General features: G+C 58.8%; 51 protein-coding genes, 4 tRNA genes and 1 riboswitch (1 of these 56 only partly in view). Of the genes, 25 read left to right on the top strand and 30 right to left on the bottom strand.

Annotation, left to right across the window (positions count from 1 at the left end; translation table 11 throughout):
• From MED193_RS07475 to MED193_RS07445, 7 genes are all read left to right on the top strand, one after another.
• Positions 1–1,027 carry the 3' portion of an MFS transporter gene (locus tag MED193_RS07475; RefSeq protein ID WP_009809079.1) on the top strand. Its footprint begins 581 nt before the window's first position, so only the last 1,027 of its 1,608 coding nucleotides appear in the window; its start codon lies beyond the left edge, outside the window; the stop codon is at positions 1,025–1,027.
• A 78-nt stretch (positions 1,028–1,105) separates the two neighbouring features.
• Positions 1,106–4,834 carry a nitrate reductase subunit alpha gene (locus MED193_RS07470; protein WP_009809078.1) on the top strand — a complete coding sequence of 1,243 codons (3,729 nt, stop codon included), beginning with the start codon at positions 1,106–1,108 and terminating at the stop codon, positions 4,832–4,834.
• Positions 4,831–6,354: a nitrate reductase subunit beta gene (gene narH, locus MED193_RS07465; RefSeq protein WP_009809077.1), complete on the top strand. Its 1,524-nt coding sequence runs from the start codon at positions 4,831–4,833 to the stop codon at positions 6,352–6,354. The genes MED193_RS07470 and narH overlap by 4 nt, the downstream gene beginning before the upstream one ends.
• On the top strand, positions 6,354–7,067 hold the full coding sequence (narJ, locus tag MED193_RS07460; protein WP_009809076.1) for a nitrate reductase molybdenum cofactor assembly chaperone: 714 nt from the start codon (positions 6,354–6,356) through the stop codon (positions 7,065–7,067). Before narH ends, narJ begins: the two co-directional genes overlap by 1 nt.
• An 11-nt stretch (positions 7,068–7,078) precedes the next feature.
• Positions 7,079–7,810 carry a respiratory nitrate reductase subunit gamma gene (gene narI, locus MED193_RS07455; protein WP_009809075.1) on the top strand — a complete coding sequence of 244 codons (732 nt, stop codon included), beginning with the start codon at positions 7,079–7,081 and terminating at the stop codon, positions 7,808–7,810.
• Positions 7,811–7,825: 15 nt separating this feature from the next.
• Complete coding sequence (locus tag MED193_RS07450) at positions 7,826–8,626, top strand: peptidylprolyl isomerase (RefSeq protein WP_009809074.1); 801 nt, start codon at positions 7,826–7,828, stop codon at positions 8,624–8,626.
• 354 nt (positions 8,627–8,980) lie between these two features.
• Positions 8,981–11,476, top strand: coding sequence for a response regulator (locus tag MED193_RS07445; RefSeq protein WP_039966746.1), 2,496 nt, complete (start codon positions 8,981–8,983; stop codon positions 11,474–11,476).
• 13 nt (positions 11,477–11,489) lie between these two features.
• On the opposite strand, the gene MED193_RS07440 is transcribed toward MED193_RS07445, so the two are convergent.
• The 7 genes from MED193_RS07440 to thiC are packed head-to-tail and all read right to left on the bottom strand — an operon-like array spanning position 11,490 to position 17,571.
• Positions 11,490–12,248, bottom strand: a complete 759-nt coding sequence (locus MED193_RS07440) for a hydroxymethylpyrimidine/phosphomethylpyrimidine kinase (protein ID WP_009809072.1) — start codon at positions 12,246–12,248, stop codon at positions 11,490–11,492.
• Entirely contained in the window at positions 12,245–13,213 is a 969-nt protein-coding gene (locus tag MED193_RS07435; protein ID WP_039966745.1) for a HesA/MoeB/ThiF family protein, read from the bottom strand. The genes MED193_RS07440 and MED193_RS07435 overlap by 4 nt, the downstream gene beginning before the upstream one ends.
• A complete protein-coding gene (locus tag MED193_RS07430) occupies positions 13,213–13,803 on the bottom strand; it encodes a thiamine phosphate synthase (protein ID WP_009809070.1) in 591 nt (196 codons plus the stop codon). The genes MED193_RS07435 and MED193_RS07430 overlap by 1 nt, the downstream gene beginning before the upstream one ends.
• 14 nt (positions 13,804–13,817) lie before the next feature.
• Positions 13,818–14,585: a thiazole synthase gene (locus tag MED193_RS07425; protein ID WP_009809069.1), complete on the bottom strand. Its 768-nt coding sequence runs from the start codon at positions 14,583–14,585 to the stop codon at positions 13,818–13,820.
• Between the two features lie 3 nt (positions 14,586–14,588).
• Entirely contained in the window at positions 14,589–14,786 is a 198-nt protein-coding gene (gene thiS / locus MED193_RS07420; RefSeq protein ID WP_009809068.1) for a sulfur carrier protein ThiS, read from the bottom strand.
• On the bottom strand, positions 14,783–15,748 hold the full coding sequence (locus MED193_RS07415) for an FAD-dependent oxidoreductase (protein ID WP_009809067.1): 966 nt from the start codon (positions 15,746–15,748) through the stop codon (positions 14,783–14,785). Before MED193_RS07415 ends, thiS begins: the two co-directional genes overlap by 4 nt.
• The gene (thiC, locus tag MED193_RS07410; RefSeq protein ID WP_009809066.1) at positions 15,745–17,571 is read right to left on the bottom strand and encodes a phosphomethylpyrimidine synthase ThiC; all 1,827 of its coding nucleotides are present in this window, start codon (positions 17,569–17,571) and stop codon (positions 15,745–15,747) included. The genes MED193_RS07415 and thiC overlap by 4 nt, the downstream gene beginning before the upstream one ends.
• A 119-nt stretch (positions 17,572–17,690) precedes the next feature.
• Positions 17,691–17,817, bottom strand: a riboswitch (TPP riboswitch).
• Between the two features lie 204 nt (positions 17,818–18,021).
• Here thiC and bioB point away from each other — a divergent pair.
• The 8 genes from bioB to MED193_RS07370 all read left to right on the top strand — a co-directional run bounded on the left by bioB (position 18,022) and on the right by MED193_RS07370 (position 27,294).
• A complete protein-coding gene (gene bioB / locus MED193_RS07405; RefSeq protein WP_009809065.1) occupies positions 18,022–19,062 on the top strand; it encodes a biotin synthase BioB in 1,041 nt (346 codons plus the stop codon).
• Positions 19,059–20,228 carry an 8-amino-7-oxononanoate synthase gene (locus MED193_RS07400; RefSeq protein ID WP_009809064.1) on the top strand — a complete coding sequence of 390 codons (1,170 nt, stop codon included), beginning with the start codon at positions 19,059–19,061 and terminating at the stop codon, positions 20,226–20,228. Before bioB ends, MED193_RS07400 begins: the two co-directional genes overlap by 4 nt.
• Entirely contained in the window at positions 20,225–20,848 is a 624-nt protein-coding gene (gene bioD, locus MED193_RS07395; protein ID WP_009809063.1) for a dethiobiotin synthase, read from the top strand. Before MED193_RS07400 ends, bioD begins: the two co-directional genes overlap by 4 nt.
• Positions 20,848–22,146, top strand: a complete 1,299-nt coding sequence (bioA, locus tag MED193_RS07390; protein WP_009809062.1) for an adenosylmethionine--8-amino-7-oxononanoate transaminase — start codon at positions 20,848–20,850, stop codon at positions 22,144–22,146. The genes bioD and bioA overlap by 1 nt, the downstream gene beginning before the upstream one ends.
• 414 nt (positions 22,147–22,560) lie before the next feature.
• Positions 22,561–23,520, top strand: a complete 960-nt coding sequence (locus tag MED193_RS07385; RefSeq protein WP_009809061.1) for an ABC transporter substrate-binding protein — start codon at positions 22,561–22,563, stop codon at positions 23,518–23,520.
• A gap of 35 nt (positions 23,521–23,555) precedes the next feature.
• Positions 23,556–24,611: a glycine betaine/L-proline ABC transporter ATP-binding protein gene (locus tag MED193_RS07380; protein ID WP_039966743.1), complete on the top strand. Its 1,056-nt coding sequence runs from the start codon at positions 23,556–23,558 to the stop codon at positions 24,609–24,611.
• The gene (locus MED193_RS07375; protein WP_009809059.1) at positions 24,608–26,659 is read left to right on the top strand and encodes a proline/glycine betaine ABC transporter permease; all 2,052 of its coding nucleotides are present in this window, start codon (positions 24,608–24,610) and stop codon (positions 26,657–26,659) included. Before MED193_RS07380 ends, MED193_RS07375 begins: the two co-directional genes overlap by 4 nt.
• A gap of 113 nt (positions 26,660–26,772) precedes the next feature.
• The gene (locus tag MED193_RS07370) at positions 26,773–27,294 is read left to right on the top strand and encodes a DUF2478 domain-containing protein (protein WP_009809058.1); all 522 of its coding nucleotides are present in this window, start codon (positions 26,773–26,775) and stop codon (positions 27,292–27,294) included.
• On the opposite strand, the gene MED193_RS07365 is transcribed toward MED193_RS07370, so the two are convergent.
• The 4 genes from MED193_RS07365 to MED193_RS22900 form a co-directional block, all read right to left on the bottom strand.
• Positions 27,291–28,322, bottom strand: coding sequence for a sterol desaturase family protein (locus MED193_RS07365; RefSeq protein WP_009809057.1), 1,032 nt, complete (start codon positions 28,320–28,322; stop codon positions 27,291–27,293). The two genes, MED193_RS07370 and MED193_RS07365, sit on opposite strands and share 4 nt — an antisense overlap.
• A gap of 84 nt (positions 28,323–28,406) precedes the next feature.
• Positions 28,407–29,810: a DUF4856 domain-containing protein gene (locus MED193_RS07360; protein ID WP_009809056.1), complete on the bottom strand. Its 1,404-nt coding sequence runs from the start codon at positions 29,808–29,810 to the stop codon at positions 28,407–28,409.
• A gap of 1,057 nt (positions 29,811–30,867) precedes the next feature.
• Positions 30,868–31,218, bottom strand: a complete 351-nt coding sequence (locus MED193_RS07350; protein WP_009809054.1) for a DUF6331 family protein — start codon at positions 31,216–31,218, stop codon at positions 30,868–30,870.
• A gap of 497 nt (positions 31,219–31,715) precedes the next feature.
• A tRNA-Tyr gene (locus MED193_RS22900) sits at positions 31,716–31,799 on the bottom strand.
• Positions 31,800–31,918: 119 nt separating this feature from the next.
• Between MED193_RS22900 and rlmB the strand changes: the two genes are divergently transcribed.
• The 4 genes from rlmB (at position 31,919) to MED193_RS07330 (ending at position 34,393) form a co-directional block, all read left to right on the top strand.
• On the top strand, positions 31,919–32,710 hold the full coding sequence (gene rlmB / locus MED193_RS07345) for a 23S rRNA (guanosine(2251)-2'-O)-methyltransferase RlmB (RefSeq protein ID WP_009809053.1): 792 nt from the start codon (positions 31,919–31,921) through the stop codon (positions 32,708–32,710).
• 27 nt (positions 32,711–32,737) lie between these two features.
• Positions 32,738–33,121, top strand: coding sequence for a hypothetical protein (locus tag MED193_RS07340; protein WP_039966001.1), 384 nt, complete (start codon positions 32,738–32,740; stop codon positions 33,119–33,121).
• A gap of 104 nt (positions 33,122–33,225) precedes the next feature.
• The gene (locus MED193_RS07335) at positions 33,226–33,672 is read left to right on the top strand and encodes a YHS domain-containing (seleno)protein (protein WP_009809051.1); all 447 of its coding nucleotides are present in this window, start codon (positions 33,226–33,228) and stop codon (positions 33,670–33,672) included.
• Between the two features lie 250 nt (positions 33,673–33,922).
• On the top strand, positions 33,923–34,393 hold the full coding sequence (locus MED193_RS07330; protein ID WP_009809050.1) for a CoA-binding protein: 471 nt from the start codon (positions 33,923–33,925) through the stop codon (positions 34,391–34,393).
• Between the two features lie 242 nt (positions 34,394–34,635).
• Here MED193_RS07330 and MED193_RS07325 read toward each other — a convergent pair whose 3' ends face one another.
• The 5 genes from MED193_RS07325 to hisA form a co-directional block, all read right to left on the bottom strand.
• Positions 34,636–34,953, bottom strand: a complete 318-nt coding sequence (locus MED193_RS07325) for a phosphoribosyl-ATP diphosphatase (RefSeq protein WP_009809049.1) — start codon at positions 34,951–34,953, stop codon at positions 34,636–34,638.
• A complete protein-coding gene (locus tag MED193_RS07320; protein WP_009809048.1) occupies positions 34,950–35,372 on the bottom strand; it encodes a hypothetical protein in 423 nt (140 codons plus the stop codon). Before MED193_RS07320 ends, MED193_RS07325 begins: the two co-directional genes overlap by 4 nt.
• Positions 35,372–36,133, bottom strand: coding sequence for an imidazole glycerol phosphate synthase subunit HisF (gene hisF / locus MED193_RS07315; RefSeq protein WP_009809047.1), 762 nt, complete (start codon positions 36,131–36,133; stop codon positions 35,372–35,374). The genes MED193_RS07320 and hisF overlap by 1 nt, the downstream gene beginning before the upstream one ends.
• Before the next feature lie 107 nt (positions 36,134–36,240).
• A complete protein-coding gene (locus tag MED193_RS07310) occupies positions 36,241–36,690 on the bottom strand; it encodes a DUF2867 domain-containing protein (RefSeq protein WP_009809046.1) in 450 nt (149 codons plus the stop codon).
• Positions 36,691–36,696: 6 nt separating this feature from the next.
• A complete protein-coding gene (gene hisA / locus MED193_RS07305) occupies positions 36,697–37,419 on the bottom strand; it encodes a 1-(5-phosphoribosyl)-5-[(5-phosphoribosylamino)methylideneamino]imidazole-4-carboxamide isomerase (protein ID WP_009809045.1) in 723 nt (240 codons plus the stop codon).
• 208 nt (positions 37,420–37,627) lie between these two features.
• Here hisA and MED193_RS07300 point away from each other — a divergent pair, with 208 nt between their 5' ends.
• Positions 37,628–38,026 carry a DUF2147 domain-containing protein gene (locus MED193_RS07300; protein WP_009809044.1) on the top strand — a complete coding sequence of 133 codons (399 nt, stop codon included), beginning with the start codon at positions 37,628–37,630 and terminating at the stop codon, positions 38,024–38,026.
• 41 nt (positions 38,027–38,067) lie between these two features.
• Here the strand turns inward: MED193_RS07300 and MED193_RS07295 are convergent, their stop codons facing one another.
• Together MED193_RS07295 and MED193_RS07290 are read right to left on the bottom strand one after the other, a co-directional pair.
• Positions 38,068–38,319, bottom strand: coding sequence for a WGR domain-containing protein (locus MED193_RS07295; RefSeq protein WP_039966742.1), 252 nt, complete (start codon positions 38,317–38,319; stop codon positions 38,068–38,070).
• Between the two features lie 187 nt (positions 38,320–38,506).
• On the bottom strand, positions 38,507–39,043 hold the full coding sequence (locus MED193_RS07290; RefSeq protein WP_009809042.1) for a peroxiredoxin-like family protein: 537 nt from the start codon (positions 39,041–39,043) through the stop codon (positions 38,507–38,509).
• 205 nt (positions 39,044–39,248) lie between these two features.
• On the opposite strand from MED193_RS07290, the gene MED193_RS07285 reads away from it, so the two are divergent.
• Complete coding sequence (locus tag MED193_RS07285) at positions 39,249–39,974, top strand: AraC family transcriptional regulator (RefSeq protein ID WP_009809041.1); 726 nt, start codon at positions 39,249–39,251, stop codon at positions 39,972–39,974.
• A 2-nt stretch (positions 39,975–39,976) separates the two neighbouring features.
• On the opposite strand, the gene hisH is transcribed toward MED193_RS07285, so the two are convergent.
• The gene (gene hisH / locus MED193_RS07280; protein ID WP_009809040.1) at positions 39,977–40,615 is read right to left on the bottom strand and encodes an imidazole glycerol phosphate synthase subunit HisH; all 639 of its coding nucleotides are present in this window, start codon (positions 40,613–40,615) and stop codon (positions 39,977–39,979) included.
• Positions 40,616–40,697: 82 nt separating this feature from the next.
• On the bottom strand, positions 40,698–41,312 hold the full coding sequence (locus MED193_RS07275; RefSeq protein WP_009809039.1) for a TetR/AcrR family transcriptional regulator: 615 nt from the start codon (positions 41,310–41,312) through the stop codon (positions 40,698–40,700).
• Between the two features lie 95 nt (positions 41,313–41,407).
• On the opposite strand from MED193_RS07275, the gene MED193_RS07270 reads away from it, so the two are divergent.
• The gene (locus tag MED193_RS07270; RefSeq protein ID WP_009809038.1) at positions 41,408–42,028 is read left to right on the top strand and encodes a DUF2306 domain-containing protein; all 621 of its coding nucleotides are present in this window, start codon (positions 41,408–41,410) and stop codon (positions 42,026–42,028) included.
• A 32-nt stretch (positions 42,029–42,060) separates the two neighbouring features.
• Here MED193_RS07270 and hisB read toward each other — a convergent pair whose 3' ends face one another.
• Positions 42,061–42,648, bottom strand: coding sequence for an imidazoleglycerol-phosphate dehydratase HisB (gene hisB, locus MED193_RS07265; RefSeq protein ID WP_009809037.1), 588 nt, complete (start codon positions 42,646–42,648; stop codon positions 42,061–42,063).
• A gap of 181 nt (positions 42,649–42,829) precedes the next feature.
• On the opposite strand from hisB, the gene MED193_RS07260 reads away from it, so the two are divergent.
• Positions 42,830–43,069 (top strand): Lrp/AsnC ligand binding domain-containing protein, encoded by a 240-nt coding sequence (locus tag MED193_RS07260; RefSeq protein WP_009809036.1) that lies wholly within the window; start codon positions 42,830–42,832, stop codon positions 43,067–43,069.
• A gap of 81 nt (positions 43,070–43,150) precedes the next feature.
• On the opposite strand, the gene MED193_RS07255 is transcribed toward MED193_RS07260, so the two are convergent.
• From MED193_RS07255 to MED193_RS07225, 7 genes are all read right to left on the bottom strand, one after another.
• Complete coding sequence (locus MED193_RS07255) at positions 43,151–44,503, bottom strand: aminotransferase (RefSeq protein ID WP_009809035.1); 1,353 nt, start codon at positions 44,501–44,503, stop codon at positions 43,151–43,153.
• A gap of 243 nt (positions 44,504–44,746) precedes the next feature.
• Positions 44,747–44,821 (bottom strand) — tRNA-Gly (locus MED193_RS07250).
• A gap of 164 nt (positions 44,822–44,985) precedes the next feature.
• Positions 44,986–45,060 (bottom strand) — tRNA-Gly (locus MED193_RS07245).
• 124 nt (positions 45,061–45,184) lie between these two features.
• The gene (locus tag MED193_RS07240) at positions 45,185–46,084 is read right to left on the bottom strand and encodes a NaeI family type II restriction endonuclease (protein WP_009809034.1); all 900 of its coding nucleotides are present in this window, start codon (positions 46,082–46,084) and stop codon (positions 45,185–45,187) included.
• A 105-nt stretch (positions 46,085–46,189) separates the two neighbouring features.
• Complete coding sequence (locus MED193_RS07235) at positions 46,190–47,149, bottom strand: DNA cytosine methyltransferase (RefSeq protein ID WP_009809033.1); 960 nt, start codon at positions 47,147–47,149, stop codon at positions 46,190–46,192.
• 143 nt (positions 47,150–47,292) lie between these two features.
• Positions 47,293–47,367 (bottom strand) — tRNA-Gly (locus tag MED193_RS07230).
• Between the two features lie 152 nt (positions 47,368–47,519).
• Positions 47,520–49,109 (bottom strand): peptidoglycan-binding protein, encoded by a 1,590-nt coding sequence (locus MED193_RS07225; protein WP_009809032.1) that lies wholly within the window; start codon positions 49,107–49,109, stop codon positions 47,520–47,522.
• 218 nt (positions 49,110–49,327) lie between these two features.
• On the opposite strand from MED193_RS07225, the gene MED193_RS22895 reads away from it, so the two are divergent.
• Positions 49,328–49,681, top strand: coding sequence for a hypothetical protein (locus MED193_RS22895; protein ID WP_157041307.1), 354 nt, complete (start codon positions 49,328–49,330; stop codon positions 49,679–49,681).
• 186 nt (positions 49,682–49,867) lie between these two features.
• Here the strand turns inward: MED193_RS22895 and MED193_RS07215 are convergent, their stop codons facing one another.
• Positions 49,868–53,317, bottom strand: a complete 3,450-nt coding sequence (locus tag MED193_RS07215; protein WP_009809030.1) for a pyruvate carboxylase — start codon at positions 53,315–53,317, stop codon at positions 49,868–49,870.
• A gap of 325 nt (positions 53,318–53,642) precedes the next feature.
• A complete protein-coding gene (locus MED193_RS07210) occupies positions 53,643–54,818 on the bottom strand; it encodes an alpha-hydroxy acid oxidase (RefSeq protein WP_157041305.1) in 1,176 nt (391 codons plus the stop codon).
• Positions 54,819–54,987: 169 nt separating this feature from the next.
• On the opposite strand from MED193_RS07210, the gene MED193_RS07205 reads away from it, so the two are divergent.
• Positions 54,988–57,486, top strand: a complete 2,499-nt coding sequence (locus MED193_RS07205) for an ATP-dependent helicase (protein ID WP_009809028.1) — start codon at positions 54,988–54,990, stop codon at positions 57,484–57,486.
• Positions 57,487–57,544: the final 58 nt, after the last annotated feature.

Here is a 57,544-nt window from a genome sequence, read left to right as displayed (position 1 = left end):
CTCCGGCACGCTGATCGGTAAGATCCCCGCAGGGACCGAGACCTATATCCATAACGCTGGCTACGTCTGGTTGTTGGCCCTGATCCCGCTTGCCTTTGCCGGTTGGTTCGGCATGAACAACATCCGCGACGCGCACGTCAGCCCGGATATTCCCAGCCCTGTTGGTGCCTTTTCGACCATCACTTTCATGCTGCTTATTGGGTTTGTGACAGCGGCCTTTGGTCTGTGGCTGATGCTGCCCGCCAAGGTGGGCGGGTCCGGCTTCATGATCTCGAAGTGGATCGTGCTGCCCATCGTCATCGCGCTGACCGTGTTTTTGCTAAAGCTGATCCCCGGTCAGATCGGTCAGAACCTCAGCCGTCAGTACAAGATCTTTGGCAACAAGCACACCTGGGCAATGACCGTCATCTACACCATGACCTTTGGCTCCTTCATCGGTTATGCGGCGACCTTTGCCCTGGCGATCAAAGTGGTCTTTGGCTTTAGCCACGTCGAAGTCGATGGCGTCATGACCCATGACCTTGCCAACCCCAATGGCCCATCTGCCTTGATGTATGCCTGGATGGGCCCCTTCATCGGCGCCTTGATCCGTCCCATTGGCGGCATGATGGCTGACAAACTGGGGGGTGCCCGGGTCACGCAGTGGATCTCAATTGTCATGGTGGCTTCGGCCCTGGGTGTGGCCTACTTCCTCAAGCAGGCCTATGTCTCGGCAACTCCTGAGCAGTATTTCTTCCCCTTCATGGTGCTGTTCCTGATCCTGTTTGCCGCCACAGGTATCGGCAATGGTTCGACCTTCCGCACCATCGCTGTGGCTTTCAACAAAGAACAGGCTGGCCCGGTTCTGGGGTGGACCGCCGCTGTGGCCGCCTATGGCGCCTTCATCATCCCCAAAGTGTTTGGGGAACAGATCAAAGCCGCAACCCCAGAGTATGCGCTCTACGGTTTTGCCATCTTCTACGGCGTCTGCATCGCGATCAACTGGTGGTTCTACCTGCGCCCGGGCGCCTACATCAAGAACCCCTGATGAGCCAAAAGCCCGCCCTGGCCACAGGCTGGCCGGGGCAAGCTCGCCAATCCATCCGCTATCCCAAGGAGAGACCCCATGAGCCATCTGCTCGACAGGCTAAACTTCCTTCAGTCCAAAGAACTCGAAACATTCTCCAACGGTCACGGTCAGGTCACCCGTGAAAGCCGCGACTGGGAAGACACATATCGCAACCGCTGGCGCCACGATAAGGTCGTGCGTTCCACCCATGGAGTGAACTGCACGGGGTCTTGTTCTTGGAAGATCTATGTGAAATCCGGGATCGTCACCTGGGAAACGCAGCAGACCGATTATCCGCGCACTCGCCCGGATCTGCCCAACCATGAGCCACGCGGCTGTGCCCGGGGCGCCAGCTACAGCTGGTATCTCTATTCCGCCAACCGGGTGAAAAATCCACTGGTGCGTGGCCGCCTGATGAAGATCTGGCGCAAGATGCGCGCCAGCATGAGCCCGATTGAGGCCTGGACCAAGCTGCAGAGTGATCCGATCCTGCGTGCCTCTTATGTTGAGACCCGCGGCAAGGGCGGCTTTGTGCGCGCCACCTGGGATGAGGCCACCGAAATCACCGCCGCTGCCAACGCCTATACCGCCAAGACCTATGGCCCTGACCGTATCTTTGGCTTCTCGCCAATTCCTGCGATGTCGATGATCTCTTACGCGGCAGGGTCGCGCTATCTGTCGCTGATGGGCGGCGTCTGCATGTCCTTTTATGATTGGTACTGCGATCTGCCGCCAGCCTCGCCAATGATCTGGGGCGAGCAGACCGATGTGCCTGAATCGGCTGATTGGTACAACTCTGGCTATCTGCTGCTCTGGGGCTCCAACGTGCCACAGACCCGGACGCCGGATGCGCATTTCTATACCGAAGCCCGCTATCGTGGCACCAAATCCGCCGTCATCTGCCCCGACTATTCCGAGGCTGCCAAGTTTGGCGACGTCTGGCTGAACGTCAAACAGGGTACCGATGCGGCGCTGGGCATGGCCTTTGGCCACGTGATCCTGCGGGAATTCCACCTGGACCGTCAGGCCGAGTACTTTGAAGAGTATTGCCGCAAGTATTCTGACTTCCCGATGCTGGTGAAGCTGGAAGAAAAAGACGGCCGCATCCTACCGGGCCGCTTCCTGCGCGCCGACGATCTGGATGGCAAGCTGGGTGAAGAGAATAACCCGGAATGGAAAACCATCGCCTGGGACGAGGCAACAGCTGGTCTGGTCGCCCCCAATGGGTCTATCGGCTACCGCTGGGGCGAAGACGGCGAATGGAACCTGCAACAAAAGGCCAAGAATGCCGAAATCCACCTGAAAATGACCTTGGTTGAGGGTGCCGACCACGATGCGGTTCTGGGCGTGGATTTCCCCTACTTTGGCGGCGAAGCCACCGAGGCCTTTGCCACAGATGCAGACCATCCTGATGTTCTGACCCGCAATGTCCCGGTCAAAACCATCAAAACCGCTGAGGGCGAAATCCAGGTCGCCACGGTCTTTGATCTCTACTGCGCCAACTACGGTCTCGACCGGGGACTGGGCGGCGACTGGGTCGCCAAAGGCTACGACGACGAGATGCCCGGCACCCCGGCCTGGGCAGAAAAGATTACCGGTGTGTCACGCGACAAGATCATCCATGTTGCCCGTGAATTCGCCCAGAACGCTGAAAAGACCGAAGGCAAGTCGATGATCATCATCGGCGCGGCGATGAACCACTGGTACCACATGGATATGAACTATCGTGGTGTCATCAACATGCTGGTCATGTGTGGCTGTGTGGGTCAATCCGGCGGTGGCTGGGCGCATTACGTGGGCCAGGAAAAACTGCGGCCACAGACCGGCTGGCAGCCGCTGGCCTTTGCCCTTGATTGGGGCCGTCCGCCACGTCATATGAACTCCACCTCGGCCTGGTATGCCCATTCCGACCAGTGGCGTTATGAGACCCTGGAGGCGGATGAAATCCTGTCGCCCACCGCGCCTGAAGGCGATTGGGACATCAATCTCATCGACTATAACGTCCGCGCCGAGCGCATGGGCTGGTTGCCCTCTGCACCACAGCTGAAAACCAACCCGCTGGAAGTGGCGAAACAGGCCAAGGCTGCTGGTAAGGAAATCCCAGCCTATGTGGCCGAGCAGCTGAAGTCGGGCGCGCTGGAAATGTCCTGCGAGGATCCAGATGCGCCGGAGAACTGGCCGCGTAACCTCTTTGTATGGCGTTCCAACCTGCTTGGCTCCTCGGGTAAGGGCCATGAATACTTCCTCAAGCACCTCTTGGGGACTGATCATGGCTTCATGGGTAAGGATCTTGGCGAAGAAGGGCGGCAACTGCCGAAAGAGGCCAAATGGCACGAGGAAGGCCCGCGTGGTAAACTCGATCTGCTGGTCACCATCGACTTCCGGATGAGCACCACTGCGGTTTATTCCGATATCGTGCTGCCTACCGCCTCCTGGTACGAGAAGAACGACCTCAATACCTCGGATATGCACCCGTTCATCCACCCGCTGCAGGCGGCGGTGGATCCGGCCTACGAGAGCAAATCCGACTGGGAGATCTTCAAATCCATCGCCAAGAAGGTGCAGGAAGTCGCGCCTGAGATCCTGGGGCAGGAAACCGATATTGTTGCGCTGCCTCTGCTGCATGACACCCCGGCGGAACTGGCACAGGATCAGGTCAAGGACTGGAAGAAAGGCGAATGCGACCTGATCCCAGGCAAGACCGCGCCAAACTATGTGCCGGTCGAGCGTGACTATACCGCGATCTACGACCGCTTTGTGGCGCTTGGTCCGCTTTTGGACAAACTGGGCAATGGCGGCAAGGGCATCACCTGGAACACCGAGCACGAAGTGCAGCACCTGCGCGAACTCAACGGCGAATGGGAGGATGGCCCGGCCAAGGGCTGTGCCAAGATCGTCAGTGACATTGACGCGACCGAGGTCGTGCTGATGCTGGCGCCGGAAACCAATGGTGAGGTTGCGGTCAAGGCCTGGGATGCGCTGTCGCAGAACACTGGCCTTGATCACACGCATCTAGCGCTGCCCAAGGAAGACGAGAAGATCCGCTTCCGCGATATCGCGGCGCAACCGCGCAAGATCATCTCCTCTCCGACTTGGTCCGGTCTGGAAAGCGAGAAGGTCTGCTACAACGCCGGCTACACCAACGTGCATGAGCTGATCCCATGGCGCACGCTCACGGGCCGTCAGCAGCTTTATCAGGATCACCTCTGGATGCGCGCCTTTGGCGAAGGCTTCATGTCCTACCGGCCTCCGGTGGATCTGAAAACCATCACGAGGGACGTGCAGGACGATGGCGATAACCTGGTGTTGAACTTCATCACACCCCACCAGAAATGGGGCATCCACTCGACCTATTCCGACAACTTGCTGATGCTGACGCTGAACCGCGGCGGCCCGGTGGTCTGGCTGTCTGAAAACGACGCAAAAAAAGCCGACATCAAGGATAACGACTGGATCGAGCTCTACAACACCAATGGTGCCCTGACGGCGCGGGCGGTGGTGTCGCAGCGGATGAAGGATGGGACCACCTTCATGTACCACGCCCAGGAGAAAATCGTGAACACGCCCGGTTCTGAAAAGACTGGTCACCGTGGCGGGATCCACAACTCTGTGACCCGCACGGTGCTGAAACCCACCCATATGATCGGTGGCTATGCGCAGCAGTCCTACGGTTTCAACTACTACGGCACAGTTGGCGCCAACCGCGATGAATTCGTCGTGGTGCGCAAGATGAAAAAGGTCGACTGGCTCGACCGCGAAGCGACCCAGAAGGAGGCCGCAGAATGAGAGTACGCGCTCAAATCGGCATGGTGCTGAACCTCGATAAATGTATCGGGTGCCACACATGCTCTGTCACTTGTAAAAACGTCTGGACCAGCCGCGACGGTGTCGAATACGCCTGGTTCAACAATGTCGAAACCAAGCCAGGCACTGGCTATCCCACCGATTGGGAGAACCAGGACCGCTGGAATGGTGGCTGGGAGCGCACCCGCAGCGGGAAGCTGCAGCCCAAACAGGGCAGCAAATGGCGGATCCTGGCCAATATCTTTGGCAACCCGGATCTGCCCGAGATCGACGACTATTATGAGCCGTTTGACTTTGACTATGACCACCTGAAATCGGCCCCCACCATGGAGGCCTTTCCCACCGCGCGTCCCCGCTCCAAGGTGACCGGCGAGCGCATGGAGAAGATCAACAAGGGGCCAAACTGGGAAGAAATCCTGGGCGGTGAATTCTCAAAGCGGTCGGAAGACTACAATTTTGAGGGCATCCAAAAGGATATCTACGGGGAGTATGAGAATACATTCATGATGTATCTCCCCCGTCTGTGTGAGCACTGTCTGAACCCGGCCTGCGCGGCGTCCTGCCCGTCGGGTGCGATCTACAAACGCGAAGAAGACGGTATCGTCTTGATCGACCAGGAAAAATGCCGTGGCTGGCGGATGTGTGTCTCGGGCTGTCCCTACAAGAAGATCTACTACAACTGGCAGAGCGGCAAATCCGAGAAATGCACCCTGTGCTATCCCCGGATCGAAAGCGGCAATCCAACTGTCTGTTCCGAGACCTGCGTGGGCAGGATCCGCTACTTGGGTGTAATGCTCTATGATGCGGATAAGATCGAAGAGGCGGCAAATGCGCCCGCCACAACCGATCTTTATGACGCCCAGCTGGATGTCTTTCTGGATCCCAACGATCCGCAGGTGATTGCAACCGCCCGCGCTGACGGAATTCCTGAGGACTGGATCAAATCGGCACAGGAAAGCCCGATCTGGAAGATGGCGATGGAGTGGAAAGTGGCCTTCCCGCTGCACCCCGAATATCGCACCCTGCCGATGGTCTGGTATATCCCGCCACTGTCGCCCATCCAGAACGCGGCCGAAGCCGGCGCAATTGGCATGGACGGGGCCATGCCGGACGTGCGCAACCTGCGGATCCCGCTGCGCTACCTCGCCAATATGCTGACCGCAGGCGACGAGGAACCCGTGGCCCTGGCGCTGGAACGGATGCTGGCGATGCGGTCCTACATGCGGGCCAAAACCATTGACGGTGTGCGCGATGAGGCCGTGGCCGCCAAGGTTGGCCTGGACGGGGCTATGATCGAAGACATGTATAAAATCATGGCCCTGGCGGATTATGAGGACCGTTTTGTGATCCCAACCACCCACCGCGAACAGGTCGAGGAAGCCTATGACCTGCGCGGCGGCTGCGGCTTTACCGACACCAATGGTTGCTCGCCCGGTATCAGCAAGGGCTCGCTGTTTGGCGGCTCCAAGAAACCACTCAAAATGCCGCAGGAGGTGCAGTAATGGACCGGACGTTGAAAGCGATTTCCCTGCTCTTGAGCTACCCCACTCGGGAGCTTCAGGGCGCTATGCCGGAAATCGGGGGCGTGCTTGCCTCTGATAGCCGCCTCACCGCAGCAGCGCGGCGCGGGTTGCGCCCCTTGGTGGACTCTTTGCGGGATGACGACATCTACGATCTCGAAGAGAAATACGTGATGCTCTTTGACCGCTCCCGCACGCTCAGCCTCAACCTGTTTGAGCACGTGCACGGCGAAAGCCGGGATCGGGGTGGTGCCATGGTCTCCTTGATTGAGACCTACCGGGATGGTGGGTTTGAGCCAAACACCACCGAGCTACCGGATCACCTGCCTGTTTTGTTGGAATTCCTGTCGACGCGTCCCTTTGCCGAAGTACAGGACACTTTGGCGGACGCAGCCCATATCTTTAGCGCTTTGTGCGAACGGCTTGCCCGTCGTGAAAGCCAATATGCTGCTGTGTTCGCCGCTCTTTTACAGCTGGCAGGCGTCGAGGCGGACAGGGATACCGTGGCCAAGCTGCTGGAGCAGCCTGAGGTGGACCCCAACGACCTGGAAGCGCTGGATGCGGTCTGGGAAGAGAGCGAAGTGCTCTTTGGTCCCGATCCCAATGCGGGCTGTCCGCAAGTGCGCGATATGCTGTCGCGCATGGATGAACCCCAAAATCCTGCACCCGGTTCCACCGGTGTGGCGGCTGAATAACGGAGGCTCTCATGCATAATTTCCTATTCGGTATCTATCCCTATATCGCCCTCACTGTGGCGATCCTGGGATCAATCGCGCGCTACGAGCGGGATCCCTTCACTTGGAAGACCTCATCAAGCCAGATGCTGCGCCGCAAGCAGCTGATCATGGGTTCGGTGCTGTTTCATATCGGTGTGCTGGTGATCTTTGTTGGTCACCTTGTGGGGCTGCTGACGCCTATCGCCGTCTTTGACGCCTTTGGCATCAGCCATGGTTTCAAACAGGCTGGCGCGGTTGTTGTTGGCGGTATCGCTGGCGTAATGGCGCTGGTGGGCGGCGGCATGCTGTTCCACCGCCGCTGGACCGATCCACGCATCCGCAAGACCTCGAGCTTTGCCGATATCGCCATCCTGGCAATGCTGCTGGCGCAGCTGGTGCTGGGTCTGCTGACCATCTTTGCCTCCCTGGGGCATCTGGACGGCCATGAAATGGTCAAGTTCATGTCCTGGGCGCAGGGCATCATCTTCTTTGATGGTGCTGCCGCCAGCTACATCGAGGACGTGGCCTTTGTCTTTAAGTTACACCTGTTCCTGGGCCTGACCATCTTCCTGGTCTTCCCCTTTACCCGGTTGGTGCACATGCTCTCGGTGCCGCTGCGCTACGTCTTCCGCCCCGGCTATCAGGTGGTGCGTTCGCGCCGCTCTGAGCCTCTGCCAACCCGTGCTGAACCGGTTGCCCCCGGCCGGTCCGCCAACAAGTAAGCCGGAGTAGATAAGATGAAAGCAGGCCTTTTCCCCGACCTCGTCGTTAATGGTGAATGTGTGCCCCATGCCGTGGTTGCGGCAGAGACGCAGAACCATGAAGCCCCAACCGGCAAGCCCGGCATCGCCTGGCGCAAGGCCGCCAATGCGGTTGCCCTGCGCACCCTGCTGTTGCAGGAGGCGCGCCGCCAGGGGTTGACCCCGGAGCCCGCCGAGGTCGAGCCAGGCCGCTTTGAAACAGATGAGGAGGCCCTAATCCGGGGCCTTCTCGAGGCCCGCGTCGAAGTTGACGCCCCAACCGAAGAAGAGGTGCGCGCAGAATGGGCACGGGATCCCTCGCGGTTCCGCTCACCGCCGCTTTGGGAGGTCTCGCATATCCTCTGTGCCTGCGATCCCCGTGATAAGGCGGCAAAGGAAAAGGCGCTGAAAAAGGCCAATGTGCTGAACGACCGCCTCAAGACCAACCCCAAGGATTTTGTCGCCCTGGCCAAGACCGAAAGCGACTGTGGTTCAAAATCATCGGGCGGAGCCCTGGGCCAATTGGGGCCGGGTGACACAGTGCCTGAGTTTGAGAGGTATCTACACCATCTGAAGGAAGGCGAGATCACGCCTGTGCCGGTTTTGTCCCGCCATGGCTATCATATCGTCCGCATGGATGCGGTGGCTGAGGGGCAGGAACTGCCCTTTGAAGCCGCCAAACGCGCCATCTCCATGGCCATGGAAAAGGCGAGCTGGGCCCGCTCGGCCCAGGCCTTTGTGCAGGAGCTAGCCGCAGGAGCCGAAATCTCCGGGGCTGACCTGCAGCCAGTGGGATGAGCCGCAGACCGGAAGAGGAAAAACCATGGGGCAGGCAGCGGATTTGCCCAGTGTTATCAGTGCAAGAAAGAAGACAATGCAGATTACAGGTCTGTGCCTATTGGAAATTCGGGCAAGGAGCAGTTACAGAAGCGGAGATTTATCGCCGCAGGCGATGGCACCCTGTGGTATTAGGGACCAAAAGTGGTAAGAAAACTGAACCGAGTCTCTTTAGGGGGGAGTTCTGTTAAGCAGAAATGAACACCTTTGCGGCAGGTTTCAGTCAGGATGAATACTTTTGGTGAGTAAACTCAACCTCATCTAGATGGGGAAGAGAGGGTGAGTGGGCGTGGTGTTAGTTCCGTGAAAGGTTCTTTGAAAATACCTGTCGGGGGGCTGTTAAAGCGCGCCTACATTCCTGTATTGGTCGCCTTATGCATGGTTCTGGCGGCCGGCTATTATTCCGAACGGCAAAATCAAACAATCCATAATCAGGCCCTGCGGGCCGATGTTCTCCGCGAGGCGAGCCAGCTGCAATCCAGCCTGAAAGGGGCATTGCAGGCAGATATCCAACTGGTGCGCGGGCTGGTTGCTGTGCTTTCGACTGAACCAGATATGGCCCAGGCGCGATTTACCGAGTTGGGTGAAATGGTCATGGGTACGGAATCCGGGATCAGTCATGTTGCGGCAGTGCCGGATCTGGTGATTTCGATGATTTATCCCCTGTCTGGCAATGAGGCGGCCCTAGGGCTGGACTACAATCAAAACGACGCCCAGCGAGAGGCGGCTTATAAGGTCCGTGACAGTGGCGAGATGGTGCTGGCGGGGCCAGTTCAGCTGGTGCAGGGCGGAGAGGCCTTTATTGGCCGCTTTCCGGTCTTCACCGGCGCAGGGGAGAACCGGCGTTTTTGGGGTATCTTGTCCTCGGTGATGAAGGCGGGGCAGCTTTATGAACAGCACGGGTTCAATGACCTGAACCTGGGGATCGAGGTGGCGCTGATGGGACAGGATGGAATGGGCCTCGACGGGGCGCAGTTCTTTGGCGATCCCTCCATATTTGCAGATAACCCGGTCACGCTGGATATCCCGCTGCCGGTTGGATCCTGGATGATGGCCGCGCGCCCCAAGGGGGGCTGGTCAGCCCGCAAGGCCAATCCCTGGCCCTGGCGCTTGGTGGTGTTCATCGCCGGGGGCTTGATTGTCATCCCGATCTTTATGGCGGGCCGCCTGTCCGCAGCACGGCGCGATGTTATTCGGACTCTGAAGCGGCGCGAACGCCAATTGGAGATCCTGTCTCGTCGGCTCGAGATCGCGGTGGATATCTCAAAGATCGGCATTTGGGAGCTGAACACCCGATCCAACGAAACACTCTGGGATCAGAACCTGCGCAGTATTTATGATTATAAAGACGAGGGACCGATCGAGTTCGGGACCTGGGAGAGCTATCTCCATCCTGAGGATCGTCAGCAGGCCATCTATGAAATGCGCAGAGCCTCCCATGCTGGGGGCAGTTTCACCTCGCAATTTCGCATCGTTCTCCCCAGCGGAGAGGTGCGCCACATTCGCAGTATGGGGACTGCCTATGCGGATAGCGCGGGCTGGTTGCGGATGCTGGGGGTCAATCTTGATGTGACCCGTGATGTGCACCTGCACGAAAAACTGATTGAGGCAAACGCGACACTGCTGCAACGCAACAACGACCTGACCGATGCCAAAGTGGCTGCTGAAAGCGCTGATCGTGCCAAGTCAGAGTTCCTCGCCAATATGTCCCACGAAATCCGCACCCCGATGAATGGTATTCTTGGGATGGCGGAGCTGATGTCGGAAGCTGATCTTGGCGCTGAAGAGCGGGAATATCTGACGACCATTCAGGATTCCTCAAACGCCTTGCTGAAAATCATAAATGATATCTTGGACCTGTCTCGTCTAGAGGCAGGGCGTTTGGCAATCAGCCCGGTTGATTTTGATCTGCGAAACTGTGTCGCTGGCGCGGTTAATCTGCTGCGCCCGAAAGCGCGGGAAAAAGGCCTGTGGATGTCGGTTGATTTTGCGGAGAACCTGCCAGAACAGGTTTATGGAGATGATGGCCGACTGCGCCAAATCCTGGTGAACCTGATTGGCAATGCAGTCAAGTTCACCTCTGAGGGGGGCGTAGATGTCAAGGTGACCTGCGATGAGCAGGACCCCTATAGTCTAGAGATTGCTGTTGAGGATACCGGGATTGGGATTTCGGACAGCCAGGCGGAGTATATCTTTGACCGGTTTGCCCAGGCGGATGCCGCGATCACGCGGGCCTTTGGCGGGACGGGGTTGGGATTGACGATTTCCAGCATTTTGGCCAAGCGCATGGGGGGCGGTATTGAACTGTGCCGGGCGCGGGAGGAAGGATCTTGTTTCCGTTTGAAGGTTCAACTGGCACAGCCGGTCAAATCCAGCACTGGCTTCCGGGTCGAAACCCTGATGGATACGGCGGCCCTGGCAGGATGTCGGATGCTATTGGCAGAAGACAACAAAACCAACCGTTTGCTGGTGCAAAAATACCTGTCTGATTTGGGAATTATCCTTAGCGAGGCGCACAATGGTCGACAGGCGGTGGCTATGTGTCAGCAAGAGCAGCCTGATATCATCTTGATGGATATGGCCATGCCGGAGCTGGACGGGCTGGAAGCAACGCGGGAAATTCGCGCCTTGAATATTAAGCAGCCGGTGATTGTTGCCCTGACTGCAAATGCATTTGAATCCGACCGGGAGGCCTGCTTGGCTGCGGGGATGGATTATTTCTTGCAAAAACCGATCAGAAAATCGGTTTTGCTGCAAACTCTCACCATGTTGCAAGTCGGTAAGGATGTAAAACAAGGCCTGTCAGGCTGAGTGCTCTCCAAGTCTACGGGGAAGGAGAGCCATCCGAATTGGTCTGGGAAAGCCAGAGACCGATCTGGGTTTTGGCCTGTGCGCAGGCCTCCTCTACCGATCTCCCCTGGGCGAGAGCGCAGGTGAGGGCGGTTGCAAGGCTGCACCCTGTGCCGCGTTTGCTGCCGGCAAGGCGTGGCGCAGAGAATGCCTGATGGGATGTGGTGGTAAACAGATGGTCGACACTGCTTGCGCCGTGGCCATGTCCGCCTTTGATCAACACCGCTGCAACACCCCTGGCTAATATTTTCTGGGCTTGGGATTTGATCTGCGGCAGATCCGGGGGCTCCTCAGGGTAAAAAACGCAGCCACTCAGCCGCGCGCTTTCCTCCAGATTGGGGGTGAGTAGCGTCACTTTTGGCAGCAAGGGCGCGAGGCTTTGCAATGACATCAACCGCCCACCAGAGGAGCTCTTGAGCACGGGATCCAGTACAATTGGAAGGCCGCCAGGGAGGGACTGTGCCAGTCTCACAGCGGCCTCAGGGGTGCCGATCATGCCAATCTTGATGGCTTTGGGGGGCTGGCCGCCGGGATCAAAGGCGGCTTTGACCTGGGCAGCGATGAGTTCCGGGGAGATGGGCTGGATGTCGATCAGAGCCCGATTGGTTTGCACGGTGACGGCCGTAACTACCGGCGCGACCGAGCAATTTAAGCTCTCGGCCATGGCGATATCGCGGCTCATACCGGCCCCACCGCTGCTGTCGGTGCCGGCCACCACCAGAATACGGCTCATGCGCTGTCTCCGACGGCAAGGATCTCCACTTGGCGAAAACCCTGTTCCTGCAGCGCACGGGCGGCGCGCCAGGCCCGCACGCCCGAACGACAACAGAGCACGGTCGCTCGGTCCGGGTCCAGATCAGCCCTGGCCAGCGCTTCGGGCAAGATGCGTCGCGCCGCTGATGTGGCGGGCTGAGGGGCTTCTTCCGGTGGGCGCAGGTCAATCACCTGTGCCTGTGGCGTGATCAGCTCGGCACTGGTGAACCGCAGAGGTCTCTTGGGCTCGGGTGCGCCGCGAAAGTCAAAGCTGCTCATGGTGAGGTCTGCCATCTCAACCTGCATCAACCGCCCCAGCGGCGAGGGGGTGTGTTCCAATAGGGTTTTCAGTGCCATCTGTGCCTGCAACGCGCCAATAAGGCCGACAACTGGACCCATCACGCCGGAACTGGCGCAGCTCGTAGCGCTTTCTGGCAGGTCAGGGAACAGCGCGCGCAGCGAGGGGGCCGCGCCGCAGAACCCGCCCACATAGCCCCGTTGTGCCAGCACCGAAGCTGAAATCAGGGGGCACCTAGCGGTCAGGCAGGCATCTGACAGGATGTAGGAGGTGGCAAAACTATCCGCCGCATCCACCACCAGATTCACCTTGCTCACATGATGCGATACATTGGCCGCGCTAAGCGCCTCAGCACGGGGATGCAGTGTGAGCGCTGGGTTGGCAGCCAATAGATGCGCCTGTGCAGCAGCGACCTTGAGCTGGCCGATATCGGCCATGGTGAATAACACCTGCCGGTGCAGATTGCTCTCCTCCACATGGTCGGGGTCCATCAGAGTGATGGCGCCGACGCCCGCCCCAGCCAGGTATTGCAGTACGGGCGCGCCAAGCCCGCCGGCGCCGACGACCAAGACATGGGCGCGCGCCAGGCGATCCTGACCTGCGCTCCCAACCTCTGGCAGGATCATTTGCCGGGCAAAACGCGACATCAGGCGCAGGCCTCGGCCCATTGGCGGCAGCGTGCCTCAGGGTCATCCGCCAGCTGAATATCCGTCACCACCGCGGCGCTGTCTGCTCCGGCGGCAAAAACGCCAGGCAGGCGCTCCGGTGTCAGCCCGCCGATCGCAACCAGCGGTGTATTCCCCGCTAGGCCTTTCCAGCGGCTGACCCGATCCAGCCCCTGCGGATCCCATTTCATTTTCTTCAGAAGGGTTGGATAGACTGGCCCCAGCGCCACATAGGCCGGATCATGGCTTAGCGCGCGCTCGAGTTCCGCCTCGTCATGGGTGGACAGACCAAAGCGGATACCAGCGCGACGCAGAGCCGCAAAATCTGCGGTCTCCATATCTTCCTGTCCGAGGTGGACAAAGTTGCAGTTCAGATCCAGTGCCAGTTGCCAATGGTCATTGACCACCAACTGTGCGCCATGCACAGCGCAAAAATCGCGGGCGCGGGCGATCTGACGGCGCAGCTCGGCCTCGGGTTCGTCCTTGATCCGCAATTGCACCAGTTTGGCCCCCTGTGGCACCAAGAGCTCTAACCGGCCGACATGGCCCACGATCAGGTAAAACCGTTCCATTCTCTGTGGATCTTTCATATCAGTTCCGCCAGTCCCAATACCGGGGTCGAGGGCACGGCCATATCGCGGCGTGGCATGGGGTCAGCCGCATATCCGGTCTGGCCAGCCGTCACCGCCTGCGCCATCGCGCGTGCCATCCCGACCGGGTCTCCGGCCTTGGCCACTGCCGTATTCAGCAGAACCGCATCCAGCCCCAACTCCATGGCGGCTGCCGCATCCGAGGGGCGACCAATACCGGCATCCACCACCAGCGGGGTGTTGGGGAAATGCGCTCGCATGGCCCGCAGCCCATCGGGATTGCGCAGGCCCTGACCCGACCCGATTGGCGCCCCCCAGGGCATCAGGACTTCGCAACCTGCCTGCAGCAGGTGTTCGCCCACCACCAGATCTTCGGTGGTATAGGGAAAGACTTTGAAGCCGTCCTCGCTGAGGATCCGTGCCGCTTCGACCAGGGCAAAAACATCGGGTTGCAGGCTATCTGCATGGCCGATGACTTCCAGTTTGATCCAATCGGTTTCAAAGACCTCACGCGCCATCTGGGCTGTGGTGACAGCCTCCTGCACTGTGTGGCATCCAGCGGTATTAGGCAGAATGCGCGCACCGGTTTGGCGCAGCATATGCCAAAACCCAGTGCCGACCCCCTCCGAGGTCTCGCGGCGCAGGGAAACCGTGATCACCTCGGTGCCGCTGACCTCGATTGCCTCACATAACACCTTGGGGGAGGGGTATTGCGCGGTGCCCAGGAACAGGCGCGAGGCGAGGGCTGTGCCGTAGAACTCCATGGGTTACCCTCCCTGCATCGGCGCCAGGACTTCAATCCGGTCGCCGTCTGTTAACACTGTCTCAACACGTTTCGCGCGCGAAACAAAGGCGCCGTTCAGCGCGGTGGCGAGTGCTGGGCTGATCAGCCCCAGCTCGTTCAAGGCGCCGTCCAGGGTGCTGGCGGAAACCTCATGGGGTTTGGCGTTCACGGTAATTTTCATCCGTTTCGTTCCTTGGCAAAGATGTTTGCAGGCTGGGGCATCAGTTTCGCAGCGGCGCGGCGCGCCATCTCCGGGGCCAGCAAAAAGCCGTGGCGGTACAGACCGTTCAGGTGAAGCACGCCGTCCTGTTCAATCAGGCGGGGCAGATTGTCGGCAAAGGCCGGGCGTAGACCTGCCCCCAATTCAACTAGGCTGGCCTCGCCAAAGGCGGGATGTAGGGCAAAGGCGGCGCTGAGCAATTCATGGACCGATCGTAGCGTCGGCGCGCGGGTGGAGCTGCTCTCGATCATGGTGGCGCCAATCATGACGTGATGATCATCGCGGGGCACCAGATAAAGCGGGATACGGGGATGCAGGAGCCGCAGGGTGCGGCGGAGGTCAATTTCAGGACAACGCAGTATCACCATCTCTCCGCGCACCGGGCGCAGGCCAGGCAGACCTGCGGCCATGCCGGTGCAGTTGAGATCCACCCGCTTGGGAGCAGGGTGGCCATAGACGATCTGGCCGCCCATGTCGGTGATCACCTGGGCGAGGTCCCGCAGGGCGCGACGCGGGTCCAGATGCGCTTCCTCCTTGAAGAACAATCCCGTGGCAAAGCGGCCCGACAGCGCGGGCTCCAGCTCGGCGATCTCGGCGTGTGTCAGCAACTGATGGCCCCTGGTGCGACGGGCGAACCGGGTGAGTTCAGCCCGGTCGCGGGGGGGCGCAACCACCAGCGTGCCGCGCCGGTGCACCGCTGTGATCTTGGCCCACCACTCTGAGGCGCGGCTGCCGAGGGTGATGACCTCCTCTTCCGCGCTTTCCCCCTCGCAAAAGGGTGCCAGCATGCCCCCGGCATAGCGGGCGACACTCGTCGAGCCGGGGCCAGAGCCAGAGTCGAACAGGGTGACCTCTGCGCCGCGTTGCAAGAGCTCGTAAGCGGTGGTGAGGCCCGCAAGCCCCGCCCCCGCGATTTTGATCATGCGCCTGGTTCCAGCGTTTTGTCTGCGGGGGCTGGCACGTAGAGCTCTCCCCCTTCACGGAACTTGGCGGCCATGGCCTCCATGCCCTCTTTCTGAGCTTCGGCGCGAATGTCATGGCTGATCCGCATGGAGCAGAACTTGGGCCCGCACATAGAGCAGAAATGCGCCACCTTATGGGCCTCTTTGGGCAGGGTCTGGTCGTGGTAGTCCCGCGCGGTATCCGGATCCAGCGAGAGGTTGAACTGATCCTCCCAGCGGAACTCAAACCGGGCACGTGACAGCGCATCGTCGCGCCGCTGCGCCCCCGGCAGCCCCTTGGCCAGATCCGCCGCATGGGCTGCGATCTTATAGGTGATCACGCCAACCTTGACGTCGTCGCGGTCCGGCAGGCCGAGGTGTTCTTTGGGCGTCACATAGCAAAGCATGGCACAGCCGAACCAGCCGATCATCGCCGCGCCAATACCAGAGGTAATATGATCATAGCCCGGTGCAATATCAGTGGTGAGGGGGCCAAGTGTATAGAAAGGTGCCTCGTGGCAGCACTCCAGCTGCTTGTCCATGTTCTCCTTGATCTTGTGCATGGCTACATGGCCGGGGCCCTCGATCATCACCTGGCAGTCCTTGGCCCAGGCGATCTTTGTCAGCTCGCCCAGGGTCTCCAGCTCGGCGAACTGCGCCGCGTCATTGGCATCGGCAATGGAGCCGGGGCGCAACCCATCGCCAAGGGAGAAGGAGACGTCATACCTGCGGCAGATGTCGCAGATTTCCTCAAAATGCTCGTAGAGAAAGCTCTCTTTGTGGTGATGCAGGCACCATTTCGCCATGATCGATCCGCCACGCGACACGATCCCGGTGACGCGTTCCACCGTCATCGGCACCATGTGCAGGCGAACGCCGGCATGGATGGTGAAATAGTCCACGCCCTGTTCGGCCTGTTCGATGAGCGTGTCACGGAATACTTCCCAGGTCAGATCCTCGGCGATGCCATTGACCTTTTCCAGCGCCTGATACATCGGCACGGTGCCGATCGGCACGGGAGAGTTGCGGATGATCCATTCGCGGGTGTTGTGGATGTTACGCCCAGTTGACAGATCCATCACCGTGTCAGCGCCCCAGCGGATCGACCAGACCAGCTTGTCGACTTCTTCCTCCATCGAGGAGCTCACGGCAGAGGTGCCCATATTGGCGTTGATCTTGACCAAGAAGTTGCGGCCGATGATCATCGGTTCGATTTCTGGGTGATTGATATTTGCCGGGATGATGGCGCGGCCCGCAGCGATTTCCGAGCGGACAAATTCCGGGGTCACATAGTCGGGGATATTGGCGCCCCAGTCATGGCCGTCGCGGTGACAGGGCGACAGCTCGCGCAGCTGGTTTTCGCGGATGGCGACAAATTCCATTTCCGGCGTGATGATGCCGGCGCGGGCATAGGCCAGCTGAGTTGGGGCGGAATCGCCCTTGGCCTGCAATGGCGCAGGCTTTACCGGGAACTCCGGTGTCAGCCGGTCGCCTTTGACAAAACCATTGTCGGCCTCGGTGATCTCGCGGCCTTCATATTCCTCAACATCGCCGCGGGCACGGATCCAGTCCCCGCGCAAGGCGGGCAGGCCCTGACGAATGTCAGTGGTGTGGTCGGGATCGGTATAGGGGCCGGAGCTGTCATAGACCGGCAGCGGCGCTTCGCCTGCGGTGGGATGGGTCGAGATCTCCCGCATCGGCACCCGGATATCGGGGTGCAAATCACCAGGCACATAGATCTTTTGCGAGGCGGGCAGGGCGCCGGTGGTGACCGCTGGGGTCGGGGCGGGGCTTGCTTTGTTCATTTTGGTGCTCCTCGAGCCAATACTCAAAAAGGTCACCAGATGAGGCTTGGCTGGGAGGCTCGGAGAGGATGTACGGCCCTCCCGGTTCGGTGCGCAGGCAAGAGGGAGTACAGCCCCGCAAGCAATGCGTCCTAGCTTCCTACGCCAGTGTCAACTGGGTCAGGTTCTAAGGGTCGCGTCGCCGGTCAGATTGCTCTGCCCTGTCAGCCTCTCAGTCCCCTCGGTGGGACTCCCCTGCGTAGGCTAAGACCTAGGGGAGGGGCGGGGTGAGCGTCAACTGATTTTTTTATAGATAAAAAATATCAATATAAAACAACATTATAGATGGAATGTTTTCCAGAATTCCGGCGCATCGGCATAAATGCTTGGTGCTTTTGGAGAAAATATCTATAAAGCAGGCGCCGGGCGTAGCGCCCTCAAAATCAACACTGTGACCCCTCAGGAGAGCCCATGCTGGACGCCGCCCCCCTTCGAAACGACTGGACCCGCGCAGAAGCCGAAGAGATCTACAACATGCCTTTCATGGATCTGCTGTTTCGGGCGCAGTCGGTGCATCGTCAGCACTACGACCCCAATCAGGTGCAGCGCTCCAAGCTGTTGAGCATCAAAACCGGAGGCTGTGCCGAGGACTGTGCCTATTGCTCGCAGTCTGCGCGCAACGGCGCCAAGCTGTCGGCCAGCAAGCTGATTGAGGTGGAGCGGGTGATTGCCGAGGCGCGCAAAGCCAAGGCAGGCGGTGCCACGCGCTATTGCATGGGGGCGGCCTGGCGGTCGCCCAAGGATCGCGACATGGCGGCGCTGGAGGCGATGATCGAAGGGGTCAAGGGTCTGGGCATGGAGACCTGCATGACCCTGGGCATGCTGGATGACAATCAGGTCTTCCGCCTGCGCGACGCGGGTCTGGACTATTACAACCACAATATCGACACCTCCGAGCGCTATTACTCCGAGATCATCACCACCCGCACCTTTGCCGATCGTATCGACACCCTGAACCGGGTGCGCGAGGCGGGCATGAAGGTCTGCGCTGGTGGTATCGTTGGTATGGGCGAGCAGCAGATGGACCGCATCGACATGATGCTGGCTTTGGCCACTCTGGAGGAGCATCCGGATTCGGTGCCGGTGAACATGTTGATCCCAATCGCCGATACGCCGCTGGCCGATGTGGCCAAGCTCGACCCGATTGAGTTTGTCCGCACCATCGCCCTTGCGCGGATCCTGATGCCAAAATCCCACGTTCGCCTGTCTGCCGGACGCACCGATATGTCGGATGAGCTGCAGGCCATGTGTTTCTTTGCTGGGGCCAATTCGATCTTTGTTGGTGACACATTGTTGACGGCGGATAACCCTGAGGAAGACAAGGATCAGATCCTGTTCGACAAGCTGGGCATCACCGCCATGGGCGTTGGCTCGGATGGCAGCCACGATGAGGCACAGGCCAATACCTGCCCTGGGAGCGCTGCTGAAACCCGCGAGGAGGCTTCGGTATGAGTGACGTTTTCCCACGCCATACCACCGGGCTGGAAGATCTGCGCGAGCAGGGGCGCTTCCGCCGGTTGATCCCGCGTGCGGGTCATGACTTTTCTTCGAACGATTACCTGGGGCTGGCACAAAGCCAGACCCTGAAAACTGCGGCGCTGGAGGCGCTGGAGCGCGGTGTGCCCGTAGGCGCAGGCGGTTCGCGTCTGCTGCGCGGCAATGCGGAGGAGCATATCGCGCTGGAAGCCGAGGCGGCGGCGTTTTTTGGCACCGAGGCGGCGTTGTTTATGGGCGGCGGCTTTAATGCCAATCAGGCGATCTTCTCAACCCTGCCACAGCGGGGCGATTTGGTGCTTTATGATGCGCTGATCCATGCCAGCACCCATGATGGTATGCGTCTGGGCCGGGGCGAGAGCCGCAGTTTCAGTCACAACAGCCCCGCAGATGCGGCGGCGCAGATTGCCAACTGGCGCAGTGAGGGCGGCAGCGGTCAGATCTGGATCGCGGTGGAATCTGTCTACTCAATGGAGGGCACATTGGCGCCCTTGCCGGAGTTTGCAGCGCTGGCGAAGCGCGAGGCGGCGGTTCTGGTGGTGGATGAGGCCCATGCCTCCGGGTTGTTTGGGGATCTGGGCCGGGGTCTGGCGCATGACTATGCGCAGAACCCCTGGGTGCTGACACTGCATACCTGTGGCAAGGGCCTCGGCGTGTCTGGTGCGCTGATCTGCGGGGCGCAGGTACTGATCGAATTCCTGGTCAATCGCGGCCGCGGCTTTATCTTTGCCACGGCACCTTCGCCGCTGAATGCGGCCCTGGTACGGGTGGCGCTGCGGGATCTGGCCGAGAACGCCGGGCGACGCGCGCGCGCCTGGGATCTGATTACCCATGCCCATAGCGAGGCCACCCGGCTGTGTGGGATCAGCGGCTATCAGAGCCAGATCCTGCCGGTGATCATCGGCGAGGACAAGCCGACCATGGCGCTGTCCGAACGGATGCAGGCGCAGGGCTTTGACGTGCGCGGCATTCGCCCCCCTACGGTGCCCAAGGGGACCTCGCGGCTGCGGATCTCGCTGACTGGCACCTTGACAAAACCCGTGATCACCGAGCTGTTTGAGACTCTGGCGGCCGAGCTGGCGCAGTCAAACCTGCAACCCTATGCGCTGGATCAGGTTGCATGAATGCCCTGGTGGTGACTGGGACCGATACCGGCATCGGTAAAACCATCTTTTCTGCCGGTCTGGTGCAGGCGCTCGCAGCCAGCTACTGGAAACCGGTTCAATCGGGCCTGGAAGAGGAAACCGACAGCCAGATCGTGGCGCGGCTTTCCGGCGTTACACCGTTGTCTGAGGGCTATCTGCTGCAAATGCCCGCCTCGCCACATCTATCGGCCGAGGCCGAAGGGATGGTGATTGACCCCGATAGGCTCAGGCTGCCGCAGGTGGACGGGCCTTTGGTGGTCGAAGGGGCAGGCGGGCTGATGGTGCCGCTGAATCGAGAAACGCTTTACCTTGATCTCTTTGCCCGTTGGGGCGCCCCGGTGATCCTGTGCGCGCGCACGCAACTGGGCACCATCAATCACACGCTTTTGTCGCTTAAGGCGCTGCGCGATGCAGGCTGTGATGTGGTGGGGGTGGCCTTTATCGGCGATGCTGAGCCGGAGGTCGAGGAAACCATCCTGCAGTTCGGCAAAGTCGCGCACCTGGGGCGTCTTCCGGTGATCGACACCTTGAACAAAGAGGTCCTCGCAGAGGTTTTTGCGCAGAACATCAATCTGGACCTGATAAGGGAGGCGCTGTGATGAGTGCATCGGATCTCAGCCAGCTGGAGTTTGACCAGCAGCACCTCTGGCATCCCTATACCAATGTCGCCAAACCCGGTCCCACCTTTGTGGTGAAAGAGAGCGAAGGGGTACATATCACCCTGGAGGATGGCACCCGGCTGATTGACGCCATGTCTTCTTGGTGGTGCATGATGCATGGGCATCGCAACCCAGCCATTACAAGCGCCATCCATGATCAGCTGGACCGCCTGCCACATGTGATGTTCGGCGGGTTGACCCATGATCCGGCCATAGACCTGGGGCGCAAGCTGCTGGAGATCACCCCCCAAAGCCTGACGCGGATCTTCTATTGCGATTCCGGATCGGTCTCGGTTGAGGTGGCGATGAAGATGGCGGTGCAGTACCAGCATGCAAAGGGGCACGTGGGGCGCAGTCAGTTTGCCACCATACGCTCGGGCTATCACGGCGACACCTGGAAGGCGATGAGCGTCTGTGACCCGGATACCGGCATGCATCACCTGTTTCAGGGCGCGCTGAGTGTGCAGCATTTTGTTTCGCGTCCGCCAATCCCCATGGCAGCGCCCTGGACGGACGATCCAGATCACAATGGGTTGGGCGAACTGCGTGCTGTGCTGGAGGCCAATGCCGATAAGATCGCCGGCTTTATCCTTGAACCCGTAGTGCAGGGCACGGGGGGGATGTATTTTTACCATCCCGAATACCTCAACCAGGCGCGCGCGCTCTGTGATGAGCTGGGCATTTTGTTGATCTTTGACGAAATTGCCACGGGCTTTGGTCGCACAGGCGAGCTGTTTGCCACTGATTTTTGCAGCGTTGAGCCGGATATCATCTGTCTTGGCAAGGGGCTGACGGGCGGGCATATCTCCTTTGCCTGCACCATGACCAATGATCGCGTTGCGTTGGGTATCGGCCATGGCTCCCCGGGGATCTTTATGCATGGGCCCACCTATATGGCCAATCCACTGGCCTGCGCGGCGGCCAAGGCGGCGCTGGATTTGCTGACGGGGCAGGATTGGCGTGCCCGAGTAGCAGAGATTTCTGTTCAGCTGGTTCAGGACCTGGAGCCTGCGCGGGCCTTGCCTCAGGTCCGCGATGTCCGGGTGCTCGGCGCGATTGGTGTCATAGAGATGAACCACGTGGTATCGGCAGATGCCGCCCATGCCCTGGCGCATGAGATGGGCGTTTTTCTGCGCCCCTTTGGCAAGAATATCTACACAATGCCCCCCTTTGTGACGACGCCAAAGCAGCTGAGTGAAATCACCGCAGGCATGAGGCGTTTGGCACAGGAGCTATAGCGCGCGCGGCCTGACTGCCTGTCGTAAACAATGTCTCCAGGGGGCAGGGCTGGATCGTCGCAGCGGCTTCAGCCCCTGCCAAGTCCGGATTGAGCGCTGCGGCTTTGTGACCGAGTCGATAAGGAGGTCTTGCGGTGATTGGGGGTCTTTTTATTGATCACATGTACGAAAAACTGAATGGAGAATTCAGAATTTTGCGAGTTTATGGCGCAAATGCTCGACAATGGGTCGTAATGCGTTCAAAAACTTGTGGCATACCCGGCCACACTCGGAGATATTACGATGGCCATGCTGGTTCTGAACCCAGAGAGATGCGGCCTGCCAGCGCAAAAAGGGCCGGATGAGCCATGGGGCTCCACTATAATCCACCTCGTCGATCCTGAGCGGCGAGGCACAAAGACAGGGAAATCAACAATGAAAAAGACAACATTTGCATGTGTGTTAGGTGCGGCATCCTTGGCCGCGGGCCTGGGCAACTCTGCTGAACTGGGGGCTGTGGATCAGCCCATCAAACTGGCGATCAACGAATGGACGGGCCAGCATGTGACCACCCATATCGCTGGTGAGATGCTCAAAGCTGCAGGGTACAAGGTGGAATATGTCACTGCGGGCATGTTGAACCAGTTCCAAGCGATTGCCGATGGCGAAATCCACGCAACGCTGGAGATCTGGTCCTCCAACGTCTCCGATGAATATGCCATCAAGATTTCTGAGGGCAGCATTGTCGATCTGGGCGATCTGGAACTGGCCGCCAAAGAAGGCATCGCCTATCCCGCCCATGTGGCGGAGCTTTGTCCTGGTCTGCCTGCCTGGGAAGCCCTGAAAGACTGCGCGCCTCTGTTTGCTGCGGCTGAGACCCTGCCAGCGGGGCGTCTGGTTGACTACCCTGCTGATTGGGGCACGCCTGGGGCAGACCGTATGACTGGGCTTGAACTGCCCTTCAAAGCGATACCTGCAGGATCCGAAGGGGCCTTGATCGCAGAGCTGCGCGCCTCCAGCGAACGCAAGACGCCGCTGCTGGTCACCTTCTGGCAGCCCCATTGGGCGATGTCGGCTTATGATGTGAAATTTGTGGACCTGCCAGCCGGTGAAGAGGCCTGCTTTAATGATCCGGCCTGGGGGCCGAACCCCAATGCGATCAACGACTGTGACTTCTCGTCGACACTGATTTCCAAGGCCGCATGGTCCGGCATGGCCGAAACATGGCCAGCCGCCTATGAAATCCTGTCCAACTACACCCTGAGCGTTGCGGATCAGCAGCCGATGATGGGCGCCGTGGACGTAGACGGCGGCAAGGTCGAAGAGGTGGTTGGCGCTTGGATGGAAGCCAATGAAGCCAGCTGGCGCCCTGTCGTCGACGCCGCAACAAAGTGAGCAAGACGGTGATCGAGGCCGCGCGCGAGACAGCTGTGACTGGCTCCGATACGCCCGCCATTTCCTGCCAGAATGTCTGGCAGGTTTTTGGTGAAAATGCTGACAGCGCCTTGGAAAAGGCGCTGTCACAGTACGAAACGGCGGATGAGGTCGCAGCTGCGTTGCGGGCTCAGGGGTTGGTGCCTGCGGTGCAGGATGCCAATTTTGACGTCAAAGAAGGCGAACTTTTTGTCATTATGGGCCTGTCTGGGTCCGGAAAATCGACATTGATCCGCTGTATCTCACAGCTCTTGCCTGCCTCTCATGGGGAGATCCGTATTGAGGGGGAGGATATTGTCTCTGCCAGCAAGGCGCGATTGATCGAACTGCGCCGCAAGACGCTGGGCATGGTGTTTCAGCACTTTGGCCTGTTCCCCCATATGACCGTGGCCGAGAATGTGGCTTATCCGCTCAAGGTGCAGGGCGTTAAGAAAAAGGCCCGCCTGGCGAAGGCGAAAGAGGTGATTGATCTGGTCGATCTGTCGGGGCGGGAAGATCGTTTCCCGCGCGAGCTATCGGGCGGCCAACGCCAACGGGTAGGGATCGCGCGCTCTTTGGTGGCAGATTGTTCCGTCTGGTTCCTGGATGAGCCTTTTTCAGCGCTGGACCCGCTGATCCGTCGCCAGTTGCAGGATGAATTCCTGGATATTCAGGAAAAACTGAAGACCACGATTGTGTTCATCACCCATGACATCAACGAAGCGCTAAAGCTGGCGGATCGTATTGCCATCATGCGTGATGGCAAAATCGTGCAGATCGGCACCCCCGCTGATATCGTGCTGAACCCGGTGGATGACTATGTACGCGAGTTCTCCAAGGATGTGGCCAAGGGGCGTCATGCCCATGTGGCTTCGGTGATGAAGGATCCGCAAAACCACCCCTTTGGCGCCGATGATCCCGGGCTGCGGCGCGACATGACACTGGATGCGGCGCTGGCGCGCTGTATGGATCTGTATGAGCCCGTGCCAGTACGCGACGCAGATGGCAGCCTGGTTGGAGTGATCAACCCTGCCGATCTGGCGGCGGCCCTGCAGGTGGAAACCGACACATGAGCCGTGTCAGCTTTGCAAGCCTGAGCGCGGGAAGTCTGGCGGCTGCGATTGCACTGATCGTCGGCGCGCTTTGCCTGTTACTTGAGGGGCTGATGCCCTGGCTCAGCATTTTCCCAAAAGAATGGGTGCTTCCTGCCACTGAAACTGTCGGGACCGGTGTCAAATCGGGGCTGACCTTTCTGAAACCTGCGGCGCGGATATTCTCTGCTTTGATGGCCTATCCAATGGCCGCGACCAACTATGTGCTGTCAGCCGTGCCCTGGCCCCTGCTGATTGCGGCGACTGTGGCGCTGGGCTGGCGTCTGGGCGGGATTAAGATGGCGGCCATGGCGGCGATCGGGCTGGGCTTGGTCCTGGTCTCCGGCTATTGGCCACAGGGGATGAATACCCTGGCGCTGGTGGCGGTTTCGGTGCCTCTGGCGCTGGTGGTCGGGGCGGGTATTGGCATTCTCGCCAATGAATTCCCAGCCTTTCGTGCCCCGGTTCAGGCCCTGCTGGATGTGATGCAGACTGTGCCGACCTTTGCCTATCTGACGCCGCTTTTGGTGCTCTTTGGCTTTGGCCCTGTTGTGGGTCTCATTGCCTCGGCGATTTATGCCGCGCCGCCCATGGCGCGCAATGTGCTCTTGGGGCTGCAGCGGGTCGAACACGAAGTTAAAGAAGCGGCGATCATGGCGGGTGGCACCCGGATACAGCAGCTGTTCCAGGTGGAAATCCCAGCCGCCAAAGTGCAGATCATGGTTGGGGTGAACCAATGCCTGATGGCGGCCTTGTCAATGGTGATCATTGCCGCCGTTATCGGCGGCTTCAATGACATCGGTTGGGAAGTCCTGCTGACCATGCGAAAGGCGCAGTTTGGTCCGGCCATGCTGGCTGGGGCTGTGATCGTGATCTTTGCCATCCTGATCGACCGGATGAGCGCGACCCTGGCCCAGGAACGCCGCCAGCTTTGGGACGGCCGGGTCTCGTTGGGAATTCTGCTGCTCGGGCTGATCATAAGCCTGGTGTTCTGGAGCCGGATTGGCGATCCCGGCAGCTATCAATTGATGGATCCGCTGGCGGATGGGCTTGACAGCTGGCTTACGGATTTCACGCGTGCGAATGCTGAAGCGCTGACCAGTTTCAAAAATGGCGTGATGTTCTATGTGCTGCTGCCGCTGCGCATTGGACTGGACCAGGCAATCCTGCCCTTTACCTGGGGCTTTCAATGGACCCCGGTGATGAGCCTCTGGTTCTACGGCGCGGCGGCGCTTGTTGGTGCAGCCTGCGCGCTGCGGGGGCAGGTGACGCTGGGCCTGGTGGTATTAATCGCCGCCGGCATTCTGGAAACTGGCGTGTCGCAATTGTCCTGGCCCTTTGTGCTGGCAGGGGCAGCGGCCCTGTCCTGGGTCGCGGGTGGGCCGCGTCTGGCACTGCTTTCGCTGGTTCTGCTCACCACGATCCTGGTTTCGGGGCTGTGGGAGCGGGCTTTGCTGTCGCTCTACCTGTCAGGCGCGGCGGTCTTTGCCTGCGCGGTGCTGGGTGGGGCTATTGGCCTGCTGAGCGCGGTCTCCCCGCTCGCTTGGCGCATCGTGCGACCAATTTGCGATATGCTGCAGACCATCCCGCTGTTTGTCTTCCTGATCCCGGTGCTCATGGTGTTTCAGATTGGCGAGTTCTCGGCCTTTCTGGCGATCATCGCCTATGCGGTGGTGCCAATGATCCGTTACACAAGGCAGGGGCTGATCTCGACTCCGGACGATATGATTGAGGCTGCAACCGCATCGGGGGCTACGGGCTGGCAGATGATGCGGGATGTGCGGGCGCCCTATGCGGCACCAACCATTCTGCTGGGGCTCAACCAGACCATTCTCTATGCCTTTGCCATGCTGGTGATTGCGGCGCTGATCGGTACCACCGGCCTGGGTCAGTCTATCTATCTGGCACTGGGGAAGGCGGATGTTGGGCTGGGAATTTCGGCCGGGGCCGCCATGGCGATCCTGGCGCTGATTGCCGACCGCATCGTACAGGGCTTTGCGCAAGAGCGTAAAAAGGCGCTTGGCCTCTAAAACCTTTCTCCCGCGCCCCTGCATTTGGGCGCGGGAAAACCCCTCTGGTGCCGGGGAGCGATTGCGGATAGCAATTGAGGCGCAACTGCAAACCACTGTTGAGAGGGCAAGTGATGCATCTGGCCTATGTCATGACCGAAACCCGTGGCGGCACCGATCGGCTGCTGAGCAGCCTGGCTGAGGCACTGCATGCCAAAGGCATCGCCCTGGCGGGGATCGTGCAAACCAATACCGAATGTAGCGATGATGCCTTGTGTGACATGGATGTTCGGGTCCTACCCGCAGGCGAAACCATTCGCATTTCACAGTCTTTGGGGGCGGGGGCGCGGGGCTGCCGATTGAATCCTGAGGCGCTGGAGCAAGCCGTAGGCCAAGTGAGCAGCAGTCTTACTGCTGAGCCGCGCCCGCAGGTGCTGATTGTCAATAAGTTCGGCAAACACGAAGCCGATGGGAGAGGCATGCGCCCCGTCATCGGAGAGGCCCTGGCCCAGGGGCTGGTGGTGGTCTCTGGCGTCAATCGGATGAATGTCGAACCCTTTAAGGCCTTTTCCGACGGGATGGCGGTTCAGGGCGCAAGCGAGCTAGACGGTTTGGTGGCCTGGGTCGAACAGGCGCTGGCCGAGGATGCAGGCTAGGCCTTTGGGTCCGATCGTGGCGGTCTAAACAGAGCCAGCAGTCGCAGGGCAGGGCGCAGTATCAGCCGGCGCAGCAGGCGCTTGGCAATGCGCGCCATATCGCGCAGGGGCTGGAAATACAGCACGCTCAGCTGCGCCTCTGAACTGTTTTCGCGGGCATCCAGCCCAAAGGTCAGGTCGCTGGTTTCGCCCTTTGATAGATGCAGCGAGGCAAAGAGCCAGTCCCAGATCGCCAGTGCCGCGCCAAAGTTCTTGTCGAAATGGCGCTCGGCGGTGGAGTGATGCAGGTGATGCTGCGCCGGGGAAATGAACAGATGCTCCAGCCAGGGCCAATAGCTGATGCTGATATGGGAATGGCGTAGGTTGGACCCGGTCACATGAAAGACAAAGACCAGCACATTGACCCCCACCACGCTATAGAGGCTGATATCGCTGCCAAACAGAAAGTAGAACAGCGGGATCACGCTGCCCTGGGTCACGATACTGCGCAGGGTGTATAGCACGCCCTCCAGGGGGTGCACCCTGTAGACGGTGACGGGCGTCAGTGTGGTGGCGGAATGGTGAACCTTATGCAGAGACCACAGCAGCGGAAATCGGTGCATCCAGCGGTGCAGCAGGTATTTTGAGAAATCATCGACCACAAAGAGCACCAGGGTAAACAGGGCGATGATTGTCGGCTGGTTGAGCGTGCTGAACTGGCCGGGGTGCAGGAACTCAACCCGGTGCAGAGCAAAATAGATCGCTGTGGCAATGCCCACCTGTGACAAGAGCAGCGGCGAGATCAAAAAACTGAACAGCCGGTTGATGACAAAGATCTTATAATCGGCAATGGCTGAGCGTGATAAGAACACCTTTGGGTCCAGGATCTGCTTCACCGCCTGCGCCCAGGCGCCCCTGGCGCCTTTGCGGCGCACCACCAGAAAGCCCAGGGCGATCAGCGCAGATAGCGCTATATACCCGAGGAAAATCCGTTTCTTTGGGTTCACAAAATCCGCAAAGATCTGCGCAATCTGATCAAGAAGGTCCAAAGCAGCTGTCCTGGCCAACGAAAAATTACATAGAAAGTGGGGGCCGCGCGAGTTGGCACGGCCCCCGCCTGAACTGGGAGCGGCCTAGTCGGATTCGGCGCCGCCATCATTGCTGAGGCTATCGACCAGCCCCGCCAGCTCGGCAGTTGCGTCCTTGGCACGGGCCTCAATGGCGAAGTCCTTGATCAACAGCTCCTGCACCCGCAACATATGCAGCTGGTAGCTGTTCCAGGACAGTTTGCGATCTTTGATAAAATTGCCATCGGCATCGATGCCCGACACGATGGTTTCATCCAAGGTGACGGGGCTAAAGCCGATCAGGCGGTTCAGGTGCACAGCGGTGCGGCCCAGGTTGTTCTTGCCGCTTTGCAGCGCCATGACAAAGCCCTTCATCTCGCTCCAGTGTTTGACATAGGCACGATAGGCCTTGGCGCGGGCTTCGTCATCCGCAGCAGTGGTGATCGCCGTGATGTCTTTGTAGACCGATCCTGCATATTTGAACGCGGCCTCGGCAAAGACCTTCTCCCAGTTGTCGGCGATTGTGGCGGCGTAGGCTTTGAGCTGCTGGCGCTGGGCCTCGCTCAGATCTTCGCCATTGGCGGATGTGATCAGCTCGCGCCCATCAATGAAGGCACGCATGATGGTTTGCATATAGGCGGTTTTACCGGATTTGTCGGCACCCGCTGCGTAATAGGCGCCCGCAAAAACCATCTCGGACTTAAGATCAACGATGCCATCACCATTGGCATCTGCTGCTTCCAGGCTCTTACGTTTCGAGGTGGCGTAGTTGTCCTCAGCGCTCAGCAACAGGCTATGGGCCGCGGCACCAAAATATCCAAAAGCCTCATCCCAGACATGTTCCTTGCCAGTATAGGCGGCTCCCTCGCTATAGGGTTGGCCGTTTGGCTTTACACCGGCGTCTAGTTTCTCGTCGAGATAGTTGTCCACCGCCTGGTTGTAGGCCATCGCGCCCATAGTGAATTTTGAGATGAGCTGGGCATAGTCATATCCATGGGTGGCGTCAAAGCCGCCATCCGCCTCGGCGGCCTTGCCGATCATATGCAGCAGGACTTCTTTACCCGTCAGGTTGCCAGGCCAGGCTGGCATGGCACCATCATAGAACTTGCCTGCGATATTCTTGCCACCAGAGAGCTCTCCCACCATGGTTTGACGGATCGGAAAGCCGTCTCTTGCAGTGGGGGCCAGAATTTCCAGGTCTAGGTCTGAGCCGTTGAAATAGCTCAACATTTGGGCTTCTACCTCGGCGGCATTGGCACCACCATTGCCGGAGCCCGCCAGCCGTTTCAGGCTGTCAGAGAGAACATGGCGTGCGATCTGCCCGCCATAAGACACCGAGTTGGTCTTGTCTCCATCATATGTTTTCACGGTGACCGGATAGGGGCCATAGGTGTCGCCTGCAAAGGCGGCTCCGGAAAACAGGGCGGTCGCGACAAGACAGGTTGTCAGCTTGAAAGGGTGTTTGGACATGATCTCTCCCACAGATTTGTCCTGAGCTTTTTGCTCAGGAATAATTCCTGACTGAAATACTTATATTTACCCCTGGGCTGTCAAGGGCAGAAATTCGGTATTGGGGAAAAGTGTTTCAGATCTCTCTGGGGCGCCCGCCAAGGAAGGCCTGCGCAGGAGGAACTGCGAAACCCTGCCAGAGGATTACAGCGAAAACTCAGTCAGCCGGTATTCGGCGGCACACCGGCCCCTGAAACCATCGTCCAGATGAAACCCAGGCTAATTATGCCTTCACAATCAATTGGGACCACTCATCTGGGGCTGATCACGTTGCTCGCCCTTATGGCAACCTCACGGTGAGACATCTTAAACTGGTATGCGAAAACCAGCGCTAAAGTCGGCTATGCGCAGTAAGTGACCTTTGCAAAGTCCGTCTTTCAGCCTAGGACCACAGCCTAAGACCGCTGCGATGCCGCGTGAAAAGCGGTCATTGCTCAGAGGTGCAGCGAAATTTTGGGGTTGGAGGGCTGCAGAGCGGACAAAACAACCGACTTCCTATTCGAATCTTCCTTGTTCGTCTGGATACGTCCAGATCGCTTCATCAGCCATGATTGCAGCTATTACAGCTTCTGCCCGTGCCTGTGTTGTTGGACTTACGCCCAGCCCCATGTGTTCGGATTCGATCTGGACAAGGTAGCCAACAACCTCAGTGCTCGACGCCCCTCTGCGAATCTGAGAGGCCGCAGCAATCAGATAGTTATCGTATTCATCTGCAAACCCTCGGTTTGCGTCATTTGTCCATGTACCAGTAAAAGGACCGCCCGTAGACAAGAGCCCGATTGGATCCCATAGGCTCCAGCCAATATCGCGGAGTTTCGATAGTTTGATCCTTGGGTTGGGGGCAGATGGTTTCATAGAGGAGGCTATTCCATTGTTACACTCGAACAACTTACGCTGAACTTTGAGTGGCAAGGAAGGGCTCACTGCAGCCGTTCGCCGCGCCAGCGCACCAAATCGGTACAGAGGTAGGAGGTCAAGGTCGGCTGAGCGGACGGAGCTTCCTTTGGTTTTTCAGAGTTTAAAGTCCGCTTTGCGGCGGCTCGGCGGAAATAAGCTCGCATGCTCGGTCTAATGCTAGGTCGATAGTTTTAACCAAGTTGTTGATGTCTTTTCCGCTAAAAATTTGGTTCATTTCGTCGAGGGTGCAGCCTTCCTGTTGGGTTCCAGCTGTTCCGTAGCTGGCATTCAAAACCGAGAGTTGGTTTCTGATCTTGTCCAGCTCCTCTTGATCAATACGCCCTGTATATCGCAGTAGATATGAGGCGATATGAAATGGGGAGAATTCGAACGCATCGATCCCGCAGCACTCCGGCTCACAGATTGTCGCGCAGTTTTGTATCATTCCCAGGAGAGGGTATTCGATTTTCATTCTTTAACGCTCTTCTCAAGATTCACTTGCCCTATTCGTACCAGAATAGCAGACCTTGGGGTGGCGCGCACCATCGGTCGCTATGGGCTCGAAGCCGACATTGAGGGCAAAAAGCCGCGTTTGGCAGCTTGAATGTCCGGTTCTGGGAAGTCGAGGCGCGATTTGTGCATGTGCGGCAAGGAGAGCCAACCTCGCTTCGGATCGGTCACTTCGGGCTGCTAGCGGCCAACAGTCGCCGGTGGAGCATCCCAGCGAAGCGCCCACAGCGGCTGTGGGCTTGTCGTTTGATTCCGTGGCACGGTATTTGAAGGGCAGCTAATCGGGAGGCGCTCGGAGACAATGCTGTCTTGCAGCCTGTAATTGACCTAGAAGGGCAACCTATAAAGTAGCTATGTGAAAGGTCACCCTAAGCACTTTTGGGCTTGGCGCATGGATAGGCAGATAGCCCAACGGCTCCACCATTTTGTCTACTAAATCCAGTAACTTAAGAGAGAAAATGGTGGGCGACCCTGGAATCGAACCAGGCGTGCGTCTCCGCGAGGGAGTTACAGTCCCCTGCCACACCTTGCGGCCTGTCGCCCACTAGCAAGTCGCTGTTGACCTGCTGTGAGGGCGTGATTACTAGCGCACCCAAGGGGCGTCAACAGAAAAAGCGTAAGTTTTTTGCCCGAACTTGAAATTCCTTTTGCTGGAGAGAACGATGTCCAAGAAACCCACCAAAAAGCCCCAGTGGGTGATCGAAAAGGAGCAGAACAAGAAAGCCGGTGGCGCCGAGACCGTCTGGCTTTTTGGTCTGCACGCGGTTCGTGATGCCTTGATGAACCCTCAGCGGGAAAAACTGCGTCTTATCGTGACGCTGAATGCGCAGAATAAGCTGGAAGAGGCCATTGCAGCCTCTGGGGTGGAGCCGGAACTGGTGGAGCCGCGCAAATTCAATGCGCCTTTGGATCCAAACTCGGTGCATCAGGGGGCGGCGCTAGAGGTCAAGCCGCTAAACTGGGGCTCCTTGTCGGAAAACTGTATCGGGGCCGAGATCCCCCGGGTGATTCTGCTCGATCGCGTCACGGACCCCCATAATGTTGGGGCGATTCTACGCTCGGCTGAGGTGTTTGGCGCCAGCGCGGTGATTGGTACCCGGCACCATTCGGCGCCAGAAACCGGGGCTTTGGCAAAGACGGCCAGCGGCGCGCTGGAGCGCCAGCCCTATCTGCGGATGCGCAACTTGGCCGATACCATTACTGAGTTGCAGAATATGGGCTATGTGGTTTTGGGTCTGGATGGCGAGGCCGAGCAGACCATCGAGAGCTGTCTTGAGGGGCGCAGGGATCTGCCTGTGGCGCTGGTCCTGGGTGCAGAAGGTCCGGGCCTGCGCCAGAAAACCAAGGAAACGGTTGATCACCTGGTGAAAATTGACGCAGCGGGCGGTTTTGGGTCGCTCAACGTCTCAAATGCGGCGGCGATTGCCCTATATGCGAGTCTGGAGCGGTCCTAAGACCGCCTGCACAGGGTAGGGCGATAGATGGCACAATGTGGCACCCATGGCGGTAAGATCGTAAGCTGTTGTTACTGCGGTGTGCAGTCGAGTTTTCTCCCAGGAGGGGGGCGATCGGGCAATGGTGTCTCGGCTCTGGTCTGTGGAACCTGCGGTGCTCCGCTCTCCAGTCAAAAGGCCCGCCCCCTGGCGCCGGGAAAGGGGGCTCGGCTGCCAAGCGCGGCGGAGCGACAGCTCGCAGCAAAATCTCATGGGCCGGTGGGCAAGTCGCCTGTCAAAAAGCCCAAACAGGTCAAAAGCAAAACAGCCAAGCATAGGCCGAACAAGGTCAAGAAGGTTAAGAAGCGCAAAGGGCTGTTTCATGTGCTGTTGTCCGAAGCGGTTGATCTGGTCGAGGATATTTTCGACTGATCGCGCTCACGGCTAGTTCACATCTGCGTAATCTATCTAGGAATAGTAACCAATCTCGGTCAGATTTAGGACTGTTCTATTTTCATCTTTCGGAGGCCCAATTGGTGCTGCGCCAAATTTTCACCGCTCTGGCATTGTCCCTGTGTCTTGCCCCGCTGTCAGCGCGGGCAGAGGTGTCGATTTTTTCTGAGCGCAATGGACTCGCGCTGGATGGCTATGATGTCGTTTCATTTTTTGAAGGTCAGGGCGCTGTTGAAGGTAGACAAGAGTTTGCTTTGATGTGGAAAGGCGTTGTTTGGCGCTTTGTGTCTTCTGGCAATCAGGCACGATTTGAGGCGAATCCCCGCGCCTATGCCCCGGTTTTTGGTGGCTATTGCGCCTATGCCATGTCTCAGGGCTATCTGGCACCAGGCGACCCGCACCTCTGGCGAATCGATAATGGTGAGCTGTTCTTGCTGAACAATGCTTCTGTGCAGGTCATCTGGCAGGAGGATGCGGGCGCGTTGTTGCAGGCCGCGCGGGGCAACTGGCCTGCAGTTTTACGCGACTAACCCTGTTCAACTCTTTTGTGATGATGTGAAAAAAGGCCTGAAAAGCTCTTTTTTTTTACTGTTGCCATCCTACATCTATAGGGACTGCGGAGTGGAACCACCGTAGATCCTTTTACTGTCCCTCGTTCCATACCTCGCGCCCGGAGCCTATGGCCTCCGGGCGCTTTTTTGCGCGCTGTGCGCTAGATCGCGTCTCTTTTGTGTCGCTGCAGGGCTAGGCGGCGCTGCGCGGAGCCGCTAGGTCTAGGGCATGACAGACTATAGCGACAGCCATTTGAAAGCCATTCTGCAACGCAACCGCACCATTGCCGTTGTTGGGGTGTCGATGAATCCCGTGCGCCCCAGTTATTATGTGGCGCGGTATCTGGGGCTCAAGGGATACCGGGTCATTCCGGTGAATCCGGGCCATGCCGGTAAGCGTTTGTTTGGGGAGCTGGTGCAACCCAGCCTGTCTGCTATTTCTGATCCTGTAGATATGGTGGATATTTTCCGCCGCTCCGAGGCCGTGCCGGCTATTGTGGAGGAGGCATTGCAGGTCTTTGCGGATCTGAAATGCATCTGGATGCAGATCGGGGTTGAACATGCTGAGGCGGCAGCGCAGGCCGAAGCGCGCGGCGTGGATGTGGTGCAGAACCGGTGCCCCAAGATCGAATATCAGCGCCTGTTTGGTGAGCTGCGTATGGGCGGCTTTGCCACAGGAATCATTTCTTCCAAACTGTAGCGGCTGAACAAGGACCGGGGGCTCCCGCCCGTCTCGGAACAATCACAGATTGATCCTCCCCCGTTGGGCCCAGCCGGGCCTGCGGCCCGGCAAAGGGATCTGCTGAGACGCCTCTGAGGGGCTGGTCTGCCCCTCAGAGTGCCAGATCAATTGTATTAGATCTGCCGCCTCAAGGGTAAACCGCGCTGGCGCGCGGCCGCCGAGCGGCCCTTGACCCGGCGGTGGCAAAGGGTGTTGCAGAATTAGGCTTTGGCGCGGGAGGCTTTTTCGTCCAGGCCACTTTGGCTTTTGCGTTTGGCAAGCTCTGCCAGCACATCATCCAGTGCCACATCGCGCGCCGCCAGCATCACCAGAAAATGGTAGAGCGCATCTGCGCCTTCCGAGGCCAGTTTCTCCCTGTCGCCCTTAACCGCCTCGATGATGGCCTCAATGGCCTCTTCCCCAAATTTTTCGGCGCATTTTTCCGGACCTTTGGCGAGCAGTTTGGCGGTCCAGCTGCTTTTGGGATCGGCGGATTTACGGTTGATGATGGTTGCTTCGAGATCGTGCAGGAGGGTCATTTTACAAAATTCTCCAGTCTTTGGTCTTTCATGAGGATTGCGTCGACGCAGGCCCAGAGTTCGGGCTCATACGAAGAGCCAAGGATGTCATTGCGATCTAAGGGGGTGAAAGAATTGAGTGTATCTTGCTGTGTCGCTTCCCAGTCGAGAAGGCTGCATCCAGGTTCAGGCTGGTAGTAGACCGAGATGCGGCTCCCCCAGCGTGCGGTAGCCAGACCACCATCACTCCAATCCCCTGTGTAGACAACCATTGTCAAAGGGGTCTCTGGATGTGCTGGTGACCATCTGGCTTTATACCAAGCGAGATCCTGTGTCTTTGACAGAATGTAGCCAGTTATCTCAGCCGTGGTGGAGTTACAGCACTCACAAGGTGTGAGCGTGGTGTCGCCCTCTTCAACTTCCAGGGACTGCCAGTCCACTAGTTGAGCCTCATGGGGATGCCTGCAGCGGCCATATGTTCTTTAGCCTCCTGGATGGAATACTCGCCAAAGTGAAAAATGGATGCGGCGAGAACGGCAGAGGCGCCGCCTTCGGTGACCCCTTCGACCAGATGATCCAGGGTGCCAACGCCGCCGGAGGCGATCACCGGCACATGAACCGCATCCGAGATGGCGCGGGTCAGTGGCAGGTTGAAACCCGATTTTGTGCCGTCGCGATCCATCGAGGTGAGCAGGATCTCCCCAGCGCCCTTGGCCACCACGGTGCGCGCGAACTCCACTGCGTCGATGCCAGTGGGGCGACGGCCGCCATGGGTGAAGATCTCCCATTTGCCGGGGCTTACGGTTTTGGCATCAATCGCACAGACGATGCATTGGCTGCCAAACTGGTCTGCGGCCTCGGCGATCACATCGGGATTGGCCACGGCGGCAGAGTTGAAAGAGACCTTGTCGGCCCCTGCGAGCAAAAGCGCGCGCACGTCTTCGCGGCTACGCACGCCCCCGCCAACAGTGAGCGGCACAAAGCACTGTTCCGCAGTGCGGCGCACCACGTCAAACATGGTGCCGCGGTTTTCATGGGTGGCATGGATGTCGAGGAAGGTGATCTCATCTGCGCCGGCGGCGTCATAGGCCTTGGCGGATTCCACCGGATCGCCTGCATCGCGCAGGCCGACAAAATTGACGCCCTTGACCACACGGCCATCAGCCACGTCAAGGCAGGGAATGATGCGGGTTTTCAGCACGTCAGGGCTTCCTTTTGTGGATATGGCAGATCAATGCCATGGGGTGGGGTAAAAGGCCAGTCGCCGGTTTTGGCAACACAGGGGCCAGAGGCAATCTTGACACCGGATCAGACCCGAGACACCGCATTGCGCACGATCAGAACGTGGAAGGGCATGATCGTGCGCAGATAGACTCTGCCAAATCGGTTTTTGGTCCGTACCCAGGTGGCAAAATAGATGCTGCCATCCTGCTTGAGGATCGAGATGCGAAAATCCAGATGGCTATCGTCGATTCCGAGAATAAGCTCGGTCTCTGAGCGGGTGACGAGCGGGAAAAAACCGACCCGGTTGGGCGAGGTGACTTCGGTATTCAGTCCGAATGGGGTCACCAGCAGATTGCGCAGCCGCATCAAGGTCGAAACCCAGGCGGGGAAGCGAAAGGCGCGCTCGGCCGCTTCGTCCAGCGGCAGAGCGCTGGGCTTGGTGTAGCAATCCACAAAGTCATCCGGTTGGATGCCTGCGGGTTGCTGAAACAGCAGGCTGGACGGCGGCAGGTCGGTAGCGCGGACTGAACCCATGGCAGATTAGCCCTTCATCACCGATAGAGCTTCGGCCAGGTCAATCGCACCATCATAAAGCGCGCGTCCAGAAATGGCCCCGTTCAAAGGCGCACCACAGGATTTCAACGCCCGCAGATCGTCCAGGGAGGAGACACCGCCAGAGGCGATCACCGGGATCGACACCGCATTTCCAAGCGCCGCTGTGGCCTCCACATTGGGGCCTTTCATGGCGCCGTCGCGCATGATGTCAGTATAGATGATGGCCGCAACGCCTGCATCCTCAAAGGATTTGGCCAGATCGGTGACCATCACGTCGGTCTCTTCCGCCCAGCCTTTGGTGGCGACGCGACCATTGCGGGCATCAATGCCGACAGCGACCTTGCCGGGGAACTCCCGCGCCGCCTGGCGCACCAGATCCGGGTTTTCTACCGCAACTGTGCCGAGAATTACCCGCGCCAAGCCTTTGTCGATCCAGTTCTCAATGGTCTGCATGTCACGGATGCCGCCACCCAGCTGAGCCGGCACCTTGCATTGCTTTAGGATTTCCTCAACCGGGGCGGCGTTCACCGGCGCGCCCGCAAAGGCGCCGTTGAGGTCAACCAGATGGAGCCAATCGCAGCCTGCCTCGACAAATTCCAGCGCCTGGGCGGCAGGGTTGTCGTTGAACACGGTGGTTTTATCCATGTCGCCATGCAGCAGGCGCACCGCCTGGCCGTCTTTGAGGTCAATCGCAGGATAGAGGATCATGTGTGCAGCCTTTGTCTTACTGGTCAGTGGCCAAGGGATCTGGCCATACCTGTTGAGCGGTGTTTTGCACGGGGCAGGCCGGAATTGCAACGCGACCCAAAGTCAGCCTTGCCTGAAAAGCCTCAGGTGCGTCACTGTGGTTGCAAAACTGTGCAGAAACTTTGTGACACTGATGCATAGGAATGGACACAACAAAGGGAGAGACGAAATGAAGAAGCTATTGGCAACCACTCTGGCGACCACACTGGCGGCGCTGACCCTGGCGGGGGCGGCCTCTGCTGACCCGATCCTCGGCACTTGGAAAACCCAGCCAGATGATGGCTCTTATGCGCATATCGACATGGCCCCCTGTGGTTCTGCGATCTGTGGCAAAATCGCCCGGACCTTTAATAGCTCAGGCGAGTATAGCTCACCCAATATCGGTAAGACCCTGGTGATCGACATGGTTGCAAAGGGCGATGGCTACTACACGGGGGAGGTCTGGCGGCCGTCGAATGATAAGATCTACACCGGTAAGATGGACCTCAAGGGCAACTCTTTGGCACTGCGGGGCTGTGTTGCAGGGGGCTTGATCTGCTCGAAACAGACCTGGACGCGGGTACAGTGATCTGATCGCTGAGGACTGAGTGAAACACAGCGCTGGGGCTGTTACAGCAGTCCCAGCTGCACCGGAATAGGCACAAAGCCGCGTTTGACCTGGCTGTCGCGCATGGCTTCAAAGCTTTGCATGGCCTCGCCGTGCTGGAGGAAATAGGCACGGATTTGTTGCCCGCCGGGAGCGCCAATGGGACCCTTGGCCTGCTCAAGGCACCATTCGCCAAATAGCGTCTGACTGAGCCGCAACACGCAGTAGCGGTGGCGCCCTTCAACATAGTCAAATTTTTCGAGTCGGGTCTGCACGGGGGCGGTCAAAGCCTTTGGTGGGCGGGGAGCCCCTCTATGCCCGCAAAGCCTGCCTCTGTCCATTGTATCTGTCTTGCTGGGGCTGGAACTCGAAAACCGCCACCTTCGCAAAAATCGAAAGCGGCGGTTTGGCCTGCAATATCCGTGAGTGATGGTCGCAGGTATCTGGTTAGCTGACCTTGATCTAGACCGCGCCGGTATATTCGCCGCGCGCGGGGTAGTCATTGGCGATGGCAAAATCCAGCGCGCCCACCAGTTCCGAGAAATGCGGACGCACAAAGGGCATGGTCTGGGTCGAGCCGTAATAGAGCGTCTGCTCTGGGGTCACCATGAACAACCCGGGTTCGGAGAACAGCGCGGGCTCTTCGATGCCGATGGACGTTTTGCCCCGCGAGGTGGAGATGTAGAGGCCCCAGGACTTTGCCACATCCAATGGTAGATCATAGGCAAAGCGTAGGGCGCTGGCTTCGATTTTGTCGGCCATGGCTTTGGTGCGCTCTTCCCCATCGGAAGAAACCGCGACGCAGGTCACGCCGCGCTCGGCAAATTCGGCGACGCGCTTTTCCAGCTCCTTCAGGTAATTGGCGCAGATCGGGCAATGCAATCCACGATAAAAACAAATCACGGTTCCGCGGCTGCTGTCTTCGGTGGCCAGATCAAAGCGACCTCCGCCAAGCAGAGGGAGGGCCAGATCTGGTGTCTTTTGGCGGGGAATAAGCATGATAGGTTCCTGTTTAGATGAGGGGGTAGAGGGTCTGGTTTGCGTATCGCAGGTTTTAGTGCATTGAAAATCCGAAAAAACAAACTAAAAATCCGATATAGGCTTTGCGCACCAAAAAGCTGGAGAGTATGCCAATAAGGACGACGAGATTTCTTCCTTTGCGGGTTCGTTGCGGGGAGGGGTCAAAGATAAACAGGAGGCTGATATGGACAGGCTGACAACTTTGATGGAGCGATTTAAGCTCTCGGTTCACCCGGCTCCGTTGTCACAGGCCAATCTGGTGGCCTTGGGCGATCCCGGATCCCCGAGCTGCCTGGTGTTTTTCCCCCGTGGTCAGGTTCAGCTCACCTCTGAAAAGACGGTGCTGTTGAGCGTCCGGGTGGACTGGGGGGCTGGGCATAACCCATTGGTGGCGGCGCTACCGTCCTGCGTTGATTTTGATCTGACGACCCATCACGAAACACGGGATTTGGTGCAGGTGATGCTGGCCGAGAGTACTGCCAGACGTTGTGGCGCCCAGTCGGTGGTCAATCGGTTAGGAGAGGTTCTGATGGTGCGTTTGTTGCGCAGTCAGATCGAGCTGGGGGCGACCGAGCCTGGGCTGCTGGCTGGCCTAGCTGATCCCCGGTTGAGCCGTGCAATTGTGGCGCTGCATGACCATCCTGGGCGGGTCTGGTCCAATGGCGATCTGGCCGCAGAGGCCGGCCTGTCTCTATCGCGGTTTTCGGAACTTTTTACCGCAGAGATTGGTGAGACGCCAATGGGCTATTTGCGGCGCTGGCGGCTGACGCTGGCTTATCAGGATCTGGTGCGCGGCGACCGGGTAGAGGCGGTGGCACGACGCTATGCCTATGCCTCGCCTGAGGGATTCACCCGCGCCTTTCGCAAGGCCTATGGCGTGGCTCCTGTATCGCTGCGCGCCTTAGGGTAGGGTTAGGGCGTCCAGGTCAGGAAGTTGCCGATCATACGTAGGCCGATGTCCTGGCTTTTTTCCGGGTGAAATTGCATGCCGACCATCGTGTCGCGGCCAATCACTGCGGTCACGTCACCACCATAGTCCACATGGGCTAAACGTTCGGCATCCGATTGGACGCGGAAGTGATAGGAATGCACAAAATAGCAGTGATCACCAGAGGATATGCCCTCAAAAATCGGGTGAGGGTGGTCGATGATAAGATCGTTCCAGCCCATGTGCGGGACTTTAAGCGCCGGGTTTGATGGGGTGATTTTCACCACATCACCGCCTACCCAGTCCAGACCGGCAGTATCGCTGTATTCGTGGCCGGTCGTGGCCATCAGCTGCATGCCAACGCAGATGCCGAGAAAGGGGCGGCCTTTTTGTTCAACCGCTTCGATCATCGCGTCATAGATGCCCTTGTGGCCGCGCAACTCAGCGGCACAGGCGGGAAAGGCGCCATCGCCGGGCAGGACCAGACGATCGGCCTTGGCCACGACTTCGGCGTCCGAGGTGACAACAACTTCCCCGGCATCCAGTTCTTGTGCCATGCGTTGGAAGGCTTTTTCGGCGGAATGGAGATTACCGGATTCATAGTCGATGATGGCTGTCAGCATGGCAGGCCTGCGCTTTCTTGGGGTTGTGCCGAAGACCTCTCTTTATTTCGTCAAAAGGTCAAGCCCGGGCTGAGCAGGCCGGTCATTTTGGCGCGGGCGGCGTGCCTATTTCCCGGAGCAGAGCCATCACCGGGGCAAAGAGCCGATGATGATCTGGCGGGCCACTGTCAGGGCCGAAGGTGCCGGCTAGGAACAGGTGGGAAAACCCGTGGATAAGCGACCAGACCTGGGTTTCGACCACCAAGGGATCCGCGCCTTCTGGGACAAAGGGGGCACAGGTTTCGCGTAGGACCCCGTATGCGGTTGCGGTACCCGCCTTCATGTCCTCTTCGAATTGGGACATGGGACCACAGCTGAAGATCAAGGCAAAAAGCGCCGGGTTTTCGACTGCAAAGTCCAGATAACCGCGGCAAAGCGACAGAATGCGGCCTTCTGGGCTTTGGCTACCGCTGGCGCGGCTACGCAGCATCTGCGTGCGAAAGCGGTCAAACCCTTCTTTGGCGATGGCAGCGCGCAGGCCGGAAAGCCCGTCAAAATGATGGGCCGGGGCAGCATGAGAGACACCTGCACGGGCGGCGCAGCGGCGCAGGGTCAGGGCCTCAAGCCCCGATTCGGTGAGGATATCAATCCCGCTTTGGATGAGAGCCGCGCGGAGATCCCCGTGGTGATGCGGTTTTTTACCTGAATGATCAGTCATTTGGCGCAGAGAGTATCAGGACGCTTGACACTGTCAAGCTGGCTGTGATTTTTACAATGTAAAGTTTACACTGTAAAGTTGGAGAATGAATACCCATGTCTGTTTTCATGCCGCGCCTGCGCAGGACTTTCTTTTGGCTTTCATGCTTGTTGATTGCTTTGGCATCCTGGCGTTTTTTGCTGCTTGGGGTCGAGCTATCCATGCCCTTTGTGGCCTATCACGCGCTGGAGCGGCCGCTGGCCTTCTATGCCCATGTCGGGCTGGCCCCGGTGGCATTGATGTTGCTGCCATTTCAGTTTTGGCAGGGGCTGCGGCAGCGCCGCCCGGATTTGCATCGCTGGTTGGGGCGGGGCTATGGGCTGGCAATTTTGGTCTCTGGGCTCGGGGGGCTGGTTTTGGCGATTGGCTCGACATCCGGCGCTGTTGCGGCCCTGGGCTTTGGTTTGCTGGCGCTATTGTGGCTGGGCACAACGGGGCAGGGGATCTGGCTGGCCATCCGGGGACGCATTACCGAGCATCGGGCCTGGATGATCCGATCCGGAGCCCTGACCTTTGCGGCTGTGACTCTGCGGCTATATTTGCCGTTTCTTTTTGCGACCTTGGGCGAGGAATTGGGCTATTCGCTAGTGGCCTGGGCCTGCTGGGTACCAAATATGTTGTTGGCAGAGTGGTTGCTTAGGCGCGATAGAAACAGGCCGGTTGAGCAACCGGCCTGAGGTCTGGGAGGCTATGCGATCAAGTGGCGCAGCTAGAGCGCGCCTTTGGTCGAGGGGATCGCATCGGATTTGCGCGGATCGGTTTCTACTGCCAAGCGCAGGGCACGCGCCACGGATTTGAAGGTGGCTTCGACAATGTGGTGGCTATTGAAGCCATGCAGCTGGTCGATATGAAGGGTGATGCCACCCTGCGTGGCAAAGGCCGTAAAGAATTCTCGCACCAGCTCGGTATCAAATGTGCCGATCTTTTGGGTGGGGATTTCGACATTCCAGACCAGATAGGGACGCGCAGAGAGATCCAGGGCGCAGCGTACCTGGGCATCATCCATCGGCAGGTGGCATTCCCCATACCGACGGATGCCCTTTTTATCGCCAAGCGCCTGCGCAAGGGCCTGGCCCAGAGCAATGCCGGTGTCCTCGACTGTGTGGTGATCGTCAATGTGATAATCCCCCTTGGCGCGAATGGTCATGTCGATCAGCGAGTGGCGGGCCAGCTGATCCAGCATATGGTCAAAAAAACCTACCCCCGTCTGATTGTCATAAGAGCCGGATCCGTCGAGATTGATCTCAACGCTGATTTCGGTTTCGGCGGTTTGGCGGCTGATTTTAGCGCTACGCATATGGGCATTCCTTGCTGTCTGCGCGCCACTTATAGGGCGGAGAGGGGGGCTGGCTCAAGGGCTTAGCCGGCTGTTCGCCACGCTGAGGTCCTTGCTGCGCCCAGGGGCCATTGCGCCCGCGCGTCTGTCGTGACAGCTTGGGAGCCAAATCAATTGTTCTCAAAGACCAGAGGGACGCCCCATGTCGACCTGCGTATTCATTCAGATCCGCTGCAAGCCCGGCACCACCTATTCGGTGGCAGAGGAAATCGCCCTGCGCGAAATCCATTCTGAGCTCTATTCCACCAGCGGAGAATATGATCTCCTGATGAAGCTCTATATCCCTTCGGATGCGGATGTGGGCAAATATATCAATGAACACCTCCTGGTGATCCCTAATATCGAGCGCTCGCTCACCACCATGACCTTTAAGGTCTTCTGAGCCTGGATCACCTGCCTCAACCCACACAAAAAGACGCCCCGGAGGATATCCGGGGCGTCTTTGTTTGGATCCGTGGGGGGATCAGCTATCGAGCAGGCCTTCAGCCTTGAGGCGTTCATAACTGCTGTCCAGGGCGGTTTTGACCCGTGTCAGCATATCATCAATTTCGGGTTTGGTTATGATCAGCGGCGGGCAGAAGGCCAGAGCATTGCCTGCAACCGCACGCAGGATCACTCCGTTGTCCTGACAGGCTTTAACTGCGGCAGCGCCGCCCTTGCCGCCGGCAATCGTCGCCCCGGTGGTTTTGTTGGAGACCAGCTCTAGCGCTGCAATCAGGCCTTTGCCGCGCACTTCGCCCACCAGGGGATGGTCAGCAAAGATGCGGCGCAGCTCGTCCTGCATATAGCTGCCAACCTCGGCCGCGTGTTCAAACAGGTTGTCACGCTCATAGATTTCGAGCGTTTTTAACGCGGCAGCACAGGCAGCGGGATGGCCCGAATAGGTGTAGCCATGGCCAAAGACACCGACCTCATTTGAGGGCGCGACCATTTCCTTATACATCCAGCCGGGGATCACGCTGGCCGAGATCGGGAAATAGGCCGAGGAGAGCTGTTTGGCGAATGTCATCAGATCGGGCTGGATGCCCATGGTGGTGCAGCCGAAATCCGCACCGGTGCGACCAAAGCCGGTAATCACTTCATCCGCCCAGACCAGAATTCCGTATTTACGCAGCAGCGCTTGGACTTTTTCGTAATAGCCTTCTGGGGGCACAATAACGCCGGAGGCGCCGGTGATGGGCTCCATGATCATCGCGGCGATGGTGTCGGGATCTTCCGCCAGGATCTGGTCTTCGAGGTTTTGCAGGATGCGGTCGACAAACTGGGCCTCTGTCTCGTTGCCCTTACGGCCAGTGTAGTAATGTGGCGCATCGGTGCGCAGGATGCTCAGGGCCTCTATGGGGGCATCAAAATGCGCCAGATTGGCGGGCAGCGAGGTCAGAGAGCCGGCGGCGACGGTGACGCCGTGATAGCCACGCTCGCGGGTGATGATCTTGCGCTTTTCTGGTTTGCCAATCGCATTGAAATAGTAGCGCAGCATTTTGTAGTGGCTGTCATTGGCGTCAGAGCCGGAATTGCCAAAGAAGATATAGGCGTCTTCCACTGGCACCATGGCTTTCAGTTTTTCCGCCAGGTCGATGATCGGCTGATGGGTCTTGCCGCCAAAAGTGTGGCTGAAGGGAAGAGTGTTGAGTTGCTCGGTGATTGCGCCGATCACCTCTTTGTTGTCATAGCCCAGAGAGGTGCACCACAGACCGGAGAGGCCTTCGATATATTTGTTGCCTTCGCTGTCGAAGACGTAGATTCCCTCGCCGCGTTCCAGGCACATCTGTTCGGTCGCAGTGAGGTTGGTTGTGGGGTAAATGACTGGAGCCATTGCAAAATTCCTCTGATATGGCGCGTGTGTCTGAGACATCTGCGGAGACAATCAAGTGGCGCGACGAAAATCCTGACGGCGCCGTTGCGGCTAGCTTTGTCTTGTTTTGTCAGGGAGGTCAAAGAAATTTGATCAAAAGGTCTCGTGTGCCTCCTGCGAGGGCGGAATCCGGCCAGCAAAGGGGGAACTGCAAACAAAAAGGCCGCCGATGCAAGAAGCACCCAACGGCCTGTTTGGTCCAAATGGAGCGGGCGAGGCGATTCGAACGCCCGACCCTAACCTTGGCAAGGTTATGCTCTACCCCTGAGCTACGCCCGCGCTACATTTGGTGAGCCGGTATTTAGGCAAAGCTGCGACAGGCCGCAAGGGCAAAATAGAGTGCATCGAAGAAATTTTAGGCGTCCCAAGCAGGGCGCGAGCCAGGCAGCCCAAACAAAAAGGCCGCCGATGCGAGATGCATCCAGCGGCCTGTTTGGTCCAAATGGAGCGGGCGAGGCGATTCGAACGCCCGACCCTAACCTTGGCAAGGTTATGCTCTACCCCTGAGCTACGCCCGCGCTACATTTAGTGAAGCGGTATTTAGGCAATCCTCGGCAGACCCGCAAGAGGGAAAGTGATCACTGGGGTGAGAATTCTTTGCGCAGCGCCGGGGCGCGTTTTTCCCGCCGATAAAGGGATCAGCTAAGACAGCTCTGGCAGTTGAAACCCTGCCTGTTCTGCCATGCGGCGCTGTAGGGCTCCGCGGGGTGTGCAAGAGATGAATTCCGAGCCCCGGCAGTGGGGCAGCCCCAGGGCCTTTATCAACTGGCTATCATACTGGCCGGACAACAGCAGGATGCCTTCTTTTTCCAGCAGGTCTCGGGTGCCCCGGCCCTTGTCTGAGCGAATGCGGCGCATAAAATCCTTTTGCTGGGCCACAGCTTCGACCACATCACGGGCGATGGGGCAGGCCTGGATCTGGCGAAACAGGCTGGCCATGCGGGTATTGCCGGTGCTTTGTGAAAAAATCGTGGTGACCACATGGGGGTCCTGGCCCCGCCAGAAATTAGCGGGGTAGGCGTGGTCGCACATAAGCCAAAGGATATTGCCAAAACCAGCGGCTGAGATCGACCCCTTGCCGTCTTTGTTTTTCCCCTGGGTCAGATAGGCGGGGCGCGCCACAATCAGCCCGAGGTAGCAGCGGGCGCGGGCCTCGTCGGCGGCCACCAGCAGACAGGGCTGATCCAGCGCTTCGGTTGGAATCATCCAGTTGCTGCCCATGGTGTTCTTGATGTCTACGTCACGGCCGAGGATTTCGGTGTCCAGCCGCCCACGGGGCAGGCGCAATAGGGCGCGCAGCTCGATCTCGACGCGGGTGCCGATATAGGTCTTTTCGGTCTTTTCCAGCTCTTCATAGGCGCGTCGCCCCGTCTTTGGGGTCATGATCACATCATCAATGCAGCGGCGCAGCATGGCCGGGAAGCTCTGGTGCAGTTCCAGTGTCCCGCCAGCGCGGGCGGTGATCTCTGTTGCCAGCGCGGTCAGAGCGTCGAAATCCGGGTGACCCCGGACAATGAGACTGGGCGGAAGGCTGCGTTTCATATCTACCTCGGTCTGGGCCGAAATCGGTGAATTTGAATATTTATAGAAAGGTGAAAGGGAAAGGACAGGCGCTTTTGGAGCGAAGGCCTGCTGTTTTGGATGGGCCTATTTCGAGACCACACGTAGGGCGGGGCGGGCGATGGCCTCGCGCAGTTGGCGCGCCACGGCCTCGGCGACGGGGGGCGGGAAGGCATTGCCAACCTGGCGATAGGCATTGGTCTTGGCACCAGTGAAATGCCAGGCGTCCGGGAAGCCCTGGATGCGCGCAACCATACGCACGGTGAGGCGGGGCATGTCGTTGTGGAAAGGGTCTGGCGCCTCATAGGCGATGGTGCGTCCCTCAACCCCCAGCGAGGCCCAGGCGCGCCGTGCCCGTGTTGGGCCCAGGTCCGGCCCGCCGTGTTTCTTGGACCCCCCGACGATTGTTGGGGCAATCTCATCCGCCTGGGCAGCCCAGTCATCGGCACCGCTCCAGCCGCGGGCCCTCATCAGGTCCAACAGGGTTTCGCCGACGGTGGGTGGATTGTGTGGCAGTGGGTCCGGCCAGTTGAACTGGTCCGAGTATTCTTTGCGCAGCGCCACGATTGCCACCCGCGGGCGCAGCTGTGGCACGCCGAAATCGGAGGCATTGAGCAGGCGCCAATCGGTTTCATAGCCGAGCTTGGAGAGCTGCTTTTTCAGCTTTTCACGGTAGTCATGAAAGGCGGCATCCAGAAACCCGCGTACGTTTTCGATCATTACCGCACGGGGACGGGTCGCATCGACGATATGAATCGCATCGTCAAAGAGATTGCGCTCATCCTTTTCGCCCAGCTGTTTGCCTGCGACCGAAAAGGGCGGGCAGGGTAGGCCACCAGCCAGCAGATCAATGCCTTTGTAAGCGCTGGCGTCGTCTTTGAACAGGCGCAGGTCTTCTTCGAGCACATTCCAGTTGGGCCGGTTGTGGCGCAGCGTGGCACAGCAGTGTTTGTCGATTTCGACCAATGCGGTGTGATCAAAGCCGGCACGTTCCAGTCCCAGAGCCTGACCGCCAGCCCCTGCGCATAGTTCTACGGATGTGAGCATGTGGTGCGGCCTGCCTGCTTTTTGTTTTGGTGTTCTGGATCTGTTCCTAAGCGCAAAGCTGATTCCGCGCAAGGCTTTGCTAAGGGTTACCCATTGCAACGCGAAAGGCCACCCCCGAAGGAGTGGCCTGTTCAAGATCCAAATGGAGCGGGCGAGGCGATTCGAACGCCCGACCCTAACCTTGGCAAGGTTATGCTCTACCCCTGAGCTACGCCCGCGCTACATTTGGTGAAGGGGCTTCTAGTGGGGTTGGGCGAGAGGCACAAGAGAAAAATGCGCAGATTCTGTAAATCAGATACGGGCTATGCGTCTTTGCTGAAGATGTGGTTTGCAGTGGCCAGGGCACGGGGCAGCACAGGGCTGCAGGGCGCTATTTCTTGGCCTTTGCCTGCTTTAGTTCGGCCTCTATCTGAGCATCAATCAGAGTTAGGATCGATCTGTCTGCGGCACAGGCTGCGGAGAACTTTTTGCTGAGCTGCTCGGGGCTTTCTGCCCCGGTGGCAGCGGACAGGGTACTGTCGGCGTGTTTCCTGACCTGCTTTAGGGTTCCCTTGATGATGCTGTCGCTGACCTTGGTTGCGATCTTGGCATGGGCCTGGGCGGTCAGCGTGGCGCCGACTTTGTTTTTCTTCACCAGCTTGTTCAATCGCTGTGGCACCAGGGTGTAGGTGATGATGTCCTTGTGCTGATAAGAGAATTTTTTGAAAAGGTCATCGAGCCGGGAATTGATCAAAGTGGCAACCGAATTGTCCACCATGTCTGACACAATCCGTTCCAGATCTTTGGCGCTGGGCGGCTTGCCCTTTTTGATGCTGTCGCCCGTCAATTTGACCGCTTCTTCATAGCTGCTTTTGTAGAGTTGCAGGCCGCCGTCATGGATCACCTTGTCTGAGTATTTCAGGATCGTGCTCTTTTGGACCAGAGAGGTCTTGGTGGACACCCTGGCAGCCACCTGGGTGCTGATTTTTGACAAGAACTGTTTTGGAGCCTTTGTCGGGATCCTTGCAAGCAGCCCGCCGACCAAAGTATCAATCAGCACTTTTTTCGCTGAGGCTCCGATGTCGTCTGTCTGCCCTGTTTGATGTTTCACGCCTTCATCGATTGCTGACTGCAGCAGGGAAACCCCTGCGCCTGAAGCAACCATTGCCACGGTCAGGCTGGCCCCGGCGGTGACGATCATCGGCGTCGCAATAATGCCGACGGCGACAAAGCCCAGATCGCGGGTCATTTCGAGGCCCGTCACAATGTTTTTGCCGCCGGAAATATACTGGCTCTCAAACCGGTTCATGTCCTTGGCAAAGCTCTGTATGGCCTTTTCCGCCTGAGGCAGTTCTTTGTGGATGCGGGCGAGATCCTTACTGGTTTTCAGCTTGTTCAGGGTGGCGGCGGCGCTGGCGGCTTTTTTGGCAAGCGCCGGGCTGGGGGCGCCGGTGGTGGCAACAGAGACAAACAGCGCGTGCATAAGCGCGGTTGCGGCATTGTTACTGAAATCCGCGAGGGCCTGGTATTCCTTTTGGTTGATCTGCAAGACACGGTTGTAGGAGAGCAGAGAGCTGACCCGGCTATGGACGTTCTTGAGCGCCTGAGCATAGAGACGATCATAGTCCGCCTTGTTGCACAGGATGGTCTTCCCCTTGAACTTCATCTGATACAGGGGTTCCCTGCTTGCTTTCTCAAGCGCTTTAAGGGCTTTTTGATACTTTGGCAGCAGTGCCTTGAACGTTCTCCCGCCAGGGTCGACGACACTGTCGGTGACTTTGAAACCGACCTTCTTTTGAAAGTGGTTGATGGCCTTAATCAGGCCGGCATCTATTTTTGCGGACTGGCCCAGGGGGCCAATGCCATTCGCCGCCAGCATGTCGCGCAAAAGCGAAACATCTTTGCCTGTGTTTTTGACTGGAGCGCCTTCAAACGGTCTTGGTGCGGCCCCAACGGGCGCGGAAAGCTGAATGCTGGGCATAAATACTCGCAAAAATGAACATCAAAACGGCCTGTCTGCCCAGTGTTTTCGTTCCCTTTTTGATTGTTAATGGGATTAAGTTGCTCGCGATTAAGGGGAGCTGGGTGAAAGGTTGGCTGAAATATGTGACAGCGCGCTTTTTTTCGACAGTCCGGCGACGGAATGCAGCGCCCTGTGCGTTGAGACACCGACAGCAGCTTTTAAACAGGGAGAGCTCCGTGGCAAAACTCAAAGAAAAGATGCGGCTTACCGCATTGGTGACGGCAGTTGTTTTGGGGCTGGTGGTGCAGTCTGGCGGCCTTTCAAACCCTGTCGGTCATGCGGGCGGTGCGGAAGAAGCCACCGGCCGGGCTTTGTCTGTGCCCCCGATAAGGGTGCAGGTGTTGCAGGCGCAATGCGATGAGGGCGCCCAGTTTGTCGTTACGCCGCTTACTCCGCCTGCCGCTATGGAATTGAATTGGCATCACACCCGCTGGGGCGCGGTTGCAGAGGGCCGGTATGGATACCTCTCCCCCAGCTTCTATGCAGTGAACTGCCAGCTCTACCCTGTCTCTGTTTGGCGGGATGCCTGACAGGGGCAGAAACCGGGGAAAGGGGAACTGAACAGGTCATTGCTTTAGGCGTTGGTCTGCCCGGCAGATTGCTGCCCGCAAAAGGCGTTGCAACTGCTGTGACCCCTCCATGAAACATCAAAGCCCCGAAGGGAGGTCCTCCGGGGCTCAGTGAGTGTTTTCGGAACTTGTGGCTGCGTTCAGACTTTACAGATCTTCCAGTTCGATCAGCAGGTCCTTGGCGTCGATCTGGGTGCCTGCCGAGACATGCAGCGCCTTAACGCGGGCAGAGCGCTCTGCGTGTAGACCGGTTTCCATCTTCATCGCCTCGATGGTCAGAAGCATATCGCCCTCATGGACTTCCTGGCCGACCTGTACCGCGACGCTGGCTACAACGCCGGGCATTGGCGCGCCGATGTGATCGCCATTGCCAGCTTCGGCCTTGGGGCGGCTCTCGGTGGAGGCCTTGACCAGACGGTTGGGCACCCGGATGACGCGGGGCTGACCATTGAGTTCAAAAAAGACTTTGACCTCGCCTTTTTCATCGGTTTCACCGAGGGCCTGAAGGCGGATCTCCAGGGTTTTACCGGGGTCGATTTCCGCGGTGATTTCCTCGCCCGGTTCCATGCCATAAAAGAAGGCGCGGGTGGGGAGGGTGCGCACAGGCCCGTATTGGCGGTGACGGCCCATGTAGTCGAGGAAGACCTTGGGATACATCAGATAGCCATTGAGATCCTCGTCATCCACAGCCTTGCCTTCCAGCAATTTGCTCAGCTCGGCGCGGGTCTCGTCCAGATCCACGGGCTCCAGATGAGCGCCAGGACGGGTCAGGTTGGGGGCCTCGCCTTTCAGCACCTTGGCAACAATCCCATCCGGGAAGCCACCGGGAGGCTGGCCCAGGTTGCCGCGCATCATATCCACAACGCTATCGGGGAAAGAGACCTCCGTGCTGGGGTTCTCGACCTCATCGCGGCTGAGGTTCTGGCTGACCATCATCAGCGCCATGTCGCCCACCACTTTGGAGGAGGGCGTCACCTTGACGATATCGCCAAACATCTGATTCACATCCGCATAGGTCTGGGCGACCTCATGCCAACGGTCTTCCAAACCAAGGCTGCGCGCCTGGGCTTTGAGGTTGGTGAACTGGCCGCCAGGCATCTCGTGCAGATAGACCTCCGAGGCCGGCGCCTGCAGGCCGGATTCAAAGGCGACATACTGCGCGCGGACCTGCTCCCAATAGTCAGAGATCTCCCGGATCTTTGCGATATCCAGCCCTGTGTCGCGGTCGGTGTTGCGCAGCCCTTCGACGATGGAGCCAAAGCAGGGCTGCGAGGTGCCGCCAGAGAAGGCATCCATGGCCACATCCACCGCATCGACGCCAGCATCTGCGGCGGCCAGAATGGTTGCACCGGCAATGCCAGAGGTATCATGGGTGTGGAAATGGACCGGTAGGCCGACCTCTTCCTTCAGCGCCTTGACCAGCTGGCGCGCGGCGGCAGGTTTCAACAGGCCAGCCATGTCTTTCAGACCCAGAACATGGGCGCCGGCGGCCTCCAGCTCTTTGGCCATGCCAACATAGTATTTCAGGTCATATTTGGCGCGGCTAGGGTCGAGGATATCGCCAGTGTAGCAGATGGTGCCTTCGCAGAGCTTGCCGCTCTCGACGACGGCATCCATGGCGACACGCATGTTCTCCACCCAGTTGAGGCTGTCAAACACCCGGAAGACATCAACACCGGTCTCCGCCGCCTGGCGAACAAATTCCTGCACCACATTGTCAGGGTAGTTGGTATAGCCGACCCCATTAGAGGCCCGCAGCAGCATCTGGGTCATCACATTGGGCATCGCTTCGCGCAGATCACGCAGGCGTTGCCAGGGGCATTCCTGCAGGAAGCGGTAGGCCACATCAAAGGTTGCCCCGCCCCAGCATTCAACCGAGAAGAGCTGGCTGAGGTTCTGCGCATAGGCAGGGGCCACCTTGATCATGTCATGGCTGCGCATCCGGGTCGCCAGCAGGGACTGGTGGCCATCGCGCATGGTGGTGTCGGTGAGCAGGAGCTGGCGCTGGGCCTTCATCCAATCGGCGACGGCTTGGGCGCCCTTTTGTTCCAGCAGATTGCGGGTGCCATAGGGCAGAGGAGCCGGATCCACATGCGGTGCACGCGGCTCTTTCAGGTCTGCCGCCGGGGCAGCGCGGCCTTCGGTTTCCGGGTGACCGTTGACGGAGATATCCGCCAGATAGGTCAGCACCTTGGTGCCACGGTCCTGACGTTTGGCAAACTGGAACAGATCTGGCGTGTTGTCGATAAAGGTGGTGGTATAGCTGTTGTCCAGGAAAGTCGGGTGCTTGAGCAGGTTTTCCACAAAGGCGATATTGGTGGACACACCGCGCACCCGGAATTCGCGCAGGGCACGGTCCATACGGGCAATGGCCTTTTCCGGGGTTTGCGCCCAGGCGGTTACCTTGGTCAACAGACTGTCATAGTAGCGGGTGATGACGCCGCCGGCATAGGCGGTGCCGCCATCCAGGCGGATGCCCATACCAGTGGCCGAGCGATAGGCGGTTATGCGGCCATAGTCGGGGATGAAGTTATTCAGCGGATCCTCAGTCGTGACCCGTGTCTGCAATGCGTGGCCATTCAGGCGAATGTCACCCTGTGAGGCTTTGCCGGTGGCTTCGGCAATTGGTTTGCCCTCGGCGATCAGGATCTGCGCCTGAACGATGTCGATGCCGGTGACCTCCTCGGTGACGGTGTGTTCCACCTGAACACGGGGGTTCACCTCGATGAAGTAGAACTTGCCGCTTTCCATATCCATCAGGAATTCAACGGTGCCAGCGCATTCATAATTTACATGGGCGCAGATTTTGCGGCCCAGCTCGCAGATCTCAGCGCGCTGCTCTTCAGAGAGGTAGGGGGCGGGGGCGCGCTCCACGACCTTTTGGTTGCGCCGCTGCACCGAGCAATCGCGCTCAAACAGGTGGTAGATCTCGCCGTGCTTGTCACCCAGGATCTGCACCTCTACGTGGCGGGCGCGGGTGATCATCTTTTCCAGATAACCCTCGCCATTACCAAAGGCGGCTTCGGCTTCGCGGCGGCCCTCCAGGACTTTTTCTTCCAGCTCATCCGGGCCGTGGATCGGCCGCATGCCGCGACCACCGCCGCCCCAGGAGGCCTTGAGCATCAGCGGGTAGCCGACCTCGCTGGCTTCTTTGGCGATGGCCTTCATGTCATCGCCCAGCACCTCGGTTGCGGGAATGACCGGCACCCCGGCCTCAATGGCAACGCGCCGTGCCGAGGCCTTGTCGCCTAGAGCGCGCATGGTTTCGGCCTTGGGGCCGATGAAGGTGATGCCGTTGCGGGCGCAGGCATCGACAAAGTCGGGGTTTTCGGACAACAGGCCATAGCCGGGATGGATCGCATCGGCGCCGCATTCCTTGGCGACCCGAATGATCTCGTCGATGCTCAGGTAGGCGGCGACAGGCCCCATGCCCTCGCCGATACGGTAGGCCTCATCGGCCTTAAAGCGGTGCAGGCCCAGCTTGTCTTCTTCGGCATAGACAGCAACGGTTCGCTTGCCCATTTCATTGGCGGCACGCATGACGCGGATGGCGATTTCGCCTCGGTTTGCAATCAGGATTTTCTTGAAATCGGGCATGGTCGCTCCTCGAAGTAGTCTAGGGTTGGCGAAGTGTTAGTTACATATTGGCCACTGGTATAGCCGTAGTATTGGGTATCTGCTGCATGATTGCGCTCTCATTCAGCCATAATGCGGCAATTTTTTGTGCAAGCGCAGCATTTGAAGTCAATTGGGCGCCAAAATCCCAGAGAGAGTTGCTGAAAATTTAGGCGATTCCAAATTTGGCGAATCTTTGGTCATGCTTCCTGGCGTATCTGCGGCGCTTGGGTTTCGCGGCTGCAATCAGCCGGTCTTTGCTCAGAATGGATCGCAGGCTTTGCTACCGGTTTCAGTCGTTTACGGATCAAGGTTGGGAGTGTAACGTCAGGTTGCGAATTTGCAAAGTTCTCACCTCAGAGAGCGAGCGCAATCCCAACTGCCCCATATTGGCTTCCAGATCCTTGCTCAGGATCTCAACCAGATGGTTTGGTCCCCTGTCTCCCAATGCTGCAAGTGCAAAGTGAAAGGCCCGCCCCAGCATGATGAAATCCGCCCCAAGTGCCAGGGCGCGCAGTATGTCCAAACCGCCCTCAATGCCGCTGTCAAAGACCAGTGGCAGGGAGGTGGCCGCGCGCAGCTCTGGCAGCACCTCGGTCGAGGCGGGCGCGGCATCAAACTGGCGTCCCGCATGGTTTGACACCCAAAGGGCATCAACTCCGATCTGTTCCAGTGGCGCTGCATCCTCTGCCCTCATCACACCTTTGATGACAAAGCTCCCCTGCCAGTTGTCGCGCAGCCATTTGGCATAGTCCCAATCCGGCGAGGTGCGCAGCAAATAGCCAATATGCGCAGTCGAAGAGAGGCCTTTGCTGTTTTCGGTGATATATTTGTCCAGGGTCCGCATATGGGGCATCCCCCCGTGCGCCCAATGTTGCCGCGCCATGCCACTGGCCCAGGCTGGGCGCTGGGCCACCTGCGCCAATAGGCGGGGGGTTAGACGGGGGGGCTGGGTGAGGCCTGAGCGCACCTGACGTTCGCGCCGCGAGGCAACGGGGACATCCACCGTGAGCACCAGTGTCTTGAAACCTGCCTTGCGTGCGCGTTCCAGCATATCCCGACGGATGTCTTCATCTTTTGGGGGGTAGAGCTGAAACCAAGCCTCAGCCCCCAGATGTGGCGCCAGATCTTCGGGGGATTGGCTGGCAACGGTAGACAAAGAGTAAGGGATGCCGGAGCGGGCGCCAAAGCGGGCCAGCCGTCCCTCGGCGTCGGGCCAGATCAGCCCGGACATGCCCAGAGGTGCGATGCCAAAAGGCAGTGGCAAATCGCGCCCAAGAAATGAAGTCGACAGATCTACCTGCTGAGGTCCATGCAGGATCGAAGGTAAAAACCCGATCTGATCCAGCGCGCTGCGATTGCGGCGTTTTGTGGCCTCATTGCCCGTGGCGCTGTCGAGATATTCCCAGACAAATTTGGGAAGGCGGCGCTGGGCACGCGCCCGCAAGTCGGCGAGGCTTGGGTAGTGTTGATGAAGATCCATGCTGCATTGATAGGATCTGCGGGCCATTTGGCAAGAGCAGGCGGCTCTTCTCGCGTGGGTCCGCGGGCAAACCCAGAGCGTCGCCGGGAATTTGGAGTACGATCAATCTTGCGAACAGAATGCGAACGTCCTCTTTTCTCGCAGGGTGAATCACGCTAGTGTTACGGGCATGAGCACATTTGATGAAATGGACGCCTTTGAGGGCGCCTCCCTGTCGTCGCGGGCCATGGCGGCCCGCCCTACGCCTTATCTTGATGGTTTGAATCCGGCCCAGAGAGAGGCCGTGGAATGTTTGGAGGGGCCGGTCTTGATGCTGGCCGGTGCCGGGACCGGCAAGACCAAGGCGCTGACGGCGCGGATTGTGCATCTTCTCAATACCGGCTCTGCCCGCACCAATGAGATTCTGGCGGTGACCTTCACCAATAAGGCTGCCCGCGAGATGAAGGAACGTGTTGGCAGCATGCTGGGCCAGCCAGCTGAGGGCATGCCCTGGCTTGGTACTTTCCATTCGGTCTGCGTCAAGCTGCTGCGCCGTCACGCTGAGCTCATCAGCGGTGAGGCTGGGGTCGGCCCTGATGAAGTCATTGATGAAGTGACAGAGTCGGAGTCGCCGAATCCATATGACGAATTGGGTCCATCTGCGGCGCGCAGACGGCGCAGCTCTGTACATCTAAAGTCAAACTTCACCATTCTGGATACCGATGATCAGATCCGCCTGCTCAAACAGCTGATCCGTGCTGCGGGGATTGATGAAAAGCGCTGGCCGCCGCGGATGCTGGCCGGAATCATTGATGACTGGAAAAACCGGGCGCTGACACCGGAAAAATTGCCTGCCGCAGAGGCCGGCGCCTATAACCATCGCGGCCCAGAGCTTTATGCCCAGTATCAGCGCCGCCTGCTGGAGCTCAATGCCGTCGATTTCGGCGATCTGCTGCTGCACGTGGTGACGATCTTTCAGACCCACAGCGATATTCTGGCGCAGTATCAGCGCTGGTTCCGCTACATCATGGTGGATGAGTATCAAGATACCAATATCGCCCAATACATGTGGCTGCGGCTTTTGGCGGGCGGGCATAAAAACATCTGTTGCGTTGGCGATGATGACCAGTCGATCTATGGCTGGCGCGGTGCCGAGGTGGGCAATATCCTACGCTTTGAAAAGGATTTCCCCGGCGCCAAAGTGGTGCGTCTGGAACAGAATTACCGCTCGACTGAGCATATCCTGGCGGCCGCCTCTGGCGTGATCAGCGGCAATTCGGGCCGCTTGGGCAAGGAGTTGTGGACGGCCGAAAAGGGCGGCGAAAAGGTTCGCCTGATCGGTCACTGGGACGGCGAGGAAGAGGCGCGCTGGATTGGTGAGGAAATCGAGGCCACCCAGCGCGGCACTCGGGGGCAGCGTCCTATCGGGCTGAATGACATGGCGATTCTGGTGCGGGCCTCGCATCAGATGCGCGCCTTTGAAGATCGGTTTCTGACCATTGGTCTGCCCTACCGGGTCATTGGAGGTCCGCGCTTTTATGAGCGGCTCGAGATTCGCGATGCTATGGGCTATTTCCGCATGGTGACCTCGGCTGATGATGATCTCGCATTCGAGCGGGTCGTGAACACCCCCAAGCGCGGCCTTGGCGACAAGGCGCAACAGACCATTCAGGGCTATGCGCGTGAGAATGGTGTCTCTCTGGTGGAAGGCGCGCGTCTCGCGGTTGAGGCAGGGGCCATCAAGGGCAAGGGCGGCGCGGCGCTGCGTCGGCTCGTGGATGATCTGGCCCGTTGGGGCCGGATGGCGGGCGATGCGGATATCTCTCATATGGAGCTGGCCGAGATCGTGCTGGATGAAAGCGGCTATACCGGCATGTGGCAGGCGGATAAGAATCCGGATAGCCCAGGGCGTCTTGAAAACCTCAAGGAGCTGGTCAAGGCGCTGGAGAACTTTGAAAACCTTCAGGGTTTTCTGGAGCATGTCAGCCTGGTGATGGATAATGACAAACAGGATTCGGACCAGAAGGTTTCGATCATGACCCTGCACGCGGCCAAGGGGTTGGAGTTCCCAGCAGTGTTTCTGCCAGGCTGGGAGGACGGGCTGTTCCCCTCGCAGCGCTCCATGGATGAAAGTGGTCTCAAGGGTTTAGAGGAGGAACGCCGCCTTGCCTATGTTGGCATTACCCGGGCCGAGGAAGTCTGCACTATTTCTTTTGCAGGTAACCGGCGGGTCTTTGGGCAATGGCAGTCTCAGCTACCGTCGCGATTCGTCGATGAGCTGCCCGAGGAGCATGTGGAGGTGCTAACTCCTCCTGGGCTTTATGGTGGGGGGTATGGTGCTGCGGCCAGCCGCGCCGAACCGATAGGCTCCACCATTGAGGCTAAGGTTGCGCAGGCGGATGGGTATAATTCGCCAGGATGGAAGCGCATGCAGGCGCGGGCAGGGCAGCGTGGCACGCCGCAGACAGCACAGGCGCGGGGGCAGATCATTGATCTGGAAGCCACGGCCAGCTTTACCCTTGGCGAGCGGGTCTTCCATCAGAAATTTGGCTATGGTGCGATTGCCGCTATCGAGGCTGACAAACTGGAAGTGAATTTTGAAAAGGCTGGGATCAAAAAGGTCCTGGCGCGGTTTATTGCTGCTGCTGGTGCAGGCCAGGATGCTGCGCAGGATGATGTGCCGTTTTAAAATGATCAGTTGAGCTGAAATGTCGGTGGTCGAATCGCGGAGCGATCCGACCCGGGCG

Origin of the sequence: Roseobacter sp. MED193 (assembly GCF_000152965.1) — a bacterium.
In the GTDB taxonomy this organism is placed as follows: domain Bacteria; phylum Pseudomonadota; class Alphaproteobacteria; order Rhodobacterales; family Rhodobacteraceae; genus Pseudophaeobacter.
This window is presented reverse-complemented; position numbering and strand designations above follow the sequence as displayed.

Coding starts and splice junctions, on each gene's coding strand:
- thiS (WP_009809068.1), bottom strand. CDS start 14,786: ATGAAAATTACCGTGAACGCCAAACCCCATGAGGTTTCCGCCAGCACC.
- MED193_RS07240 (WP_009809034.1), bottom strand. CDS start 46,084: ATGAAACGCAGCCTTCCGCCCAGTCTCATTGTCCGGGGTCACCCGGAT.
- narI (WP_009809075.1), top strand. CDS start 7,079: ATGCATAATTTCCTATTCGGTATCTATCCCTATATCGCCCTCACTGTG.
- MED193_RS07225 (WP_009809032.1), bottom strand. CDS start 49,109: ATGCCCAGCATTCAGCTTTCCGCGCCCGTTGGGGCCGCACCAAGACCG.
- MED193_RS07275 (WP_009809039.1), bottom strand. CDS start 41,312: ATGACTGATCATTCAGGTAAAAAACCGCATCACCACGGGGATCTCCGC.
- thiC (WP_009809066.1), bottom strand. CDS start 17,571: ATGAACAAAGCAAGCCCCGCCCCGACCCCAGCGGTCACCACCGGCGCC.
- MED193_RS07360 (WP_009809056.1), bottom strand. CDS start 29,810: ATGTCCAAACACCCTTTCAAGCTGACAACCTGTCTTGTCGCGACCGCC.
- MED193_RS07340 (WP_039966001.1), top strand. CDS start 32,738: ATGGCACAATGTGGCACCCATGGCGGTAAGATCGTAAGCTGTTGTTAC.
- MED193_RS07255 (WP_009809035.1), bottom strand. CDS start 44,503: ATGGCTCCAGTCATTTACCCCACAACCAACCTCACTGCGACCGAACAG.
- MED193_RS07400 (WP_009809064.1), top strand. CDS start 19,059: ATGAGTGACGTTTTCCCACGCCATACCACCGGGCTGGAAGATCTGCGC.
- MED193_RS07300 (WP_009809044.1), top strand. CDS start 37,628: ATGAAGAAGCTATTGGCAACCACTCTGGCGACCACACTGGCGGCGCTG.
- narJ (WP_009809076.1), top strand. CDS start 6,354: ATGGACCGGACGTTGAAAGCGATTTCCCTGCTCTTGAGCTACCCCACT.
- MED193_RS07260 (WP_009809036.1), top strand. CDS start 42,830: ATGTCGACCTGCGTATTCATTCAGATCCGCTGCAAGCCCGGCACCACC.
- hisB (WP_009809037.1), bottom strand. CDS start 42,648: ATGCGTAGCGCTAAAATCAGCCGCCAAACCGCCGAAACCGAAATCAGC.
- MED193_RS07290 (WP_009809042.1), bottom strand. CDS start 39,043: ATGCTTATTCCCCGCCAAAAGACACCAGATCTGGCCCTCCCTCTGCTT.
- MED193_RS07440 (WP_009809072.1), bottom strand. CDS start 12,248: ATGAGCCGTATTCTGGTGGTGGCCGGCACCGACAGCAGCGGTGGGGCC.
- MED193_RS07325 (WP_009809049.1), bottom strand. CDS start 34,953: ATGACCCTCCTGCACGATCTCGAAGCAACCATCATCAACCGTAAATCC.
- MED193_RS07210 (WP_157041305.1), bottom strand. CDS start 54,818: ATGGATCTTCATCAACACTACCCAAGCCTCGCCGACTTGCGGGCGCGT.
- MED193_RS07270 (WP_009809038.1), top strand. CDS start 41,408: ATGTCTGTTTTCATGCCGCGCCTGCGCAGGACTTTCTTTTGGCTTTCA.
- MED193_RS07435 (WP_039966745.1), bottom strand. CDS start 13,213: ATGTCGCGTTTTGCCCGGCAAATGATCCTGCCAGAGGTTGGGAGCGCA.
- MED193_RS07235 (WP_009809033.1), bottom strand. CDS start 47,149: ATGCTCACATCCGTAGAACTATGCGCAGGGGCTGGCGGTCAGGCTCTG.
- MED193_RS07330 (WP_009809050.1), top strand. CDS start 33,923: ATGACAGACTATAGCGACAGCCATTTGAAAGCCATTCTGCAACGCAAC.
- MED193_RS07425 (WP_009809069.1), bottom strand. CDS start 14,585: ATGGAGTTCTACGGCACAGCCCTCGCCTCGCGCCTGTTCCTGGGCACC.
- MED193_RS07205 (WP_009809028.1), top strand. CDS start 54,988: ATGAGCACATTTGATGAAATGGACGCCTTTGAGGGCGCCTCCCTGTCG.
- MED193_RS07370 (WP_009809058.1), top strand. CDS start 26,773: ATGCATCTGGCCTATGTCATGACCGAAACCCGTGGCGGCACCGATCGG.
- rlmB (WP_009809053.1), top strand. CDS start 31,919: ATGTCCAAGAAACCCACCAAAAAGCCCCAGTGGGTGATCGAAAAGGAG.
- MED193_RS07385 (WP_009809061.1), top strand. CDS start 22,561: ATGAAAAAGACAACATTTGCATGTGTGTTAGGTGCGGCATCCTTGGCC.
- MED193_RS07310 (WP_009809046.1), bottom strand. CDS start 36,690: ATGGGTTCAGTCCGCGCTACCGACCTGCCGCCGTCCAGCCTGCTGTTT.
- bioA (WP_009809062.1), top strand. CDS start 20,848: ATGAGTGCATCGGATCTCAGCCAGCTGGAGTTTGACCAGCAGCACCTC.
- MED193_RS07285 (WP_009809041.1), top strand. CDS start 39,249: ATGGACAGGCTGACAACTTTGATGGAGCGATTTAAGCTCTCGGTTCAC.
- MED193_RS07430 (WP_009809070.1), bottom strand. CDS start 13,803: ATGGAACGGTTTTACCTGATCGTGGGCCATGTCGGCCGGTTAGAGCTC.
- bioB (WP_009809065.1), top strand. CDS start 18,022: ATGCTGGACGCCGCCCCCCTTCGAAACGACTGGACCCGCGCAGAAGCC.
- MED193_RS07450 (WP_009809074.1), top strand. CDS start 7,826: ATGAAAGCAGGCCTTTTCCCCGACCTCGTCGTTAATGGTGAATGTGTG.
- MED193_RS07375 (WP_009809059.1), top strand. CDS start 24,608: ATGAGCCGTGTCAGCTTTGCAAGCCTGAGCGCGGGAAGTCTGGCGGCT.
- MED193_RS07470 (WP_009809078.1), top strand. CDS start 1,106: ATGAGCCATCTGCTCGACAGGCTAAACTTCCTTCAGTCCAAAGAACTC.
- hisA (WP_009809045.1), bottom strand. CDS start 37,419: ATGATCCTCTATCCTGCGATTGACCTCAAAGACGGCCAGGCGGTGCGC.
- MED193_RS07215 (WP_009809030.1), bottom strand. CDS start 53,317: ATGCCCGATTTCAAGAAAATCCTGATTGCAAACCGAGGCGAAATCGCC.
- hisH (WP_009809040.1), bottom strand. CDS start 40,615: ATGCTGACAGCCATCATCGACTATGAATCCGGTAATCTCCATTCCGCC.
- bioD (WP_009809063.1), top strand. CDS start 20,225: ATGAATGCCCTGGTGGTGACTGGGACCGATACCGGCATCGGTAAAACC.
- narH (WP_009809077.1), top strand. CDS start 4,831: ATGAGAGTACGCGCTCAAATCGGCATGGTGCTGAACCTCGATAAATGT.
- MED193_RS07350 (WP_009809054.1), bottom strand. CDS start 31,218: ATGAAAATCGAATACCCTCTCCTGGGAATGATACAAAACTGCGCGACA.
- MED193_RS07415 (WP_009809067.1), bottom strand. CDS start 15,748: ATGATCAAAATCGCGGGGGCGGGGCTTGCGGGCCTCACCACCGCTTAC.